At 35.5% G+C, this 57671-nt stretch carries 59 protein-coding genes (1 of these 59 running past the window's edge); 36 read left to right on the top strand and 23 right to left on the bottom strand.

Going from position 1 to position 57671, the window contains the following annotated elements; translation table 11 throughout:
- Positions 1–652: the 3' portion of a TIM barrel protein gene (locus tag CM19_RS11585; protein ID WP_048100606.1), read on the top strand. The gene continues 182 nt to the left of window position 1, outside the view; the window shows 652 of its 834 coding nt (coding positions 183–834); its start codon lies beyond the left edge, outside the window; it ends in the stop codon at positions 650–652.
- Between the two features lie 4 nt (positions 653–656).
- Positions 657–1328 carry a phosphoglycolate phosphatase gene (locus CM19_RS11580; RefSeq protein ID WP_048100605.1) on the top strand — a complete coding sequence of 224 codons (672 nt, stop codon included), beginning with the start codon at positions 657–659 and terminating at the stop codon, positions 1326–1328.
- Here the strand turns inward: CM19_RS11580 and CM19_RS11575 are convergent.
- Positions 1293–1958 carry an HAD family hydrolase gene (locus tag CM19_RS11575; RefSeq protein WP_048100604.1) on the bottom strand — a complete coding sequence of 222 codons (666 nt, stop codon included), beginning with the start codon at positions 1956–1958 and terminating at the stop codon, positions 1293–1295. The two genes, CM19_RS11580 and CM19_RS11575, sit on opposite strands and share 36 nt — an antisense overlap.
- Before the next feature lie 158 nt (positions 1959–2116).
- On the opposite strand from CM19_RS11575, the gene CM19_RS11570 reads away from it, so the two are divergent.
- Positions 2117–4456: a M1 family metallopeptidase gene (locus tag CM19_RS11570; protein WP_048100603.1), complete on the top strand. Its 2340-nt coding sequence runs from the start codon at positions 2117–2119 to the stop codon at positions 4454–4456.
- Here CM19_RS11570 and CM19_RS11565 read toward each other — a convergent pair.
- Both CM19_RS11565 and CM19_RS11560 read right to left on the bottom strand, forming a co-directional pair.
- Positions 4442–5158, bottom strand: coding sequence for a hypothetical protein (locus tag CM19_RS11565; protein WP_150111441.1), 717 nt, complete (start codon positions 5156–5158; stop codon positions 4442–4444). The genes CM19_RS11570 and CM19_RS11565 overlap by 15 nt on opposite strands.
- Before the next feature lie 153 nt (positions 5159–5311).
- A complete protein-coding gene (locus tag CM19_RS11560) occupies positions 5312–6367 on the bottom strand; it encodes a TIGR04084 family radical SAM/SPASM domain-containing protein (RefSeq protein ID WP_048100601.1) in 1056 nt (351 codons plus the stop codon).
- 145 nt (positions 6368–6512) lie between these two features.
- Here CM19_RS11560 and CM19_RS11555 point away from each other — a divergent pair, with 145 nt between their 5' ends.
- The 9 genes from CM19_RS11555 (at position 6513) to ilvD (ending at position 15585) form a co-directional block, all read left to right on the top strand.
- On the top strand, positions 6513–8138 hold the full coding sequence (locus CM19_RS11555; RefSeq protein WP_052349551.1) for a hypothetical protein: 1626 nt from the start codon (positions 6513–6515) through the stop codon (positions 8136–8138).
- Entirely contained in the window at positions 8098–8937 is an 840-nt protein-coding gene (locus tag CM19_RS11550; RefSeq protein WP_048100600.1) for an NAD+ synthase, read from the top strand. Before CM19_RS11555 ends, CM19_RS11550 begins: the two co-directional genes overlap by 41 nt.
- Positions 8928–9731 carry a nitrilase-related carbon-nitrogen hydrolase gene (locus CM19_RS11545; RefSeq protein WP_048100599.1) on the top strand — a complete coding sequence of 268 codons (804 nt, stop codon included), beginning with the start codon at positions 8928–8930 and terminating at the stop codon, positions 9729–9731. The genes CM19_RS11550 and CM19_RS11545 overlap by 10 nt, the downstream gene beginning before the upstream one ends.
- 25 nt (positions 9732–9756) lie before the next feature.
- Positions 9757–10032, top strand: a complete 276-nt coding sequence (locus tag CM19_RS11540) for a hypothetical protein (RefSeq protein WP_048100598.1) — start codon at positions 9757–9759, stop codon at positions 10030–10032.
- 560 nt (positions 10033–10592) lie between these two features.
- On the top strand, positions 10593–11810 hold the full coding sequence (locus CM19_RS11535; protein WP_048100597.1) for a hypothetical protein: 1218 nt from the start codon (positions 10593–10595) through the stop codon (positions 11808–11810).
- Positions 11797–12468: a chlorite dismutase family protein gene (locus tag CM19_RS11530; protein WP_420804730.1), complete on the top strand. Its 672-nt coding sequence runs from the start codon at positions 11797–11799 to the stop codon at positions 12466–12468. The genes CM19_RS11535 and CM19_RS11530 overlap by 14 nt, the downstream gene beginning before the upstream one ends.
- Positions 12469–12757: 289 nt before the next feature.
- Positions 12758–13360: a hypothetical protein gene (locus CM19_RS11525; RefSeq protein WP_048100595.1), complete on the top strand. Its 603-nt coding sequence runs from the start codon at positions 12758–12760 to the stop codon at positions 13358–13360.
- Complete coding sequence (locus CM19_RS11520; RefSeq protein WP_048100594.1) at positions 13357–13863, top strand: NUDIX hydrolase; 507 nt, start codon at positions 13357–13359, stop codon at positions 13861–13863. Before CM19_RS11525 ends, CM19_RS11520 begins: the two co-directional genes overlap by 4 nt.
- Before the next feature lie 45 nt (positions 13864–13908).
- Positions 13909–15585 (top strand): dihydroxy-acid dehydratase, encoded by a 1677-nt coding sequence (gene ilvD, locus CM19_RS11515; RefSeq protein WP_048100593.1) that lies wholly within the window; start codon positions 13909–13911, stop codon positions 15583–15585.
- On the opposite strand, the gene CM19_RS11510 is transcribed toward ilvD, so the two are convergent.
- Positions 15582–16067 carry an HAD family hydrolase gene (locus CM19_RS11510; protein ID WP_052349550.1) on the bottom strand — a complete coding sequence of 162 codons (486 nt, stop codon included), beginning with the start codon at positions 16065–16067 and terminating at the stop codon, positions 15582–15584. The genes ilvD and CM19_RS11510 overlap by 4 nt on opposite strands.
- Positions 16068–16118: 51 nt before the next feature.
- On the opposite strand from CM19_RS11510, the gene CM19_RS11505 reads away from it, so the two are divergent.
- Positions 16119–16532, top strand: coding sequence for a glycine cleavage system protein H (locus CM19_RS11505; RefSeq protein WP_048100591.1), 414 nt, complete (start codon positions 16119–16121; stop codon positions 16530–16532).
- 5 nt (positions 16533–16537) lie between these two features.
- Here CM19_RS11505 and CM19_RS11500 read toward each other — a convergent pair whose 3' ends face one another.
- From CM19_RS11500 to CM19_RS11490, 3 genes are all read right to left on the bottom strand, one after another.
- A complete protein-coding gene (locus tag CM19_RS11500; protein ID WP_048100590.1) occupies positions 16538–17077 on the bottom strand; it encodes a hypothetical protein in 540 nt (179 codons plus the stop codon).
- Positions 17078–17079: 2 nt separating this feature from the next.
- Positions 17080–17361, bottom strand: coding sequence for an Sso10a family chromatin protein (locus CM19_RS11495; RefSeq protein ID WP_048100626.1), 282 nt, complete (start codon positions 17359–17361; stop codon positions 17080–17082).
- A gap of 85 nt (positions 17362–17446) precedes the next feature.
- Positions 17447–18073: a hypothetical protein gene (locus tag CM19_RS11490; RefSeq protein WP_052349549.1), complete on the bottom strand. Its 627-nt coding sequence runs from the start codon at positions 18071–18073 to the stop codon at positions 17447–17449.
- 28 nt (positions 18074–18101) lie between these two features.
- On the opposite strand from CM19_RS11490, the gene CM19_RS11485 reads away from it, so the two are divergent.
- Both CM19_RS11485 and mvaD read left to right on the top strand, forming a co-directional pair.
- The gene (locus tag CM19_RS11485) at positions 18102–19025 is read left to right on the top strand and encodes a phosphomevalonate kinase (protein ID WP_048100589.1); all 924 of its coding nucleotides are present in this window, start codon (positions 18102–18104) and stop codon (positions 19023–19025) included.
- On the top strand, positions 19018–19992 hold the full coding sequence (mvaD, locus tag CM19_RS11480) for a diphosphomevalonate decarboxylase (protein ID WP_048100588.1): 975 nt from the start codon (positions 19018–19020) through the stop codon (positions 19990–19992). Before CM19_RS11485 ends, mvaD begins: the two co-directional genes overlap by 8 nt.
- Here mvaD and CM19_RS11475 read toward each other — a convergent pair.
- Together CM19_RS11475 and CM19_RS11470 are read right to left on the bottom strand one after the other, a co-directional pair.
- Positions 19965–21194: an HD domain-containing protein gene (locus tag CM19_RS11475; protein WP_048100587.1), complete on the bottom strand. Its 1230-nt coding sequence runs from the start codon at positions 21192–21194 to the stop codon at positions 19965–19967. The two genes, mvaD and CM19_RS11475, sit on opposite strands and share 28 nt — an antisense overlap.
- A gap of 2 nt (positions 21195–21196) precedes the next feature.
- Positions 21197–21910, bottom strand: coding sequence for a purine-nucleoside phosphorylase (locus tag CM19_RS11470; RefSeq protein WP_048100586.1), 714 nt, complete (start codon positions 21908–21910; stop codon positions 21197–21199).
- Between the two features lie 72 nt (positions 21911–21982).
- On the opposite strand from CM19_RS11470, the gene CM19_RS11465 reads away from it, so the two are divergent.
- Together CM19_RS11465 and CM19_RS11460 are read left to right on the top strand one after the other, a co-directional pair.
- Complete coding sequence (locus CM19_RS11465; protein ID WP_048100585.1) at positions 21983–22504, top strand: hypothetical protein; 522 nt, start codon at positions 21983–21985, stop codon at positions 22502–22504.
- A gap of 77 nt (positions 22505–22581) precedes the next feature.
- A complete protein-coding gene (locus tag CM19_RS11460; RefSeq protein ID WP_048100584.1) occupies positions 22582–22779 on the top strand; it encodes a hypothetical protein in 198 nt (65 codons plus the stop codon).
- A gap of 11 nt (positions 22780–22790) precedes the next feature.
- Here CM19_RS11460 and sucD read toward each other — a convergent pair whose 3' ends face one another.
- From sucD to CM19_RS11440, 4 genes are read right to left on the bottom strand one after another with little or no spacing between them, the layout of a single operon-like run.
- Positions 22791–23714, bottom strand: coding sequence for a succinate--CoA ligase subunit alpha (gene sucD, locus CM19_RS11455; RefSeq protein WP_081801289.1), 924 nt, complete (start codon positions 23712–23714; stop codon positions 22791–22793).
- A complete protein-coding gene (locus CM19_RS11450) occupies positions 23639–24646 on the bottom strand; it encodes a succinate--CoA ligase subunit beta (RefSeq protein WP_048100583.1) in 1008 nt (335 codons plus the stop codon). Before CM19_RS11450 ends, sucD begins: the two co-directional genes overlap by 76 nt.
- Positions 24643–25311 (bottom strand): endonuclease III domain-containing protein, encoded by a 669-nt coding sequence (locus CM19_RS11445; RefSeq protein ID WP_048100582.1) that lies wholly within the window; start codon positions 25309–25311, stop codon positions 24643–24645. The genes CM19_RS11450 and CM19_RS11445 overlap by 4 nt, the downstream gene beginning before the upstream one ends.
- 4 nt (positions 25312–25315) lie before the next feature.
- The gene (locus tag CM19_RS11440; RefSeq protein ID WP_048100581.1) at positions 25316–26230 is read right to left on the bottom strand and encodes a UDP-N-acetylglucosamine--N-acetylmuramyl-(pentapeptide) pyrophosphoryl-undecaprenol N-acetylglucosamine transferase; all 915 of its coding nucleotides are present in this window, start codon (positions 26228–26230) and stop codon (positions 25316–25318) included.
- A gap of 312 nt (positions 26231–26542) precedes the next feature.
- Between CM19_RS11440 and CM19_RS11435 the strand changes: the two genes are divergently transcribed.
- From CM19_RS11435 to CM19_RS11425, 3 genes are all read left to right on the top strand, one after another.
- Entirely contained in the window at positions 26543–27967 is a 1425-nt protein-coding gene (locus CM19_RS11435; RefSeq protein ID WP_048100580.1) for an ammonium transporter, read from the top strand.
- Positions 27968–28398: 431 nt separating this feature from the next.
- Positions 28399–29211, top strand: a complete 813-nt coding sequence (locus CM19_RS11430; RefSeq protein WP_048100579.1) for an aldose 1-epimerase — start codon at positions 28399–28401, stop codon at positions 29209–29211.
- Between the two features lie 231 nt (positions 29212–29442).
- Positions 29443–29904, top strand: a complete 462-nt coding sequence (locus CM19_RS11425; protein WP_150111440.1) for a hypothetical protein — start codon at positions 29443–29445, stop codon at positions 29902–29904.
- Between the two features lie 420 nt (positions 29905–30324).
- On the opposite strand, the gene CM19_RS11420 is transcribed toward CM19_RS11425, so the two are convergent.
- Positions 30325–31230: an AbrB/MazE/SpoVT family DNA-binding domain-containing protein gene (locus tag CM19_RS11420; protein WP_048100577.1), complete on the bottom strand. Its 906-nt coding sequence runs from the start codon at positions 31228–31230 to the stop codon at positions 30325–30327.
- Positions 31231–31331: 101 nt separating this feature from the next.
- Between CM19_RS11420 and CM19_RS11415 the strand changes: the two genes are divergently transcribed.
- From CM19_RS11415 to CM19_RS11405, 3 genes are all read left to right on the top strand, one after another.
- Positions 31332–31679 carry a hypothetical protein gene (locus CM19_RS11415; RefSeq protein WP_048100576.1) on the top strand — a complete coding sequence of 116 codons (348 nt, stop codon included), beginning with the start codon at positions 31332–31334 and terminating at the stop codon, positions 31677–31679.
- Positions 31680–31767: 88 nt separating this feature from the next.
- A complete protein-coding gene (locus CM19_RS11410) occupies positions 31768–32889 on the top strand; it encodes an NAD(P)/FAD-dependent oxidoreductase (protein ID WP_048100575.1) in 1122 nt (373 codons plus the stop codon).
- A 478-nt stretch (positions 32890–33367) separates the two neighbouring features.
- Positions 33368–33919: a hypothetical protein gene (locus CM19_RS11405; protein ID WP_048100574.1), complete on the top strand. Its 552-nt coding sequence runs from the start codon at positions 33368–33370 to the stop codon at positions 33917–33919.
- 783 nt (positions 33920–34702) lie between these two features.
- Here CM19_RS11405 and CM19_RS11400 read toward each other — a convergent pair.
- Positions 34703–35086 (bottom strand): hypothetical protein, encoded by a 384-nt coding sequence (locus CM19_RS11400; protein ID WP_048100623.1) that lies wholly within the window; start codon positions 35084–35086, stop codon positions 34703–34705.
- 310 nt (positions 35087–35396) lie between these two features.
- Here CM19_RS11400 and CM19_RS11395 point away from each other — a divergent pair, with 310 nt between their 5' ends.
- Positions 35397–37160, top strand: a complete 1764-nt coding sequence (locus CM19_RS11395; protein ID WP_048100573.1) for a chloride channel protein — start codon at positions 35397–35399, stop codon at positions 37158–37160.
- A gap of 175 nt (positions 37161–37335) precedes the next feature.
- Here the strand turns inward: CM19_RS11395 and CM19_RS11390 are convergent, their stop codons facing one another.
- Together CM19_RS11390 and CM19_RS11385 are read right to left on the bottom strand one after the other, a co-directional pair.
- Positions 37336–38358: a 3-hydroxyacyl-CoA dehydrogenase gene (locus CM19_RS11390; protein ID WP_081801288.1), complete on the bottom strand. Its 1023-nt coding sequence runs from the start codon at positions 38356–38358 to the stop codon at positions 37336–37338.
- 12 nt (positions 38359–38370) lie between these two features.
- Positions 38371–39387 (bottom strand): aminobenzoate oxygenase, encoded by a 1017-nt coding sequence (locus CM19_RS11385; protein WP_048100572.1) that lies wholly within the window; start codon positions 39385–39387, stop codon positions 38371–38373.
- 761 nt (positions 39388–40148) lie between these two features.
- Between CM19_RS11385 and CM19_RS11380 the strand changes: the two genes are divergently transcribed.
- The 3 genes from CM19_RS11380 (at position 40149) to CM19_RS11370 (ending at position 41386) form a co-directional block, all read left to right on the top strand.
- Positions 40149–40553, top strand: a complete 405-nt coding sequence (locus tag CM19_RS11380) for a PadR family transcriptional regulator (protein WP_048100621.1) — start codon at positions 40149–40151, stop codon at positions 40551–40553.
- Positions 40550–40909 carry a NifB/NifX family molybdenum-iron cluster-binding protein gene (locus CM19_RS11375; protein WP_048100571.1) on the top strand — a complete coding sequence of 120 codons (360 nt, stop codon included), beginning with the start codon at positions 40550–40552 and terminating at the stop codon, positions 40907–40909. Before CM19_RS11380 ends, CM19_RS11375 begins: the two co-directional genes overlap by 4 nt.
- Before the next feature lie 150 nt (positions 40910–41059).
- Positions 41060–41386, top strand: coding sequence for a NifB/NifX family molybdenum-iron cluster-binding protein (locus tag CM19_RS11370; RefSeq protein WP_048100570.1), 327 nt, complete (start codon positions 41060–41062; stop codon positions 41384–41386).
- A 2-nt stretch (positions 41387–41388) separates the two neighbouring features.
- Here CM19_RS11370 and CM19_RS11365 read toward each other — a convergent pair whose 3' ends face one another.
- Both CM19_RS11365 and CM19_RS11360 read right to left on the bottom strand, forming a co-directional pair.
- On the bottom strand, positions 41389–42150 hold the full coding sequence (locus CM19_RS11365) for an enoyl-CoA hydratase/isomerase family protein (protein ID WP_048100569.1): 762 nt from the start codon (positions 42148–42150) through the stop codon (positions 41389–41391).
- Between the two features lies 1 nt (position 42151).
- On the bottom strand, positions 42152–42919 hold the full coding sequence (locus CM19_RS11360) for an enoyl-CoA hydratase-related protein (protein WP_048100568.1): 768 nt from the start codon (positions 42917–42919) through the stop codon (positions 42152–42154).
- A 339-nt stretch (positions 42920–43258) separates the two neighbouring features.
- On the opposite strand from CM19_RS11360, the gene CM19_RS11355 reads away from it, so the two are divergent.
- From CM19_RS11355 to CM19_RS11345, 3 genes are read left to right on the top strand one after another with little or no spacing between them, the layout of a single operon-like run.
- A complete protein-coding gene (locus CM19_RS11355) occupies positions 43259–44419 on the top strand; it encodes a thiolase domain-containing protein (protein ID WP_048100567.1) in 1161 nt (386 codons plus the stop codon).
- Positions 44420–44423: 4 nt separating this feature from the next.
- Complete coding sequence (locus CM19_RS11350; RefSeq protein WP_048100566.1) at positions 44424–44804, top strand: Zn-ribbon domain-containing OB-fold protein; 381 nt, start codon at positions 44424–44426, stop codon at positions 44802–44804.
- Complete coding sequence (locus CM19_RS11345; protein ID WP_048100565.1) at positions 44804–46093, top strand: phenylacetate--CoA ligase family protein; 1290 nt, start codon at positions 44804–44806, stop codon at positions 46091–46093. The genes CM19_RS11350 and CM19_RS11345 overlap by 1 nt, the downstream gene beginning before the upstream one ends.
- Before the next feature lie 17 nt (positions 46094–46110).
- Here the strand turns inward: CM19_RS11345 and CM19_RS11340 are convergent, their stop codons facing one another.
- The gene (locus CM19_RS11340) at positions 46111–46980 is read right to left on the bottom strand and encodes a DMT family transporter (protein ID WP_048100564.1); all 870 of its coding nucleotides are present in this window, start codon (positions 46978–46980) and stop codon (positions 46111–46113) included.
- Positions 46981–47578: 598 nt separating this feature from the next.
- On the opposite strand from CM19_RS11340, the gene CM19_RS12635 reads away from it, so the two are divergent.
- From CM19_RS12635 to proC, 6 genes are all read left to right on the top strand, one after another.
- Positions 47579–48820: a cryptochrome/photolyase family protein gene (locus CM19_RS12635; protein ID WP_160164885.1), complete on the top strand. Its 1242-nt coding sequence runs from the start codon at positions 47579–47581 to the stop codon at positions 48818–48820.
- Positions 48821–49045: 225 nt separating this feature from the next.
- Positions 49046–50005, top strand: a complete 960-nt coding sequence (locus CM19_RS11330) for a nucleoside hydrolase (RefSeq protein ID WP_048100563.1) — start codon at positions 49046–49048, stop codon at positions 50003–50005.
- A gap of 68 nt (positions 50006–50073) precedes the next feature.
- Positions 50074–51366, top strand: a complete 1293-nt coding sequence (locus CM19_RS11325) for an APC family permease (RefSeq protein WP_048100562.1) — start codon at positions 50074–50076, stop codon at positions 51364–51366.
- 152 nt (positions 51367–51518) lie between these two features.
- Positions 51519–53123, top strand: coding sequence for an APC family permease (locus tag CM19_RS11320; protein WP_048100561.1), 1605 nt, complete (start codon positions 51519–51521; stop codon positions 53121–53123).
- Between the two features lie 70 nt (positions 53124–53193).
- The gene (locus tag CM19_RS11315) at positions 53194–55221 is read left to right on the top strand and encodes a xanthine dehydrogenase family protein molybdopterin-binding subunit (protein WP_048100560.1); all 2028 of its coding nucleotides are present in this window, start codon (positions 53194–53196) and stop codon (positions 55219–55221) included.
- A gap of 98 nt (positions 55222–55319) precedes the next feature.
- On the top strand, positions 55320–56111 hold the full coding sequence (proC, locus tag CM19_RS11310) for a pyrroline-5-carboxylate reductase (RefSeq protein WP_048100559.1): 792 nt from the start codon (positions 55320–55322) through the stop codon (positions 56109–56111).
- Between the two features lie 449 nt (positions 56112–56560).
- Here the strand turns inward: proC and CM19_RS11305 are convergent, their stop codons facing one another.
- Genes CM19_RS11305 through CM19_RS11295 form a run of 3 tightly spaced genes read right to left on the bottom strand, consistent with a single transcriptional unit; the run spans position 56561 to position 57386 of the window.
- A complete protein-coding gene (locus CM19_RS11305) occupies positions 56561–56851 on the bottom strand; it encodes a hypothetical protein (protein ID WP_048100558.1) in 291 nt (96 codons plus the stop codon).
- Positions 56848–57195, bottom strand: coding sequence for a hypothetical protein (locus CM19_RS11300; RefSeq protein ID WP_048100557.1), 348 nt, complete (start codon positions 57193–57195; stop codon positions 56848–56850). Before CM19_RS11300 ends, CM19_RS11305 begins: the two co-directional genes overlap by 4 nt.
- A complete protein-coding gene (locus tag CM19_RS11295) occupies positions 57192–57386 on the bottom strand; it encodes a hypothetical protein (RefSeq protein ID WP_048100556.1) in 195 nt (64 codons plus the stop codon). The genes CM19_RS11300 and CM19_RS11295 overlap by 4 nt, the downstream gene beginning before the upstream one ends.
- Positions 57387–57671 lie beyond the last annotated feature (285 nt).

Below are 57671 nucleotides of genomic sequence, written 5' to 3'. Positions count from 1 at the left end.
TGTAAGACTATCCGTTCATGCTCCTTATTTTATTAATCTTTGTTCTGAAGAGAAGGACAAAGCTGAGGCATCAAAGAACAGGATTTTAGAGACTGCCTCTAGAGCAGAGGCAATGGGTGCTGATGCAATAGCCATTCATGTAGCTTTTTACAAAAAAGGAGATAGAGAAAAATGTATGGAAATAGTAAAATCATCAATGGGAGAAATAATAGACAGAGCAGAAGAGTCTAATATTAAGACAGTAAAATTTGGAATAGAGACAATGGCAAAAGAAACTGCAATAGGTACAATCGACGAAGTTATAGAAATCTCTAAGGATGTAGGAAAAAGAGTTATTCCATACATAGACTGGGCTCACACATTTGCAAGACAAAATGCAAATATTAATTATGGCGAAATAATTGATAGATTAAGTAAAGAGTTGAGTATGTCACACATAAACTCTCACTTTGAAGGATTGGCTGAAAGAAAGGGAAAATTTGTCGATGTACATAGATCGATCAAGTATAATACTCCGCCTTTCGAACCGCTAGCTAAAGAAATACTAAAAAGGGAAATTTCAATAACCTTGATTTGTGAAAGTCCAGAGCTTGAAAATGATGCATTAATAATGAAGAAAATTTTAGAAAATGATGGATATAGGCTAGAGTGATAAAATGTTTGTTATAGCTTCAGATTACGATAGAACTATTTCAAGCGAGTTAGATGGATTTAAGATTAAGGATAAAGTTAAGGAAAGGATAAATCAATTCAGTAAAAGATTTCCTTTTATAGTTGTAACAGGTCGGGAGAGAAAGTTCATATCTAGGTTAGCTCTAGGTCTAAATCCTAGTCTTTGGGTTCTAGAAAACGGAGCTGTATTCCTTAGAGGTAATCAAGTAATTTATAACGTAAGCAATGATTGGTTTTCTATTAGAAATCAAATTGTAAATTATCTTAAAAATAAAGGTATATCGTTTACAGTAGGGGAAGTAATAATATATGTTGATAACGCTATAGATCAAGGTTTAGAACGAGTTGAAAACGGAAGGATAGAGTGGAATAGAAGTGATGCAATGATTTTACCAGAGAACATAGATAAGGGAAATGGTCTTCTCAAGGCCTTAGAAATATTCAAAATAAAGGGGAAAATAATAGCTGTAGGCGATAGTCAGAACGACATACCGCTATTTAGGGTAGCCAACTATAAGGTGGCAGTAAGGAATGCTTTAGAGGAAATCAAGGCAATATCTGACCATGTTTTAACCAAAGAAAACGGAGAGGGAATCATAGAACTTTTAGATATGATTGAATCAGGGACAATTAATTTTACCTTTGATTATATCTAATGCTTCGATCAAGTTCTTAACCTTATTTTCTTTTATTTCGGGATAAAAACCTTCTCTATCTAGAAGTATTGCATCGAGGTAAGCCCTTTTAGCTCCAAGCACGTCTATTTCATATGAATCCCCAACGTGTATTCCTGAGCTTCCAGCAACTTCTACTGCCCTATAGAAAATCTTAGGATGAGGTTTCATGATACCAACATCACATGAAGCAACTATCCCATCCAAATATCTCATTAAGTTTAGATTTTTTACTATTTCATGAACTTTAGGAGTAGTATTGGTAATCATAACTACCTTTAAGCCCATCTTTCTTACTCCTTCAAGGAAATCTATAGCATCATCGTAAAGATCATATTCGCTTGAAAGAAAACTCTTACTTTCTAGTTCCTTGATTTTCTCATCTGGAATAGACATTCCCATTTTAAAAAATAGATCTTTAAAGTCAACATTAGATAGACCCACATTTGGTTCTGGAAAGTGTTTTTCTGCCCATTGTCTCATAAGAGATCTATAAACCAGCCTTGGTTCAACTTCTATATTTAGCGATTTTAATGACGCTATTACGTTCTCATGATATTTAGGCTTAAACTTTACCAGAGTCTCTCCCATGTCAACAAAAACTGCTTTCACATGTGAAACTTAATTCATAAAATAAATGCTTATTCTACAGATTGACTTGTGAAAACATATATCGCCATCTCATAACCTCATTTACGTAATAATACATCATCATTCTTAATAGTGAGTATGTCACCTAACCTTAATAACTGGAGCATATAATCAAACTCATGCAGATAGAATACTATAATATTTTTATAGATTTTGATTTTAAGAATTTAAAGTATTCCGGAATTGAGAAGATAAAGCTAAACGTAGATGACGAGCTAGTTCTCGATGCAGAAGGAATCGAAGTCACATCGGTAAAAATAAATGGGAATAATATTAATTTTGCAAAAAGAGAAAATTCCATATCGATTCCACTGGGAAAGTTCACGGGAGAAATTGAGGTAGATTTCCAAGCTAAAGTAAGAGATGACTTAGTAGGAATCTATGTAGCACCTTATGGAGATTCATATATGGTCTCTACTCAATTTGAGTCCTCCCACGCAAGGAAGTTTATACCATGCGTTGATAATCCAGCCTATAAGGCCGAGTTCAAACTATCGGTAAAAGTTGGCGAAGATTTAGATGTAATATCGAACACACCAGTTGAGAGAATTGTAAGAGATGGAAATAGGAAGATCATTGAATTCATGAAAACTCCCAGGATGTCAACCTATCTACTTTACTTAGGTATAGGAAAATTTGAGGTAAATTATGATTTCTCTTCTTCTCCTATAGTTGGAGTCATAACTACTCCCGGAAAGATATCAAGGTCAGATATACCTAAGCAATTTGGAAGGCAGTTCATAAGTTTTTATGAGAACTATTTTGGCGTAAAATATCCTTTGCCAAAAGAGGATTTGATAGCAGTTCCGGAGTTTGCTTTTGGCGCAATGGAGAATTGGGGTGCTATTACGTTTAGAGAAACAGCATTACTAGCTGACAAAACATCTAGCTTACGACAGACAATGAGAGTTGCTGAAGTTATAGCTCATGAATTAGCCCATCAGTGGTTTGGTGATTTAGTGACAATGAAGTGGTGGGACGACCTTTGGCTAAATGAGAGCTTCGCAACTTTCATGAGTTACAAGGCTGTAAATACAATTAAACCTGAATGGGACTACTGGGGTCAATTCGTTCTTGATGAAACAGCAGGAGCTATGCTAAAGGACTCTTTGCACATAACGCATCCAATAGAAGCTAAGGTGGAAAAAATTGAGGATATTGAACAAATATTTGATGATATAAGCTATGGAAAAGGAGCTAGTATATTGAGGATGATAGAAGCCTACCTTGGAGAGGAGGACTTTAGAAAGGGAATAAGAAGTTACTTAGAACAGTATAAGTACTCTAACGCTAAAGGAGAAAACCTTTGGAAGAGCCTGAAGGACGCCTCTGGCAAACCTGTAGATAGGATAATGGAATCTTGGATAAAGCAAGAAGGATATCCATTAATAACCGTGAGCATAAACGGTAGTAAAGTAAAGTTAGAACAAAAGAGATTTATGCAAGACGGAAGTACAGATGAGAAGACTTATCTCATTCCAATAACAATTGAGATTAATGGGAAGAGAACAGAAATGCTCTTCGATGAGAAAAATAAAGAGATAGATGTCGGAACTGACATTAAAAGTCTAAAAGTAAATCTAAATAAGGCAGGTTTCTACAGAGTTAAGTACGCAGATCTCAACAGAGTTAGTGAGATGAATGGTCTTGAGAAATTCGGGTTAGTTAATGACTACTTCTACCTTCTTTTGGCCAAACAGGTGACCTTCCAAGAGTATGAAAAGGTCATTAGGTCTATGCTTAAGGAGTATAACTATTTACCAGTAAGGGAGATTGCTGATCAACTCTATTTCCTCTTCCTAGTAAATAAGGAAAAGTACGGAGGTCTAGCCTTAGAGTTCCATAAATCACAGCTTGAAATATGGGCTACTAAAACTGACCCATTATCAAGGCTTACATATGCTTCCTTGGTAGAGAACATGGTAATGATGGACAATGACTTTGCTAAGGACTTGTCAAAAGAGTACACGAGGCTTGATTCTGTTGATCCTAACCTTAAGGATGCGGTAGTTATGGCATATGCGGCTTCTGGAGGTGAAAGAGTATATGACGAGATCCTTAATGCGTATAGAACTCAAAAATTTGATGAGGAAAAACAGAGATACCTAAAAGCATTACTCTCATTCAGAGAAGGTCACCTAGTAGTAAATACATTAAGCCTTTCATTTACAGGTGATATAAAGAAACAGGACATAGTAAGAATACTTCCATTAGCATCGTCAAATCCGTACACACGTGGAGCCGTTTGGACATGGTTAAAGACTTACATTGATTTTCCGAGGAAGTCTCTAGCTGGAACTGGAATATTCGGGAGAGTTCTCTCCGACACGTTACCTCTTCTAGGAATAGGTAGAGTGGAAGAGGTAAAGAAGTTCTTCTCTTTACATCCAATTCCAGAGGCAGAGAAAGGAATTGAACAAGGGATGGAGATGCTAGAGATAATTTCAAATCTTATTTAAATTAACTATAAAAGAAATTATTTTTAATGCATTATCTTTACTCATTTCTTCTGTCAAAACAAGCTCATTTCTGCTATTGTTAGAACCTCCATATATTTCGAGCTTTCCTGAAGTCAGAAGCGAGTTATTGTCAGCTATTAAAATAGAGAAATTTATTTTTTCAGGGACTAGAGTAATATGCAATCTTTTCCTTAGATTTTCCTTTAATTCCTTATACTCCTCTAAAGTTCGCTGGTAATTGTCATTTTTTACTCCTGTTTCACTCTCAAGTTTCCCTCTCATCCTTCTAGTCACAAAAAATATTATTATTGTAAGAGGAACTGTAATTAAAATCAAAACAATAAAGGACAAAGATGTATAACCATCTCTAATAAAGGTTACAATTAAGGCTGCAATTGATAGAACCAATACCACAAAAGGAATTCGGGCGAGTATGGATATTTTTCTATTTAAATTTAATATCTCTAAGTGTAATGATTTAAGCATCTCTTGCCCATAGTTATGTCTATAATCTTCAAGGAAATTAGCTAATTGTGCATCTGATGTAATTATTGATGTATTAACCCCGCTTGCTGCTTTTCTAACAATTTCTTTAGCTAAATCAATTCCTATTTCCCCTGAAAGAACTACAATACTTTCGATTGCAGAATTGATCATGGAACTTACTTTCTTTGATATATCTTGAGATTTTCCAATTTCCATCCTATTACCCTCCAAAATTTTTAAGGTATATAACGACATAATCTATAGATACGTTATATAATAGTGTCACATATGACATCATGTAGTTCTAACTTTAATACTTAGCTTTTATTTATCTCGATTTTTAGGTATTAAAATTATATATTAAAAATGTTATGGTATAACTTCCGTTGAGTCCATGGTAGGGTCATATTTTAGTTCATCTAGGCTAATACTACCACTTCTAATTGCCTTATCTACTTCCGGGATTTGTGACAATATTATTTTTAAATATTGCTTATTTATTTCGTCTACTTCCCAAAACCCCTCTTCACCCCAATATTTTTCCTTTGATGCATAAAAACATCTTCCTCCACAATACCTTTTAAGATCACACGTCCTGCATTGTTCTGGTAGTGGTTCCTCCATTAACTTAAATCCTCTATTTATGTCTCCTAGGACTGCCCACTCTTCTCTCACAGCTATTGGACAAGATAAAACTCTCCCATCGGTGGTTATTGATACAGACTTGTAGCCTGCACCACATGGAGATCCCTTGTATGGACCAAAATAATGAGCATTAATTACACCTAAAATTGGAATTATCTTGATTATTTTTCCGTCAAATAATTTGCTAATGAAGAATTCCGTGAGCTTTCGTATTCCCGGTAAGTAACTTTCGTTAGCCCATTTTTTAATGTCCCACTTATCTGTCCATATAACATTGAGTTGCCAATGGATTTTATCGAATATTCCCAGATTTATCAAATGCATAACATCACTATAAATATCAGTATCCATAGTTACTGTCATTCTAGCTATTAGCTCAACTCCAAAGGATTTAACGTAGGAAGCATTTTTTATAACAGTGTCATAAATATTTCTTCCTCTATGTTTATCAGTGATTTCCTTTCGTCCATCTATAGAGAATAGAGCTACATTCATTTTCCTCCAATATTTTTCTCCAAGCATTTTAGTTAAAGTACCGTTTGTTTGAATGCCGTACCTATTGGCTTTAACTCTATCCATAAATTCGCTGATAAATCTAGGATTAGCTAGAGGTTCACCCCCGTAAAATATTACTGTTGAATCTTTGTCGTTTTCTACCAGGCTCTTTATTTTAGGAATATTATATGTTGCATTCCATGGAACAATGTCTTTTGGAAACGAACCTCCACAATAGTCGCAGATCAGGTTACATTTTCCAGTAGTGAATACTAACCATAGCACGAATAGAAGTATATCTCTTGGTTAAAGAAACTAAGCTTCATGAACTCTTATATACTATGTCTTAAGCTTCAATACTTTTATACTTATTAGTTATGGCCTTAGTTATCGATAAATCTTAAATTCTTTACATTTATTACTATGAGTAATGGCTGAAACTCGACGACAGGTAATTTATCTCACTGTAGGATTAGTAATAATGGCATCATTATTTATTCTGGCTTATAGAATTAACATCCTTGAAAATCCTATTTCAGCAGCAATCCTATCACTAAGCTTCTTCTCTGTTATAGCAATTTTTATTATAGCTCTTAATCCTTGGCTAATTAATCGCGATAGAAGAATTGATAAAATAGACGATATAGTTGTGATAATATCCATTCTAACGTATACTATCATATCGATATCAACTATAAAGGGATTTGGGACAGATGATATGGAATATATAACTCAAGCAGATAGATATTTACTTCTAGGAAAAGATCCTTATGCCCAATTGTACTCACCTATTGGGGTAAGTCCTACGTACCTTCTGAGCGGATCTGTAGCTCATGCGTTTATTTATCCTCCTTTATCATTTTTGGTTTATTTTCCATTTTTTCTCATTTTTTCTCATTTTTTAATGTTATCTTACTTAAACTTGATAAATATTATTGCACAAGATCTTTTAGTAACTCTTATATATTTTCAAGGGAAAAAAACTGGAGATCCTATAGCCGTTTTACCTGTTATATTTTCTTTTATTACTGCTGGTCTCTTAGCTCCCTCATTTTCTGGTGTCAATGCTCCAGTTTGGGCCTTATTTATGGCTATGAGTTATATTACGAAAGGAAAGAAATCTGGCATTTTCATGGCTTTAGCGGATTCATTTAATCAGATACCATGGATAATTACTCCATTCTTATTAATTTATAAACGAAAAGATGTAAAAGATATATTATTTGGATTTATAGTTAGTATTTTGGTAATTAACTTACCATTTTTATTCTGGAACGCGCACGCGTTCCTTAGTGTGTTTACTGATGATTCAAGCACAATCCCTGTAGCATTTACTGGTCTAACAATATTTAACCTAACGTCATTTCTTACTGTAGAACCTTGGTTTTTCACAATCACTATGGGATTAATAGGAATATTTTGCTTGTATATGTATTTTAGACTCTTTTCATTAATTAAAGAAACTATTTGGGTCTTTCCAATGATTATTTTATGGTTTTCTTGGAGAACCTTAACTAGCTATTTCTTAATGTGGCCGGAGTTGATGTTTCTTTCAATATTTAATTTAGAGAAAGAGGGAAGTAATAAAATATCACTCAACTTTAACGTTATAAGGAAGGAGTTAATTGCCTCTCTTTTTATTTTTATGTTTACTTTAACTTCTGTTGGGGCAATATCTCATGTTCAATATGTTTCACAGGATCCAATAAAAGTTGTTAGCGTCTCAGTTCCTGAAGAGTCTAATCCTGTAAGCGAATTGAGCATCATAGTCAAAAATACTAGAAATGAATCAGTAAATATTACCCTTATTAGGGTGTCGGTTCCAAATTCTCTAAACATGGTATGGAACTTCACAAATAGTAGCATACCACCTAATTCCACTAGAGAGATATTAGCATATACAAATAACCCCAAGCTATTTATAAATTCATCAAGTTTTACAGTCCAAGTATATTCAGGTTATTTCATGAGTTCTTATCAAGTAGATATTAACTCCACAAAGATAAATTTGACATATGAGAATTCAACAAGTACTGGAGAGATTGGAAAGAATTGATTACTCATCTATCTCTGAATACTTGACACTAAGAATAAAGGATTATATACAAAATGCTGGCGCAAAAGGCGGAATTTTAGGAATTAGCGGCGGTGTAGATTCTGCAGTAACTGCATATTTACTAAGTAAAGCTGTAGATAACTTTTACTTTCTACTTATGCCTTCTGAATCAACTCCTAAGGAGGATATACAAGACTCACTAGATATAATTACAGAGCTTTCTGCTGAGGATAAGTATTCTTTCATTACTATTGATCCCATAGTTGAGAAATTTAAGGAAAGTGTAGGTGAAGATAAGAAAGTGATAGGTAACGTTAAAGCAAGAGTAAGGATGACTCTTCTCTATGCATTTGCACAGAAAATGAATTACCTAGTTATTGGTACGGGGGATAAGAGCGAACTCCTCTTAGGGTATTTTACGAAATATGGAGATGGGGGTGTAGATGTACTACCTATAGGCGATTTATACAAGACTCAAGTTAGAGGGTTAGGCAAATTCCTTGGAGTTCCAGAAAAAGTAGTAGGGAAACCTAGTTCTCCAGCCCTTTGGGAGGGTCAATCTGCTGAAGGAGAGTTGGGTTTTGGATATGATTTGGCTGACGCTGTACTTTACTTGATGGTAGAAGAGATGAAAGGAACTGAAGAAATTTCAGCGGAATTAGAAATTAATAAAGATTTAGTGAAAAAGATAAAAGATTTAGTTATCTCATCTCAACATAAGAGACTTCCACCAGAGATATTTAGGTTGAGTTCTAGATCTATAAACTCCGATTGGAGGTATCCTAGGCAATGGAGGTAGAGTTAGCTCAGATAAGGGTTAAGCAAGGTGATATAACTTCTAATCTAGAGAAACATATTGACATACTTTCAACTTCTTCAGCAGAATGCGTCATATTCCCTGAGTTATCCTTAACTGGTTACATTTTAAGGGATATAACGTATGATATCATAAAAGATGCCGAAACAGCGGAGGAAAAACTGGCCGAACAAGGTAAATGCGCAATTTTTGGTACAATTAGGGAGTATCATCCTGGAATTCTAAGAAATACTGCAGTCGTTCTCATGAACGGAAAAAGGGAATATGTGTATAAGTTTTATCCCCCAACTTATGGCCTATTTGAGGAAAGGAGGTACTTCCAACCTGGAGATCCAAGGAAGGATGTAAAGATATTCAAGTTTAAGGATATATCCTTTGGTGTTGCTATTTGTGAAGATGTATGGCATAGTGAACCAGTTGAAGCACTTTCCCTTATGGGTGCCTCGGTTATATTTGTTCCATCTTCCTCTCCGTTGAGAGGTTTATCAAGTACTCTAACTATAGAACAGGATTGGGAAACTCTTTTGAGGGCTCATAGTCTTATGCAGAACGTATGGATGATTTTCGTTAACTCTGTAGGTAGTCAAGACGAAGAATATTTCTGGGGCGGTTCTATGATATCATCTCCATTTGGCAAGATTATAGTTAAGGGGAAGAGACTAGAAGAAGATAGGTTGACATTTAAGTTAAACCTAGATGAGGTGAGGAGAGCAAGATACTTTAGTAGTTTTAGGGATCATCAAAGAGATTTTCACGCTTTTATGTCAAACCTTTAAATACTTATATTTTCAAGAAAATGTAATGCTACTCCAGAAAACTAAGTTCTTTGATTTTCTTCTTGTATTGCTGATAATACTGTTGCTGTTATTATCTATTGTTAGTCCAGCATTTCTCTTGGGAGTAGCGCTCTTAACATTTTTCAAAGTTTCTAGTAACAAAATTCTTATTCCCTTAGCTGTACTTCCTTTGCTTATGATTGAATTACATGGTATTTTTTATTTACTTGGAATATCTCTAATGATAGTCCTTTTGCTGTTTGATCTTCTTGGCATGTATCAGAAAAGATTCCATTTTTAATTTGATAAAAATTAGTTTTAAATTTCCTGTATATCTTTTAAGAGGTTTATTTTATTTCTAGAAAACGAGTTATTGATATATTGTACCATATAACCGGATGAACTACAACAAGAATCCGATTATAAGCTAACATGAAGTACAAGGCTAAACTCAGGTGGTTCCTTCTTGGGTATCACTATAGCTAACAGTCTCGCTTAGGCTTTCAATGCTAATATTATAGTTATTACATTTATGGGGAAAGTTAGTAGCTCTAATAGAATTAGACAAAAAGCAGAAAAGAATGGGAACAGATTGAGAGGTTGGAGGATATCCGAGGAACGTCATCGCTACTTTACTTAACTTCAAAAATTATCTTTATATAGTTCTATTCATTGCGAACATTGCTTGACTTATCTTGGATACGCTATACCCTGACATCATGTTCATTGAGATCGCTTTACTCCACTGAATTGATAACATTACCTAATCCGGGCAATAATAAGAACATTAAGTCAAATTGATAGTATGATAATGTTTTTCTATGAATTCTGCTAAGATACTATATAGGAAGGCTGATAACGTTGAACATACTTCAAGTATATTCTTATCCCAGTGAGGCAGTGGTTTCATGTTCTTTGGTTGACGATAAAGGAAACGAGAGAAAAATTTTAACAATCTCTTTAGAGGATAATGGGATTCACGTTCATAAGCTGGAAAAGGACGATCACTATTTAATTCCTCCCGTTCCACAAATAGACATGTTGATTAAGGAGGTAATAGATCAAGTTGCTGAGGAGCTAAACGTTAAGGCTATTATATTTAGATTCGGAGACGGAGACAAAATAGAGGAAACTGAAGACCTTGTCTTAAGCGAGAAATGGTACGATATAGAGAGCCTGGCGAAAGCCGCATCTAAGCATGCAGCGATAGTAAGTGATGTAGAAAGTAAGTATATAATAAGTGTAGTTAAGTTTTCCAATTTCATTTACGCTTCAACTGTAATAAGGAAAGAGGATACCTTTCCCCTAATGCAAATAGTTATGGACACATCTAGTGACGCGCCTCATATAAAAATCTATAATGAAGTAGGCCAACTTGTGGAAGATAGAAAGGAGAGAGTAGCAGATTTCGAAGACTATGTTAGATCACTAGTTAACTCTGATGATGTAGCTATTGTCTATAAAGAGTCATTGGATGAAATACCATCGCCAACTGAAATAACTACGGAGAATGGCGATAAGTATTTTGTAGGTGTAATCTTTAAGTACTTCTTAGGTTTCTTCTCTACTGATGACGCCAATGCTAAGCGAGGAATAATCTTGAGGAACAGAAGAAGATTTTCAAAAGTTCTTAGAGCAATACTTTACTTAGACAGACTTTCTGAAGAAGGAGGAGTAGAAGTTCTTATGCCAGCTAAGGCAATTCTACTTGAGGATGTCCCTGGAGAAGTAAAGAAGATGAAGGTAAAGGCAGAAAATATTCTAAAGAGGTTTAGAGTAAGTGAAGTAAACTATTTCGGAGTTAGCGACACTGCCATGAAGGAAATTGGATCATATAACTCTTCAATAATGAGTATAAGAGTTATACCAGTAGGCTTCATAATAGTTACTAAAACTAAGCAGTTGTTCGACGAATACGTTCAGAGAATTTCAAATGGGCCAACGTCTGATGGATACGAAATATTGGACGAATTTATAAAGAAAAACGCGTCAAGGTACTTTATAGGTTATTTAATGAGCTTAGAGGAAGCGTTAATAATTTATTCTGATATACTAAATGAGCTGAATAAGGATGACTAATTTCGCTTATATGTATGTATTTTCGCTTGGCTTTTGTAGGGATTGGTGGAGATCTTCTAAAGAGGAAAAAGAGGAAGTTTTAGGATCTTTAAAAGCTATAGAGGATAAAAACTCAAAAAGGCTTATCTCATTAAAGAGATATGCGTCGTTATCTTACCATTCTCACTTGGTTTATTGGGCTTCATCTGAGGATACTACAAAGCTTGAAGAGTTTAGAACATCAGTATTAAACTCAGTAAAAGGATATGCAGAGGAGAGTAATCTTTTCCTCTCTATCTTTAAGCCATCTCCATATACTTCATCGAATGAGATTCCTTTTTCTATACTTAAGTTACAGCCTTTAAGGTACTTTGTTGCCTATCCCATGAAGAAGTCTGTAGAGTGGTATCTCCTGCCATTTGAAGAAAGAGAAAAGATAATGAAAGAACATATAAGTACAGCAATAAACCATCCTAAAAATAAAGGAATAAGATCCTTCACTACGTATTCCTTCGGTATTGGGGATTATGAATTTGTGGTAATATATGAAATACCAGATCTGGAAAGCTGGACAGAGGTAGTGGAGAAGTTAAGGGAAGTGCAAGCCAGAAAATGGATAACGAAAGAAGAGCCAATACTTGTGGGAGAGCTTAGGGATCTAGATTTTCTTATAGGATAGGATTATTGAACTTTTATTAATATTAATAAATCTCTAATCTTCTTCATGCTATGGACTGAGGAATTCTTAATAATGCTTTACTTATTAGCTAAATAATTGCTATTAAATATGATAAAATATAAAGAAACTTGTGCATTCTTATTTCTCTTTCCATTTTCATCTCTCATTACTCTATGCATTTTAAGTTAATATCTAATTATTTTTTATATATAAAATTTATACTTTAAGAACTATTTTTACGAACGCCTATGAGAAATCTTATTAAGAATGAAATAGAGATTTACCTTGCATGAATCTTTATTATATAATTATCATTTTTGCTATATCAGTTGGGACTAATGCCATACCTTTCTTTGGAACTCCATATACTCTGGTTGCGTCAACTCTTGTCATAAAATCCGGGATAAATTTGATCAACATTATAGAGGCAATAGCAGTGACAGCTATAGGTGCAGCGATAGCGAAAGTCTTTATGTATGCTGTAGGATATGGAGTAGAGAAGAGAATCAAAACTAACAAAAATATATCCTTCTTTATGAAACTCGTTAAGGGAAAGCCATTTTACATTGCTTTATTCATTCTTGCCCTTCTTCCTCTAGTTCCGCTAGACGATTTCGCCTTTCTAGTTGGTGGAACAGCTAAGGCTCCATTATTTAGAATGTTTAAGATTACTATTGGAGCAAAGATAATAAAGAGCAGCATTGAGATTCCTATTGAGGTTTTTGGACTTATCAAAGTAGCAGAAGCAATAGGTGTATCGGCTTTCGAACTAGGTATAATTTCATCAATTTCATTTACAGTATTATTTATTATAGCATATAAACTGGATTGGGAGGAAATATACGAGAAAGCAAAAAAGTACTTAAATTTTGGTCCATTTAAGAGCTTATGAAAATATTTTCAGGAAAAAAATTTGAGGTTTACATCGAGAAAACTGAACTACCTAACGGAAAAATAAGAGAGTTAGAGTATGTAAAGCACAGGGGATCTTCAGTTATATTACCGCTTATAGATAACGAAGTAATCTTAGTAAAAGAGTATAGACCAGTAGTAGGAAAATGGCTATTACAACTTCCTGCAGGAACGATAGATGAGGGAGAAGATCCAGAAACAACTGCTAAAAGGGAACTAGTTGAGGAAACGGGTTTTGAGGCAAATACTCTTATACACTTAATAGATCTTTACCCATCTCCTGGAATATCTGATGAGTTAATGCATATTTACGTAGCGAAAGACCTTAATTTTGTAGGATCAAGACCAGAGGATTATGAAGTAATAGAAATTGTAAGAATGCCATTAATGCAAATTGTTGAAATGATCAAGTCTGGTAAGATATCAGATATGAAAACCGTTGCAGGAATTCTCTATTACTTGACTACTTTAGCTAAAAGTTAAGACTAGTGTGAGGTTTAAATTTTACTGTTCTCTACTTTATTTGCAATGGATAAATCTAGGTCAAATAAGGTCTATGGCGGTTATGAAAAAGCGCCAAATCGTGCATTTCTAAAGGCAATGGGTTTATCAGATGAAGATGTATCTAAACCTTTAGTTGGAATAGCTGTTGCTTGGAGTGAAGCAGGGCCTTGCAACATACATCTCCTAGGCATATCCCAAGTGGTAAAGGAAGGAATAAGAGAAGGTGGCGGTACACCAAGGACATTTACTACTCCTCTAGTAATAGACGGTATAGCTATGGGAAGTGAGGGAATGAAATACTCGCTAGTTAGTAGAGAAGTTATAGCTGACACAGTGGAACTTTCAGTTAATGCTCACGGTTATGACGGTTTTGTAGCTTTAGGTGGCTGTGATAAGACACAACCTGGTTTAATGATGGCTATGGCTAGGCTTAACTTACCATCTATCTTTATGTATGGAGGTACTACATTACCTGGAGACTTCAAGGGTAGGAAAATAGCTATTGGCGATGTATACGAGGCAGTAGGTTCTTATGCCTCTGGAAAGATAAGTGCAGAAGACCTAAGAATAATGGAAAATAACGCTATACCAGGTCCAGGAGCTTGCGGTGGGTTATATACCGCAAATACTATGGCAATGATATCAGAAGCAATCGGTTTAGCTCTTCCAGGTAGTGCATCTCCACCAGCAGTTGATTCAATGAGAGTAATGTACGCAAAGGAGACTGGTAACAAATTAATGAGACTAATGGAGATTGGCTTAAAAGCTAGAAATATATTGACGTTTGAGGCATTCGAAAACGCTATTACTGCACTAATGGCGTCTGGAGGATCAACCAATGCTGTACTTCATTTGTTGGCGATTGCCCATGAGGCAGGAGTTAAGTTAAGTCTTGATGATTTTGATAGAATTAGTAAAAAAGTCCCGGAAATAGTAAACATGAAACCAGGAGGCGATTATGTAATGGCAGATCTTAACAGAGTTGGAGGAGTTCCGGTAATATTAAAGAAGTTATTAGATGCAAATCTCTTACATGGCGACACGATTACAGTAACTGGAAAGACTATGAGGCAAAACTTAGAGGAGTACAAGATTCCAGACGTAGATCATTCGACAGTAGTTAGAGATCTAAACAATCCGTTTACTCCTTCAGGAGGGATAAGAATCTTAAAGGGAACATTAGCTCCTGAAGGAGCAGTAATAAAGGCATCCGCAAGTAAAGTAAAGAAACATAGAGGTCCAGCTAGAGTATTTAATTCGGAGGAAGAAGCATTTGCATCTGTTCAGAAAGGAGACATTAAAGAGAAAGATGTAGTGATAATAAGATACGAAGGGCCTAAGGGAGGTCCAGGTATGAGGGAGATGCTCGCAGTTACTGCAGCAATAGTTGGAATGGGTCTAGGAGAACAAGTTGCTCTTGTCACTGATGGCAGATTTTCAGGCGCAACTAGGGGTATTATGGTTGGTCATGTTGCACCAGAAGCATCTTCTGGAGGTCCAATAGCAATAGTTAAAGATGGAGATTACATTACAATAGATGCTGATTCAGGAAGATTAGATCTAGAACTATCAGAAGGAGAAATAAAGAAGAGACTTTCAGAATGGGTACAGCCAGAACCTAGGTATAAAACAGGACTCTTAGCTCAATACTCAAGGTTAGTGGCATCTTCAGCAAAAGGGGCAGTTCTAGTCCCTTATTAGTTTCCTTCTATTTTTAGTCTTTTTAGACTCTTAACTAACTCCATTAGATTGTCTACCTGCAAATAAGGAGAATATTTTGAGCAGTTAGCTTTCCTTTTTATGCAGACAAATTTTACTCTCGAATCGTAAAATCTAATTGACAACAAGTCGAGTGGAGAGGAACCTATAACAATTGTTCGCAAAGGATCTAATGAAAAACTTGAAAATAAGACTTCCATCGGCTTTTTACTAGGTTTAGTCTTCCCATCAGAATATATAAATGGGAAATCTCCTAGTTTTTTTATAATCATTCTAGTTTTCTCTTCATTATATGGAGATACAATGATTATATCTTCTTTGAAAATTTTCTTGAATTCATTCCAATCTGGGTAAATCTTATCAATTAAAGGAAGTTCTACATCCTCGCCTTTATATTGCCTAAGAAGCATATCCGTTAAATCTATGTCCAGAATAATTCCATCCAGCCAAACAGCATATTTCATAATCTTATTAGAATAATTAAAATTTTTAAGTTTTAACTACTACTCTTTAGTATGGAAATTAAAGGTTTCGTTTTTCCAGACGATTTGCTATACGATGAAGAAAAATACATTTGGATAAAAGATGAAGGTGAAGATATAATTTCAGTTGGGATAACAGATATAGGTCAATATATGGCAGGTAAGATATTTCAAGTAGAGGTAAAACAGAAAGGAGAAGAGGTTAATCCTAAGACTACAATTTTTACTCTTGAAAGCGCTAAATGGGTGGGAAAGTTTAGACTCCCTATAAACGGTGAAATACTAGACATAAATGATACAGTAGTTAAAAATCCAGATCTCTTAAATGAGAATCCGTATTCTAGCTGGATTGTAAAGTTAAAGGTAACCGAATTTCAAAAAAGATTTAAGAGATTAGAAGAAGTTAAAGAATTCTTTGAAAAAGAAGCTGATAGAATAAAAAGATAAAATGTTTAATCTTTTATATCATTTTTAACACGATTGATTTGTTTCTTTAAATCTCTATAACTTATCAGTGCATAAATTGTATAATACATGACTACTAATTCCAGTCCAATCGTTATTCCTAGAAATATATTACCTAAACTTGATCCAACAAACGAAAGTCCCATAACAATCATACTCGCAAAAATTGTATATTTCATTTCCTTATTAGTGGACGAAATTTTTGAGATGTAACTCTGGACTTTTTCTATCATGTCAATTTTTTTTGCAAGATCCTTTATACTATTACTAGAACTAGTTATTCTCTCTTCTATAGCTTTTGAGGCTTCCTTACTCTTTACATTTATAACTTCTATTAGGCTATCCTCTACATCCATTGACGATATAAAATCGAGGATATATCCAAAAACCTTTATCATGTATACGTCCTTTATATTACTCCAATTCTTTTCTACATCTTCTACTTTTTTAGTAGATATAAAATAAAGTGCAGTGGATTCTATAAGTAAAAAAGCTCCAACTGGAAACAGTAAAGTGTAATCTTCCATTACTATAATTCTTCTGATATGGAGTTTATAAGCTCAGCTATTTGTAAATTGAGCTCTCTAATTTTCTTTAATTTTTTCAAAAGTCTTTCTCCTTTTTCGCTTAATTTATATTGCCCGCCCTCATTCTCCACTAGCCCTCTGGAAACAAGAAGTTCTACATATTTCTCAACCAAGTTGTTACTGAGATTAGCGTACTTCATTAATCCGGATTTGCTGGATATACCTTCCTCTAAGACAGTCATTATATCAGAAATAATTTCGAGTTGGTCTCTCTTGCTTCTCATAATTATAACTCTTGGTTTATTCTTTATAAGCTTTGCCACAATATTTTTATTGGCCTTTTTAAATCAGTAAAATGATATTTTATAATTATGAATTCGTTGTATTTTTTTTCTCATTTCTAGTCTTAATAGCTTCCATAGTTATTCTTAGTAATTCAGCGTCTTTTTCGCCGTTATACTTTGAAACTAGAAGGAGAAAATGCTTTATGTCTTCCTCAGTCATTTCAGGAGAAATTAACGAAAAAAGTTTGGAAAGAACCTCATCGTTTATTTTTGATATAATTTCTATAGCCTCAGGTATTGTTAACTCTGGAACTTCTTTCAACAATGAAAGAACAGAAAAAGCTACAACTTGTGTGCCTTCTGTTGCCACCTTTTTCATTTCATTAACCTGTATAGTCTTTTCTAGTTTTTGAATTTCTTCTATTCTCATCTTTAAGTTTTCGATATATTTCCCCAATTTATATTTCTGCATTTCCAAGTTAACTAGAGCATTTCTTACCTGTTTTGACGCGATATACCTTACTTCATCTCCGTCTCTTAAAATAGTTATGTAACCAGAAAAATACAAATCTTCTATAGTCTTCTGAACAGTTTGTTGACTCATAAAGAGAGAAAGAGTGGGGTAAAGGTCTGTAGCCCTTATCCCAGCAGGACCTCCTTGAGCTATTGTAGTTAGTACAGCTCTCTCTTTACCCTCTAGAAAGTTAATCATAATATACCATCATATGTTAGGATAATAAATGATAAGTGCTCCAGGGAAGGTTCTTTGGATTGGAAGTTACTCTGTGGTATTTGGTGGTATATCTCACGTTATAGCGATAAATAAGAGAGTCAGATGTACAAAAATAGGAGAAGATAAGCTTTTCTTTGAGACTTCTTATGGTAACTTTACTGAAACAGGTAATCCTATTATAGAAAGTGTAATAGCTGCCTTCAAGGAAAAATTTCAAGAATTTCCAAATATTCATGTAAAACTCATTAATGACTATGAATTTCAGATTAATGGCAAAAAGACAGGTCTAGGGAGTTCTTCAGCGTCTACAGTTGCTTTAACGGCTTGCGCGTATATGGAACTAAAGGGGAAAATTAACTTAGAAGAAATTCATGAAATAGCACAAAGAGCTAACTTCATAAGACAAAAAGGCATAGGAAGCGGATTTGATATAGCTGCGGCCGTTTTTGGTAGCTTAATATATAAGAGAAACGGGTTTAGAGAACCTTTAGGCATAGGTAATTATGAAATTCTTTTGGGTTTCACTGGAAAGAGCTCTGACACAGTTAAGCTTGTAGAGGCATTTTCAAAAAGGAGTGAGGAGGAATGGTTTAAGGAAATTATAAGTGAAATAGATCACGAAAATGAAACAGCTATTGAACTCCTAAAAATGGGATATCTAGATGAAGCTTCTGTTCACGTTAAATTAGGTAGAGATCTCTTGAACTACTTAGCCAAAAGAGTTGGTGTAGAACTTGAGACAGAAAATGAGAAAAAGCTAATTAATCTAGCTGAGAAAAACGGAGCAATTATATCTCTTTCTCCTGGAGCTGGTGGAGGAGATGTGATAATGGCTATAGGTGAGGATCTTTCTAAAGTTAGAGAAGTATGGAAGAATTCCGGAATTTATTTAATAGATGTAAAAGAAGACGGAGGTTTAAGAATTGATTGAAGGGGAGGCCATAGCTCCACCAAATATTGCTATCGTAAAGTATTGGGGCAAAAGAGGAGAAAAGAAGTTAAACCTTCCATTAAATCCTTCTTTCTCGGTCTCTCTAGATGGATTATATGCAAGGACTAAAGTAATCCTGGAAGAAGGATATGGAAAAGACATAGTTATAGTCAATTCAACTCCCCTAAATGATCGGGAAGTCGTAGACTATGCTGGAAGAGTTCTCGATCAATTCAGGAAAAAATCCGGTAAAACGTTCCATGCCAAAATTTTTTCAGATATAAACTTCCCTAAATCTGTAGGTCTAGCGTCTTCAGCAGCTGGTATTTCGTCGTTAGTCTATGCGTTAAACGAAGCTTTAGGTCTTGGGCTTTCACAAAGGGAATTATCAATAATAGCAAGGATTGGTTCAGGTAGCGCTTGTAGAAGTACTTTAGGAGGTTTTGTTGTATGGGAAAAGGGGCAAAAAGATGATGGATCGGATTCTTTCTGTTATCAAGTTTTCCCTGAAGATCATTGGCCTGATTTAGTTGATGTCATTGGTATTGTTAGTGATAAAGAAAAAAGAATTTCCTCTAGAATCGGTATGCAGACATCAGTTGAGACCTCTTATCTTATGGAGTCTAGACTAAAGTTTATCGATAACACATTTTCACAGGTTTTAGAAAGCGTTAGAAGAAGGGATGAGAAGAAATTCTTTGAATTATTGATGAGACATAGTAACAATATGCATGCCGTAATATTGGATTCCTGGCCTTCATTCTTTTATCTTAATGACATTTCTATAGATATAATGAAATGGGTTCAAGATTTTGGAAATGCTGGCTACACTTTCGATGCTGGTCCAAATCCACATATATTTACAACTAGAAAATACCTAAGTGACGTTATTTCCTTCTTAGATTCCAAAGGTCTCAAATATATAGTTAGTAAGCCAGGTCAAGGTCCTAAGGTCTTACATTCTTGAAGTATTTTGATATACTTATTAGCCACATTTTCTGCCTTTTTATGATATGCTATTATTGCCTTTCTTATTTCGCTTAAAGATCTTATTATGGTAGATGCTGCTTTTAAAGTTTCAACTTTCTCTCCATCAAAAATGTAAAGAGGTCTTCCGGTTTCCTCATAAGGTACGTCTTCAAACTCATGATAAATGAATAATCCTCCAGTGCTTTCCATATCTTCCTTAATTTCAGTCTTTCTAGAAGAGAATTCATTTAAGCAATTTCCAGTTATGTCGACCTTAACTCTCTTAAAACCTGTTCTGTACAACAATGCATCCTTAAACTCTTCCTTAACTTGGTCTAGCTTAGATAAAAGGTAAAAATCGGTAAACTTCAAAAAGTCCTCAATTTTATCTGGAGGAGAGATTATCTCTTTTTTAATCATTTCAGCTATTGCATGAGATAGTACCGCATTATACATTCCAACAACGCTATGGAAATATACGTTCTCAAACATATACATTCTAGCCAATAGGAATTGCTCCACGATAGGCATAGCTTTTTTATGAATAGCTATTTTGTCTCCGTCTAAAAACACTAGAAATCTCTTTAATCTTTCTACATCGAACATACCATATTCGACTCCGGCATAGTAAGAATCTCTCAGCAAGTAATCGCTCCTATCTGCGTCCACGTAATTCGAGATTAATAAAGACGTAAATGTCTCCTCTTCACTCTTTGGTTTTTCTGACAGAACATCATCTAAAAAGGAAACTGTATCAAAGGTTGATGATAAATCATCGAGCTCATTAGAGAGACCTTCTTTTATAATTCTTATTCCATAATCTACATGAGTCTTCTTCTTTCTTTCGTCAATATCTATTCCATATACTTCTTTAGCCAATATTAACCCGTTCTCAAAAGTGTGAGAAAAAGCGACGTGTCCCACATCATGTAATAATCCCGCTATTGCCGATAATTGAATTATATCATCTCTTAAACGTGTTTTATTATTAGCTAAAGCATACTTTGCAAACTCCCTTGACAGATTCATCACACCTAAGCAATGCTCGAATCTAGTATGATTCATTCCAGGATAGACTAGATAGGCCATTGCGTTCTGTTTTATTAATCTCAATCTCTGAAAATAAGGAGAAGAAACGATTTTAGTTATTTTCCCGTCAAGTTCAATATATCCATGAATGGGATCCCTAATAAGTTTCATTTCTATATTTTCGCTAATGTATCTAAAATTGCTTTTGCCCCAGTCATAACTCTCTCCTCAAGCTTTTCTTTAGAAATCCATACACCACCTCTAGCTAGATTATCGCTTACTACAAGTACTGCTCCAACTCTAACTCCTCTTATTTTGCCAACTGTGAATAGAGTAGCGCACTCCATTTCTACAGCTATATTTCCCCTAGAGGACCATTTTTTTACAAAGTCTTCATCTTCTGCATAGAAAGCATCGCTACTGAAAACGTTTCCTAGGAAGAACTTTAACCCCTCTTTTGAGAAATTAGACGCTAGAGACGAAGCTATCTCTAAGTCCGGAACTGACGCAATACAACTATTTTCTCCCAAGTATTGATAGATTGTCCCGCCCTGGTTGTACGATGCGCCAGTAACAATAATGTAATCTCCTAACCCTATTTCAGGGATTAGCGCTCCCGTCGTTCCATATCTTATGAAATTTTTTCCACCTAACATAATTAACTCTTCAAGAACTATTGCAGCTGAAGGTCCTCCAATACCATGGGTTGCTATACTTATTACCTTTCCTTGATATTTTCCAGTATAAATTAAGAATCCTCTATTTTCGTTTACTATTCTTGGATCCTCTAGGATAGAGGACAAAATTTTAGCCCTTCCTGGATCTCCAACAATTAAAACGTTTTCTGCAATATCTCCTTTTTTTGCTAATATATGTACAGGATTCACACTAAGGAAGATTAAACAAAAGTAAAAAGAGTTAGCTCAAACCTTTATTTTTCCCAGATATAAGATATTGTTGTGATCTCCAAAGAAGGAGAAGTAACGTTTAATGGAGTTAAACCAGCTATCGCGCAAGGAGAATTATATATATCTCCTTTCATAAATGATAAAATTTATATTTATATAGATGGAAGAGATATTTTCCTAGAATTTACTTATTCGGAATTTTTAAGGATGATGCACTCAATTAAACTGCAACAATTAAAGATCCTTAAAAAAGAGACTAGATACACCGAGTTAGGAATAGTTACAGATACATTATTTGAAGGAAGCATAAAAATAGTGACTCTTTTGGATTGGGGAGTTCAAAACGTTCTTGTGACAATTGACGAACAAAAGCCAGTTATTGAGTACGGCCCATATTGTGATTATGAAAATTGTTCTTATTTCGCGTTAGCCTTGCAGCGGGGGGAATTGTTGTATTATAAGGTAAGAATTAATGAGAATGAAATGGACTCAACGTTGTATTCCTCAACTCCATTAAATCTTGTTAATGAACTAATCTTCTATGCTCTTTATCAGAAACTTAAATTGTTCTAATCATTTTTAAATTATAATGAAGGTTTTAAAAAACGATTGTACAAAAGTTTTAAAAAGAGTATGAATAATCTTATCTTATGAAAGAGAGAGAAGTAATGGCTAAAAGATTAGTCGGGAAGAAGTTTGTGAGAGGTAAAGTATACGAATATGAATACTATACGCTACCGCTCAACTTATACATACCAAAATCGATGATAGAAAAGTATGGAACTAAGTATACCCTTCAAGTCGACGAAGAAAGCGGTACTATAACAATAAAAGCAAGAAATCAATAAATTTTTTGAAATTAAACTTTTAATAAGAGATCTTTTATTTCATATGGAGTTTTAGCTACTGGAATCCCAGCTTTTCTAAATGCGTTTATTTTGCTGTCAAAAGTACCCATACCCATGTAAACTACTGCTCCTGCATGTCCCATTCTCTTCTCTTTAGGTGCAGTAAGTCCAGCTATATATGCAACAATATGTTTCTTTATTCTCCCTTCAGATTTCATCTTAGCTACCTCTTCCTCCATTGTTCCACCTATTTCTCCGATTACCACAATCTCCTCAGTTTGTGGATCTTCATCAAACATTTTTACTATATCTTGCATCTTTGTACCAATTATTGGATCACCTCCTATTCCTATAACAGTCGACTGTCCTCTATCCTTCAGCAGTTCGGAAACTTCGTATGTTAATGTTCCGGACCTTGAAACTATGCCAATTTTTCCCTTTTTAAAAGCTCTAGGAGGCAATATACCAAGAAGTGATTCTTCAGGAACGATTAGACCTGGACAATTCGGACCTATAATCCTTGATCCCCTGGTTAGAGCATATCTAGTGAATTTTGCCACATCAATTACTGGAATATGTTCTGTAACTACTACAATTAGTTTGATCCCAGCATCAACAGCCTCATAAACTGCATCCGATGCAAACTTAGCTGGAACAAAGATTATGCTTGCGTCTACTTCATGTTCCTTTATTGCATCTTGAACAGTGTCATATACCGGAATTCCGGATACCAGACTTCCACCTTTCCCAGGACTTACTCCAGCAACAACACGAGTCCCATATTCTTTCATTCTTGTTGCATGAAAAGATCCTTCTTTTCCTGTTATACCTTGAACAATTACTCTCGTATCCTTGCCAATTAACGTAGTACATCCCCCACTGCACTTTCCACATCTTGATAAAACTTTATTCCTACTTTTTCGAGCATCTTCCATCCTTCTTCCTCATTTGTTCCTACTAATCTAACAAATATTGGCTTCTTAACGTCAGTATACGCGCTGATTATCCCTTCTGCAACTTGATCGCATCTAGTTATCCCGCCATATATATTAATTAGAATCTTCTTGACCTTTGGGTTATTACCTACCTTCAATACACATTCCTTTACCCTTTCTTTATCTGCACCTCCCCCTACATCTAGAAAATCTGCCGGCATTCCTCCCATAAGTTTAACCATATCCATTGTCGCCATTGTAAGTCCTGCTCCGTTACCTATTATTCCAATGTCTCCATCAAGTTCGACATAATTATCAGATTCCTCTTTTCTCCCTATTTCCTTCAATAGTTCCTCATGTCTAAAGAGAGCATTATCATCAAGTATTACTTTGGAGTCTAAAGCTATTACTCCTCGATCTGTGACAGCTAAGGGATTAATTTCCGCAAGATCTGCATCATATTCAGTGACTATTTTGTATAATCCTTTTATTACACTTTCTAGTCCCTTAACTCTAAGGTATTTCTCTACAGTAAAGATATCATATCCTCTTGGACCTCTCTCTATAGGAATTATAAGCGTTTTAATATCACTAGCCTCCTCTACATTTATTCCTCCTTGAGGAGATGAAACTAGCATAGGCTCGCCAGAACTTCTATCCATCATGATAGACATGTAAATTTCTCTTGTGTGTTCGACTACTTCTTCCACTAAGAATTTCCCTATTCCAGAATTCCTCATTTCCTCTATCGTTTTATTTACATCATCAGTAACCTTAACTAATCCTCTTTTACCTCTTCCCCCTTCAAGTAATTGAGCTTTAACTACCGCCTTTCCATTCCAGACAACTCGTCCTTCAGTAACTATCCCTTTGGGTATTGGTATTCCGACTTTGGAGAAAATCAGCTTTCCCTCATACTCATAGAGTTTCATACTTTAAACTTGCAAATGGAGTTTAAAAAACATGTTTCACATTTTGGACACTTTAGTAAACAAAATCTTTTACCGACTGCTACAATTCCTGCATGGAAAAGTTTATACGTAAATAGATTTCTAGGTAAAGTCAATATTACTTCGTTTTTAGCTTGTAGTTTGCTTAAACCTCTTCCTTCTACTCTCGACAGAACTCTCCTAAGATATTCTGAGGGCGGAAAGAAAAGCTGATTCCCTGCATATAATAGAAGAGAATCTGCGGTTTCTTCTCCTATTCCTTCAAGAGATAGTAGTATATTCCTATTTTCAACCACAAGAAAGTTTTCTAGCCCTCCATGAGATAAAACTTCTTCAGAAAAGGATTTTATTCTTCTAGCTTTTGTTTTGTAGAAGTTTACAGGTCTTATTAGTTTCTCTATTTCTTCAGTTTTAAGGGAGGATATACTTTCTGGACTATTTAGCCCTTCAGATCTTAACTTCTCTATTACTTTAACTACCGTTTCCCATCTAGTCATTTGAACTAAGAACGCTGAAATAGCAATTTCACCAGGGGTTTTAAGACCTCCCCACCACTCTGGAGAACGTGGTTCTGACACTATCCATCCAGTTTCTCTTAGGATAGTGATATTCTCTCTAATTCTATTTAAAAGGTAATTAATGTCCAAGGAATCACCCTATAAGGAATTCGACGAGTTTTTGTGTTCCTGGAACTAAAATTTTTGGTTTTCTCTTCTCTTTAATTAGTTCTATTAGCTTAGATGAAGGGCTCTCTAGAAAACTTGCGCCAAGAATCTCTGCGTATCTTTTTGTATCCTCAAGAGTTGCAGCCCTTTTCCACTCCTTATTATATACTATGATTGTTGGCTTACCGTAAACTACTGATTCCATAGCTGTTTTTCCTTGGTGGGTAATAACTACTGATGCATTAGCTATCCATTTCTCTAAGTTCTGATCATAGGCAAAGGCTTTCCATTTCGGATACAAAGAAGGATCAACTTTACCGCTCTGAAGTACAACATTCTCTATTCCTTGGGAGTATAGTGTGTCAAACAGTTTTCTAAATCCTTCGCTGCCAGCAGACAATAGAATGTAGCCTTCATCTTTTGGTTCGTATCTAGGCTTTTCAACTATTGGACCAACAACAATTCCATTCTTGTATAGTCTTTTTTGTTCTTCCCAGTGTAGAAAGACATTACTAGAAAATCTAGAAATTATCCTTACTGCCTTTCCTCTTGTAACTATTCTATCTTGGCTCTCAATGACGTAAATTTTTGCTCCTTTAAGGAATTCTATAAACGAAGGCAATATCGAGTGATTTGAACCAGTAGCTAACACTTTTTTGTATTTTTGAAGGGATAAACTCGAGATAAAAGATCTCCAAATTAAGGAGATTGACGTGCCTTTAGAAGGTGTTCTAAATTTAGGCACTTGATAAATTTTATCTGCATATGGTTTTATCATACTTATACTAAGGTTATCTCCTTCTGGGACAACAAAGTCAGCCTTAATTGGCAAATATTGAGCTACAGCCCTTGCAAAACCCGTATGTCCTCCTCCACTAGCAATTATTAATAACTCCTTCAACGATAATAATTCTTCGAAGGGAACAATAAAGCTAATGTGCCCTCTAAGTAACTATGTTTAAAAAGTTTAAACAGGGTTTTATCTTAATTACATGAAAACTAGAGTATGATTAAAAATTACCATAAACTAAGAATAGATCTATAATTGCTAAATCGTTAGTTGATCCAATTGGTATCTATATAAGTAAAAAGTTTTAATGAAGAATATGAGAATTGTTTATAACCAATTTAAGAGTTTGTTTGTATCGGAGAGAAAGTGAATAGGTTATTCAAAATCAGCCTAATCCTCTTAAGTTTAATCCCTATAGCATCAATGATAGCTTTTTCCCAATCTAAAAGCTCAGTCCCACCAAGCTTAGCTGATTATCCAAGTGCTGCAGTACCGTCTTGGCTTTCCCCTGGAAGCAACTCTTGGATGCTAACAGCTGCTACTCTTGTAGGATTACAAAGTGTTCCTGGTGTCGCTTTATACTATGCTGGGCTTTCTAAGAAAAAATATGCAGTTAATAGTGCCTTAATGGTTTTTTACGCATTTGCGGCGGTTCTTATAATCTGGATGATAGCAGGTTATAATTTTGGATTTGGAAAAGTAACTTTAGATATAAACGGCTATGGAATCTTAGGTACGCCTGCCCCAGCTTGGTCTGGTATTTATGAGGCTTCTCAGACAATCTATGGGCCTTCTAACACTCCTTTAGATATACCAACTTCTACCTACATATTCTTCCAATTTGTCTTTGCAGCAATAACTCCTGTTTTACTTGCAGGAGGAGTATTGGAAAGAATGAATTTTAAGGCATGGATGATTTTCGTACCCTTCTGGTCTCTTTTAGTTTATAGTCCAGTGGCCTACTGGTTATTTGCAGGAGGTTGGCTGAATCAATTAGGAGCTGTAGACTTTAGCGGTGGTTACGTAATTCACGTTGACGCTGGAGTGGGTGCTCTTGCAGCTGCCTTGGCTGTAGGACCGAGACTAGCATCTGATAGGAAGCTTGAAGCTCATAGCTTACCGCTAATATTGGCTGGAGCCGGTTTGATATGGCTTGGTTGGGATGGTTTCAATGGAGGCGATCCAGGCGGAGCTACTATAGATGCTGCAATTGCAGTATTAAACACAAACATAGCTACTGCTACGAGTGCAATAACTTGGATCTTAATGGATATGGCCTTCTTTAAGAAACCAACTTTGGTAGGCGCTACAAGCGGAGCAATAACAGGTTTAGTAGCTATAACCCCTGCAGCTGGTTACATTAATGGTCTTTACGCCATAATTATAGGCATATTCTCCGGTTCCATACCTTGGTTAGCTCTATATAAACTAGAACCAAAGCTGAAGGTAGACGACACTCTTGGAGTCTTTTCCACTCACGGGATTGCAGGAATAGTGGGTGGATTATTGACTGGAGTATTTGCTGAACCTGCAGTTACTACATATATTGATCCTGGACTTAGAGGCGCATTATATGGAAACTGGTATCAGTTAGGTATACAAGCAGCAGCTGCAGCGGTCGTATTTGTGTATGACTTTGCAATTACATTCGGCTTGCTAAAACTAATAGGTCTATTCATACCGTTACAGGTACCACCGCAGGACTTAATGGTAGGAGACTATGCTCTCCATGGTGAAGTCGCTTACTCTGAATTGCTAGCTACTCTACCTTCTTCGAAAGCGACTACTGAAGAAGAAACCAAGGAAGAAAAAGTAGTTGGTAAGAAAAAGAAAGGAAACGAAGAGTAAATATTTTCTATAAATAAATTAATTTTTATATAAAAACTTTTTCTTAATTTAATCTTCTTCATTATAATGGTGATAGACAATATCTAGTTTTTAACGACAAAAAGAATAATTTCTTATGTGTTTGAATGCTTTCTTGTGTGGTATTTCTAATTCGTAAAATGAGAGTCCAAGGTAGTATATAACGCTAGGGATTTAGTTATTTCCTTAAGTGTTTGAAAACATGGGAAGCATTTATTCCCTTAAAACCCTTAACATAACCTGGGTCAAGGGTGCAACCAGTTCATCTTTCCTCATTTCCCCAAGTATTACTCTCCTTGAACCTTGAAATCGGCAAAAATTGGATCAAATATTATACAAATAAAATTGTTGGATATACACTTTCAAGTAACCTTACTGTATATCAATATAAACTACACACTCTAAGATAGATTATGCCTTTTATTAAAGCGAGAAAAGCTAAGGCAAAAGCATTAAGAAAAGGAGCATACTTAAGTTTACTTTATATTGAAGGATTAGAGATTCTCAAACCAGGAATATACGAACATCTAACACACGGAGGTATGGCCATTCTTTTACCCTATGCTAATAGGGTGTTTAACGCAACATATACATGGGAAGGAAGGACTTATCACCTTCCAAAAGCAAAAGGGCAAAACTATAGCATTCATGGGCTTGTAAGAAATAAAATATGGAAAGTGAGACGCTTCGACAAATCTTCAATAACGATGGAATATACATTGAGTCATAAAGGATATCCTACAATACTTAACTGTTTTGTAACTTATTCGTTATCCAGCAATGGATTAACAGTAAACTTAGAAGTTAAGAACATAGGAGACATTAGATCTCCTCTAACTGTTGGATTTCATCCATATTTCATTTTTAAAAATACATGGAAGTTAGAGTGTGAGGAAAACGTTAATATCCTTAATATATCACCGGAAAAAGTAACACAAAGATCTCAAGAGTGTAGCAAGATTAGATTTCCGAACTCATTTGACACTACCTTTAAAGGGGGCGGAGAGTTAATTTTAATTTCTGAAGATAGAAAATTAAAAATAAGAAGAAATAATATGGAATTTTTTCAAGTATATAATGGAGAATGGGCTGGAAACGACTCTGTAGCAATAGAACCAATGAGTGGGCCTCCTTACGCTTTCAATAATGGATATGGGCTCAGTGCAATAGAGCCATATCAGACCCTTAAATTTGGATTTAACATTATTGTTGAAAAATTAGTATAGAAATATCTAGGATTTTGTCTCTATATACATCTTATTTGAAATGATATTTTTGCTTCGAGTCTTTTTATCTTAATCGATCTCTCATCTCTATAAAGTTTTTGTTAAATCTCCTCTCAATTAAGAAGATCAAAAAATAGTTTGTATGGTAAACATCTAAACATTGTTCTATTATTAAAACATTAGTAACTATGCTTAAATATCCGATTGATGATATATAATATGATGAACTCTATGGGATTGGTTTTAACACAAAATGAGGAGATTTTCGATAACTTAGAAAAGTTAAAAGGAATTGCAAGGAAGATTAGTGTATACATTGACGAAAATGAAATGGAGATTGCAATTCCAGAAAATCCTTTAACTTATGTAACTGTAAATGATAATTTAATATATATTAACGGAAATGATTGGGACATAATTACAAAATTATTTAATGATGTAAAGCAAGAGATTATAATAAAATTAAAAAGATTTGTTCATGTTAAACAAGGAATTGTTATTTCAGACGTGTATGATAAAGTCATTAAAGAAGATGATAATAGAAAGATAAAGACGGAGAGAATTTGGTTCTATTCTGCAAAGGACGGAAAGAGATATGAAGTTGGGATGGAATGTAAAATCTATCTACCTTTCCCAGAAAGAGGAAGGAATGGATTTGTAGAGATCTCGTTATTCTTTAATTTATTAAGATAAATCTAAGAATTTTTCATGTTATAACGGAGGATATAGACTTATTCGCCATATACAGGGGGTCTGAGTTTAACGGATATTTATTGTCATGTCTATAAAGCACTTAGCTTTACCACGTTCTAAGTCAGCACTCATCATCACGATCCATTAGCGGAATAACCCCACTCACATCCCTGAGGGTATCATCTCATACCTTTGTGCAGTGCACATCATTGATGTGTGACTCATCATAAAAATTTCTAAAACTACATCCAAAACCTTTTGTCACCTTAGAATTCTAAACAGTTTGACTACCCTCAATAACTTATCATGTGTTCGTTGGAGACAAGCATTACTGTCTATGGAGTTAAACTTTTTTGAGAAAGGTTTTGTCTACGAAACAGAAAGCTATCCGAAAGGTAGAAGTTATTTCACATAATGTAGTCATATTGGGAAAAGTCTTACTGATTTATGTACGGCATCATCAGTTAACGCTACGCAGTAAGTAGCCATTCTAAGCAATTCTTTCTCTTCGTCCTTATTTTCAATTCTCTTTTCAATTTCTTTTTCCTTTTTTCTCACTTCCATTAGTTTATCCAAGCTTTCATTGATAAACATTTGAGTCGAATCTGAGAACATTTCTTTAACAACTGGAAAGTATGTCTTAGCGTTTTCATTATCTCTGTAGGCCAGAATAAAGTTCTTTAGGTGGGCCAAAAATCTGCCTAAATCCCTCATAGCTACTGCGTAAAGTATTATGTCTTTCTCTTGCATGCCAAAGTTTACTAAATCATCCTCTTGGACGCCTATTGCAATAGTTCTTATTATTACTCTATAGTCTTTCATCAGAAGTTCTGTTCTCTGGATCAGATCTTCCTTTATTTCTCCACTTGGGGATTTTAGCATTACTTGAGCGTCCTCGAGAATAGTCTCTATTTTATGAATAAATTTGCTTATTAAATCTCTAAGATCCTGCTGAACTGATATAGAAATCCTAAACGTTATCATCGAGAAATTCTCTTCCTCGATCTCTAATCCTGCATGTGAGAGTTGAAGTTCTCTGAGCTCCTTTTTCACTTCCTGCGGTATTACTTCTTTTGACTTAATAACAATTCTATCCACTCCTTGCATGTAATAAACGGATATTAAGTACTTTGTTAACTCTATATCATTTATCTCTATTTCTTTAGTCAATTCTGGTTCGCGAATAGGTTTTATCTTCAGACCATCAATGACTTCATATACCTTTAGTTCACTTCTAACATCAAGACCATTTTTCCTAACCCAGTCACTTGGAATAGATATTATGTAACTTCCACCCTTTATTTTCTGAAGTCGTCTAACGCTCATAATTTAAATGAAATTAAATCCATTTATAAGCTATTACTATATCTATGTATGATCCTAAGTTATAGTATTAGATTATTATTCTTTAATTCATTACTTTTATTATGAATAACTCTAATCTTTGGCTTCTTGGAGCTGGGATTACGCTAGTTCAAATAGTTTATGGGTCTTATTTGGTGTTTTTTGGTTATGATACTCTTAGAATAGCATTGCATGCATTTATTGCATTAGTTATACTGATTATCTCAATTCTAGGTTATTTTAGTACCGATATACCTGTTCAAAAGAGAATCTTGACTGGCAATATAGGGTTAGTTATAGTTATAAGCATCATAGGTATTTTTATTTATACTATGGATAAACCTCTTATTACTCTAGTTCATTTATTTCTTGCTTTGGGTCTACTTTCTAATTTTTCAGTGCTTTATGGTATGGAAAGAGGTAAACAATGATAACTCTTTTGAAGGATTTGTCACATTTTCTAAGTTTATAAAAAGCTATAATATTTGTCTTTTAATTTTCTGAGTTCTTATCAATTTCGTGGACGTTCTAGTATTAGGTTCTAGTTATGCTGGACTAGCGACTGTACACAAATTAAGGAAATTTCTTAAGGACATCAATATTACTATAATATCTAAATCAAGGATCGTGAGAGAAAACACGATCTTTCCACTCTTACTGACTAACGATATATACATAAAAGACACTGAATTTGACGCCAAGAACGTAGTGGAGTCAAAAGGAGTAAATTTTATAGAAGGAGAAGTTCTCGAGATTTATCCAAATTCAAGAGAAGTAAAAACTAACAAAGGAATTTACGATTACGATTACTTATTCCTAGCTTTAGGAGGAGGCTATGAGGAGAATTTTAGAAAAATCCCAGGTAATGAGTACGCAGTAATGCATCATACATTAGAAGGGTTTCTAAGACTTAAAGACCTACTATATAAATCGGAGGGAAATATCTTTGTTGGCAACGCTAAAAGTTCACCTATAGAAGGTCCTTCATATCAAGTGGCTCTCATTTCGGAATACATACTTAGGAGAAGAGGAGTAAAATCAAAGGTTTATCTCTCTACACAAAGCCCTAAAGGCATTTTCGGTAATATACCGAATGAGGAAGTTATAAGCAAGGCAAATTCTTACTTTAAAAAAAGAGGCATAGAGGTTTTAGCTGGTAAAACAGTTAAGGAGATTAAGAAGGATAGGGTAGTACTCAGTGATGGAACAGAGATCGAAGCTGAAGTTAAGAGTATTCTTCCTGCTTTATCGGCTCCAGAAACAGTTAAGAGATCTGAGCTAGTTGATGACTCTGGATTTGTAAATGTTTCCCTTCCCTCTTTTAGAAAAGACGAAAGAATATTCGGCTTAGGAGATTTAGCTAAAACTCCTCTTCCTAGGACTGCTAGAAACGCTATGATTTCCGCAGAAAATGCAGTTTCTACTCTTCTAAAGGATCTAAGGGGAGTTTCTCTTCCTATGTACGGCTTAGGAGTTCTCTGCGTTATGGAAGGTGGAGATGATGGAGGTATTTTTAGAATGGAAAAGGGTAAAGCTTTTCTGGAATTCGATAGACATTTCATAACGATAAAGAAAATGTATAGCAGAATGTTAGTAAGATCTGGATTTGATATGCCATTTCATGGCGCTCCTCATATATGAGAAATGAAAACTTCGATAAAATGGTAAAATAGATATGTGAGGATTACAGAAAGTTTATTTTAATTTTGGCTAATGGAATAAAATACTTAATGTGAGTATGGGAGTTGTATCTCATGAAATATAAACATGCTTTAAAACATATTCTTTATATTGCTTTATAGAATGACTAATTTTTAATTTTACTCCAACTTATTCTTATCAATTTTCATATATGATTTAATGTAAAAGATTAATGAACATATTATTCAAGGAGAATTTGAGAACGAATCCCTTAAACATATTCGCAATTTTTCTCAAGGAAGTATATTCACTAAACATATGAAGAGAAAACATTCTAAACAGCTCACCATAACCTTCCTCATGATCGATCGAGAGGTTTGTATAATTCATTGATTTTGTTTTTTATAAGAGGGGACTCTTTTTAACTTTCTTAAATTATGGTACAAGCTTTTATATTTGAGTCCTTAAAGTGAAACTTATGGATTTGGGACTTATACTTGGTATAATATTTTTAGCCGTAGACGTTGTAATATCTATATGGAACAGCTATAATGCAGGTGAGATTTCTAGGAGTAGGAAAGGCTTAGGTATTACTTTCTATACTTTGGGAGGATTCCTACCTATGAGTTATGTGTTAGCAATAGTTTTAACTTTAGTCCTAGCATATCTAGGTTACTTAAGCTTATCAACTTCCATATTCCTCTTATCCTTCTCTTATCTAGTCTTTGGCTTAGAAATAATAATTTGGGGGATTATAGCCACTGTTTCAAGCCTTATAACAACCATGGGAACTAGAAGTTGGAAGGCTGGAATTATAACAGCTTACGATGCTTTTGCAACAATATTTGATGCGTGGGAGTATATAACGACCTTTTTTAGTAACGTTAGGAGCGCTAGAAAGGCTATAGATTCCAGTGATTTTTCAATTATTGACGTATTACTTATTCTTATAACTGCCTTAGGAGCAGCTTTTATAATCACTTACGCTGCTTACAAAGAAGGTTATAAAGCTAGATTAAGGTATTGGTAATATTTTTATCTCTTTAAGTTTAAGAGGGTGTAAGATCTCCGTCGTAGGATATGATGAATACTTCTTATTCTACGTTTAGAAATCTTTTGTTACCTTAGAATTCTAAACAGTTTCACTACCCCAGGAGATACGAAAAACTATTGGAAATGCTCAAGAGGCTTCCTTTCATTATCCAGAAAGGTCAAGTTTTCTAAAAACTTTGAGGAGATAAAAGTTACAATAACTAAAGTTTTACGAAAATATTGTAAATTTCCGTAAGGATCTATACTTCAAGATAGGAAAAACTTCGCTGAGAATTAAGACGACCTAATCATGGAAGATATATAAGTGAGGGAACTGGTGTAACGTTATGCTATGGTCTATCATCTTCATTTACACGACTTTTTACGAAATGAGAGAGATACTGAGATAGCAGATGGAGAAATATCAAAAGGAGTTCAAAACTAGAATTCAACATTCACTTCAAGGACTCGCCCAAGTTGTGATTATGTGAAAGAGATCATGTTTCTGAGAAAACATTTGTTTGTGAAAAATGTGGTTTCACTGAATACCGTTACTTCGTTAGTTCTCTTAATATCTCCCCTTTACTGGTAAGTGGGAGCCAGTCTAGATCCTGTGGAGTTAACTCTTCTATCTTAGCAAAAACTAAGGCGAAAGTTAACCAGGAAGATCGACATAAAGGTCTGGGTAGTTAACTCTCTTTGAGGAGAGAGTTTTAACAAATTCTACTAAAAATTAATGTATAATATCAATAAAAGACTTAAAATAAAAATATATTATGATTTAACTTAATCTTTTACTCATAATCCAAGAAAGTGTTGTAAGAATTATAAGTATTATGTCAATTCCAAACACTATATAGACATCTTCATTATACACTGGAAGAGAAAAGCCTAAAACTGGGGCTGGAAATATCCTAGATTCTGTTAAAAGTAAGTAGTTTATCCAGGTGTATATAATTACAGGTATATAAAGAGTTCTTATCCCGACAATGACGATCAAAGCAGCTATTAAGGCAAGGATAGAATCGGCTAAGAAAAAGTATCCTACTGTACTTAATACGCGAAGGATCTGGTTCGCTAAATATATGTGAATTCCAGCCCAGAGTATGAAGAGTACACCAGTAACTCCTTTTAATGAATTTATCATTATAGAACTTTTCTGCATAAGATAAACTAATTTCTTGATTAAATAAACTTTTTCCCAAATTTCGTTTAAACGCGATTGGTTTAGAGGAAATAACTTTCTCCTATAACCATCTTTACTTCTTGGAAAGAACGTGATCAGTAAGGACATGCTTAAACAAGACAGTACTTCTCCAACAGTTCATTTCTCCTCTGTTCCCTCCTCCTTTTCGCATCAAAAATCCTTAAGGCGTTGATCACAGACACTTTTTGGAAGGACTTTCCTTGGTAAAGGTAAAGGATGAAACTCTTGATGACGTAGATTTTTTTTCCCCATTTTGTATACTATTTATATGAATAAGCTAGAGGATCTCCCCTTCTTTGAGCGTTGGTTTATTCTTGGAATTCTCTTAGGAATACTCGCCGGTATTGCGGCTATAATATTCTATGAATTGTTACACCTTTTTGAATATATCTTTCTCTTCGAGTTTATTGGGATGTCATATCCTAGACCAATCGGTGAGGGGGGTACCTTAAGTTTCACCTTTATTACAGGTAGATATTACCTTATACCTGTTTCAACTATTCTTGGTGGACTAATTTCTGGTATAATACTTTACACTATTACGCCAGGTTCTGACGACGATGGAACAGACACTGCAATAAAGTCTTATCATTACTTTCAAGGAAAGATAAAATGGATAACTATCCCTGTAAAGGTAATAGCAGCGGTAATAACAATTGGGTCTGGAGGAAGTGCGGGAAGAGAAGGACCTACTGGAGGATTTGCAGCCGGATTAGGATCTGTTGTAGCGGATTTCTTACATTTATCCCCTGAAGATAGGAGAATAGCAGTTGCGGTCGGAGTGGGTGCAGGAATAGGGACTATATTTAAGACTCCAATAGGAGGTGCAATATTAGCAGCCGAGATTCTCTACAAGAGAGATATAGAGCCAGAGATTATATATCCTGCAATGATAGCTTCTGCAATTGGATATTCCATATTTGGTTCAATCTTTGGGTTTACTCCAGTCTTTGGATATTACACAGGAGTGTTTAGTCCAATTAGACTTCCAATGTATGCTATCCTAGGAGTATTTACCGGGTTAATTGGAGTCCTTTATCCTAAATTTTTCTTCTGGATAAACTCCATGTTTAAGAGATTGAGGATTCCAAATCAGGTAAAGCCAGCAATAGGTGGGGCTGTTACTGGCATAATAGCTTTATTGGCTCCAGAAGTTCTAGCGACTGGTTATGGTTGGATAAGTCTAGTGGAGTTTGAGAAGTTTTCTGCTTTTTATTCTCCAGTCTTACCTGTAGTAGTTATTATTATAGCTTTGCCTTTTCTAAAGATCTTCGCAACTGGTTTCTCTTTAGGTTCTGGAGGAAGCGGAGGTCTCTTTACCCCTGGAATAGTGATAGGGGCATTTACTGGAGCTAGTACAGGACTCCTATTTCATGAATTTTTTCCATCTCAAGTACCAGATATAGCCCCATTTGTAATAATTGGGATGATGAGTCTTTTCGCAGCATCTGGCAAAGTTCCTCTCTCCGTTATAGTCATGGTTACTGAAATGACTAGCAGTCTACAACTCCTACCTGGAGCTATGATAGCAGTAGGTATATCTTACTTGATATCCGGAAATGTAAGTATTTACAAGTCTCAGTTACCTACGAGGAAAGATTCACCTGCTCATAAGTCTGAGTACGAGGTTCCTGTTCTAGAAAGGTTAAGGATTTCATCCTGTAAACTAAAAGACTTAAAGGTTTCTCCTGAGGATCCTGTAGAAAGAGCTAGACAAATTATGGAGGAAAATTTCCTCATGAGTTTACCTGTTGTAGATGAGTTAAACAACTTCGTGGGAGTAATTTATTTAAGAGATATAGAAAAGGCTGGCAAAAATAAGGTTGCTAATTTCATAACTAAGGGATCTTCTTATGTTACTCCAACGTCAAGTTTAGCCTCTGCGATGGATGCTATGAACAGGCAAAAGTCAAGGTGGGTTGCTGTAGTTGAAAGCTGTAAATCACAATGTAAATTCTTAGGAATTGTAACTCTAGACGCAATTGATGAGGCATATAACAAGGAAATATCTACAATTAAAAACAATTCTTAACTTTATAAAAAGACCTCATAATATCGAGAAATAGTTCGGGATAATTCATGATATTGTTATTCGTCATATAGCTATAACTATCGCGTAGTTTTCATATTTCCACTTAAATTTTTCCTTTTTTTAAAAAGAAATGATTTTATAAACTACAAGAATTTACTTGACTTATTAGATATCTCTATCTTACCATTGAATTTAATTCAGCCTTGTATTCAAAGACCCCTTTTGGCCAACCTAAACCTAACTTGACTGCGAGATCAACCTCCTCTTTCGTGGATATTCCGTTTTCAACAATCCATTCTCCTTCCTGAATAGCGCTAGATATTATCTCTTCAGGTTTAGGCATTTTATCTCTCCTTAAAATTTTAGGTCTCCCATTTCTCCAGTCATAAAATCCCTTACCGCTCTTAGATCCGAGATTTCCTTTTTTATAAAGTTCTTCTAGAGCAGGACAAGTGTAATTAAATCCTCTTTTTTTAACTTCTAGACTTATAAGATAGTTCGTGTCTATACCGGTATAATCTAGAAGCTCGAATATGCCCATAGGAAATCCTAGTAAATACTTAGCGCTACTATCAATTTCCTCAACAGTATACTTTCCTAATAAGGAACAAGCTGAAGTGAAAACTCTAAAAAGAATCCTATTAACAACGAAACCTATGACGTCTTTTCTTACTGGTATCGGTATTTTACCTATGGATTTTGCAATTTCTATCCCTTGATTGAATATTTTCTCAGAAGTCTCGTTTCCCTTTACTACTTCAACTAACCTCATCAAGACTGGAGGGTTAAAGAAATGTAAACCTAGGAATCTTTCCGGTCTCCTTACGTATCTAGAAAGCTCCGATATAGGTAAACTAGACGTATTACTGGCCAATACGCAATCCTCTCTTACAATCGTGGAAGCTTGTAATAATATCTTCGATTTTAATTCTAAATTTTCTGGCACTGCCTCTATAACTAAGTCAGAGTCTGATATGTCAGCGATATTTAAGGTTGTATTTATGCGTTTCATAATTTCATCAACGTTATCCACTTTACCCTTCTGTTTTAGCTTTTCCAAGCTATCTATTACGTTTATTGTAGCTTTCTTTAATGCCTCTGGATAGATATCATAAAGGGTTACATAATTTCCATAAATTGCAAATACTTCACCTATTCCATGTCCCATCAAGCCTGAACCAAGGACAGAGACCTTCAAGAAAATAACCTCTTAAAATATTGGAATAAAGTCTTCCTCTTTTAGATCCTTTATTTCCTCTCCACTTATCCCAAGTTCCGGAATCGATGGCATCTCTATCCCATACCTGTACAGTGATGAACCTACTCTCATTATAGCGTCTCTCCAAGCATTTTCCTTCTCTTCCTCAGTGGGTATGTAAAAACCTGCATCCCTAGCTATATTCTCCATCTTTTCATGCGTCTCTATAAACCATGGAGGCAGTTTCCAAAAGTCTTTTGGAGGTTTATAAGTAATCAAGGAAAGAAATACAAAGCCAGCCCTCACTTGCTTGGTTACTAACTTCTTTTTTTCCTCGCTCATTTTCTGCGCTTCTTGACTTATTATTAAGTGAGTGAACGCGTAATGTCTAGTCTCGTCAACTGCTGTGTTTTTAAATAACTTGGAAAACTCCTCCATCTTCGCTCCCTTACTCATTGTTGTAAATACAGTTGTAGCTGCTGCCTCCCCCATCATGAAAGACGTAAATAGGACGTCAAAAGTGTACTTCCTATATGCCTCTAAGTATGCTTTCCAATACCTACTTCCATTCCACCATACCCATTCGGCATTAAGTTTCGCCTTTCTTTCTAGGTCGTCCTTAGGGGTAAAATTTAGGGGAAATCCTTGAAGCATATTACTTATCGAGAGTCCACATGCCATATTATGTCTATTTTCATCAAAGGTTATGGTAGTAAGTATTCCCCTAACTGCGGTGTCTAAGTGATACTCAAAGGATTTTATTACGGCATAAGCAAAAACTGGCGTTGCGTTATCAAAATTAGAGAGAAGAGACCACCAATACGCTATTGCTAATCTCTGCTTCCTGTCAAGACCTGATGCCCATTCCTTTACCTTTGCCCAATTTATTGATTCCTCATCCCACTGTTCTCTTTTAGCTCTTCTGTAAAGTTGCCAAGCTTTTTCGTTATCAAAGTTCCACGTAGGAGGATAGACGTTGTTTTCAGGATAAGGTGGTTCCATATTAAAATTCAATTCATCCTTTTGCATAAACTTCCTTTATCATCCATATATAAAAATATTTCTTCATATAAATGAAGATTTATACATATATAAAAATTGCTTACATATAGTTAAGAATCTAAGCGTTAATTTGCTTTGAAAGGATAATGTGTAGTTATAGCGAACTTCATAACCTGACTTTTCGCGGAGAAAAACCCTGTCCGAAGTATGAGTTTTCCTTTACGTAATCATGACGTGGACAATTCTGACGTTTATGCTGGATTGAGTTTTTATTTATTTCCACGCTTTTTCGTTTACCACTTGAAGATTCCTTTCCATAGAAACTATCGTTGCAATGTTGAAGACTGAGAAGCCCAGTTATACACAAGATCGATTTCTTTACTTAAATGCCCATAACTATGGTGAGTCCATCTGAATGGGAAAAGTAGGATATTGAAATTCTCTTTCCATCTCTTTCGTAGGAGAGACATTATCGTAATTTGTTATATAACTTATACGTTAATTTTCCTTAACCTTTAACCTAATGTCTGTTTATCATAAGAACAAAAAGACTGGTAAGTGGACATTAGATTATTTTGTTTGGAATATAGTTTATATGCTAAGAAGCTGTTCACTTTCATTATTGGTCTTCTATCCTCTAATCCTACGATAAGAGTCCTTGGAATTTAAAGCGATAAATGTTTTCTCAGTACTTGAAATAATGTACCTACAGAAACTCTTTATTTGAGAAAGGTTTTTATATCGGATTTTCGATATCTAAATTTAGATATGATATGATGGGTGGAAAGATGCATAGAGCATTCGGACATAAAAGAGGTTTAAGATTTCTTATCCTAACCTCCCTCCGAGAAGGCCCAAAAAACGGAGTAGAGATAATGAAATATATAGAAGGAATAAGTATGGGAGGTTGGTCTCCATCTCCAGGTTCCCTCTATCCAATGCTAGGTATACTTAGGGAAGAGAATCTAATAAGGAAAAGAGATGACGGAAAGTACGAGCTTACCGAAGAAGGGAAACAAATTGTCGGAACGTTTGGAGGTTTCCATGGATTGCAAAGAAATACTGTAGATGAGCTAGAGTTTTACGTAGAATACTTAGAAGATTTGAGGAACAGAGATCCAGAAAAGTTTAATGAATTAAAAGAAAAGGTAAAATTATTGGGAGAGAGATTAATGAGGTTAGGTTTAGAATGAGAGTTGCAGTACCAACTACAAATGGTATAGTCGACGGACCAGGAGAAGCTATGAAGGTTAGAATTTACGAAGTAAGCGGAAATGAAGTAAAGCTGGTTGAGGAATACGATAACCCCGCTCTCAAGGCAATGGCAGCAAGAGGAGTACATATGCTTCGTTCTGCTATTGAGAAAGGAGCTACTTCGTTTCTGCTGGTAGAAATAGGACCTCCAGGCGTTAGATATCTAAGCGGAAAAGCAAAGATATACATAGTCCCCCAAGGGACAAGTGTAGATTCAGCACTAAATATGTTTAGGTCGGGAAAACTTATAGAAACTACTGCCCCTACTCATGAAGAGCATCATCACGTTATCTGATCTTCGATCTAAATATTTTCAATTTTTTCTTTTTTAATTTAGTGGGTAGAAAGTTTAAAGTTCTTCTTATGTTTTTCATATATATTTAAATAAGTATTAAAATTAAAGATATAAGGGAAAAAATTTAAGCTGAAATACTTAGCTTGATTTATGAGAATAGCATTACCTGTTGCGGATAACTTAGTTGCAGGGACAGAAGACGGTGAAAAAATTAGAATTTACGAAGTAAGCGGAAATGAAGTAAAGCTGGTTGAGGAATACGATAACCCCGCTCTCAAGACTGATGCCGAGATGTCACGAGAAATTCTTATGATTAGATCAATCATGCAAAGAGGAGCAAAGACGTTAATAACATCAAGAATTGGATTGCCCGGACTTAGGTTACTTAAGGGATGTGGAAAGGTATACATCACTGAGAAAATATCAGTAACTGAGGCTATTTATAATTTTACAAGTGGAAATCTAAAAAAGGTTTAAACTTAGGTTTTCCAATTTGGTTTTCTCTTCTCTATAAAGGATTTCATCCCTTCTTTCCCGTCCTCAGACATTACTGACACATAGAAGTTCCTTCTCTCTAAATCTAAACCTTGTTGTAGGTGAGTGTCTAAGGCCTTATTCACCGCTTCCTTTGCAAGTTCTATTGCAAATCCTGACTTAGTTGAGATCTCCTTAGCCAATCTTAGTGTCTCATCAATTAAGGCCTCCTCAGGAACTACTCTAATAGCTAAGCCCAGCTTAAACGCTTCCCATGCCGAAATTAGTCTTCCCGTTAAAACTAATTCCATTGCCCTATATTTTCCTATAGTTCTGGTCAATCTCTGCGTTCCTCCAGCACCAGGAATGATCCCTAGGTTTATCTCGGGCTGTCCAAACTTTGCCGTATCAGATGCTATAATCATATCACATGCCATTGCCAACTCAAACCCTCCTCCAGCAGCAATCCCATTTACTGCTGCTATTATTGGCTTTTTGAAGGTTCTCATTCTTTCCCAAAGTGGCATATGTCCTTCCCTTGTAATTTGCTCTATAGGCATTTCAATCATTTCTTTAACGTCAGCTCCTGCTGAAAACGCTTTACCTTTACCCGTTATAATCGCTGTTTTAACCTCGTCCTTCTCAGCCCTATTAAACGCTTCCACTAAGTCCCAAATTAATCTCATGTTTAACGCGTTGAGCTTATCTGGTCTATTTAGTGTTATTATTGCTATTTTATCAGTCACTTCATAAATTACTGTTTCCATGTTATTCACCTCTAAAAATGGGTTCTCTCTTCTCTAGAAATGCTTTAACTCCTTCCTTAAAATCCGAAGTTTTGCCTAAGTAGCCTTGGAGAGACGATTCATAATCAAGGTATTCTTCCATATCTGAAAATAGCGCTTTATTTATTTGCTTTTTCGTAGCTAAATACGCTTTAAATGGGCCAGAGGATATTCTTTCTGCAACCTTTATTGCCTCAGAAAGAGGATTTTCTACGACATTAAAGATCTTAAAACTGTCAGCCTCTTCTGTCTTTAATTCTCCTTCAAAAACCACTTTCTGTGCAAAACCTCCTGATGTAAGTCTTGAAAGCATAAGCGTTAATCCTCCATCTGGAGATAACCCAATTCCTTGAAATGCGAGAACAAATCTAGATCCTTTAGCTACAAATCTAATGTCACATGCTAACGCTATACTTATACCGATTCCTGCAGTCACTCCATTTACTGCTGCGATGTATATCTTGTTCCCAAACCTTATTTCCCTTATGATTGGATAAAACGTTTCCTTAAGATCGCTTGCCAAATCCGCGCTATCTAGATTCTGAAGGGATACTATATCCGCGCCGACTGTAAATCCTCTGCCTGAACCTGTTATTATTGCAACTCTTTTCTTTAAATCTGCGTTGAATTCCTTTAAGACCTTTAAAAATTCCTTCCTAAGATCTACATCTAAAGCGTTGAGCTTATCAGGTCTGTTTAAGGTTATAATTTCAAATTTATCTCTATCCTCAACGTTTACTAACATAGACATCCTTTTTGATTGTTAATTACTAAATTTAAATTTCTTTACCTTTATGTGAATGGTTGATAATAAAACGGCAAAATAATTTTAAAGTATATATGTATTTAGACCTGTTTCACTGAAAATTTTTACATATATATCTTATAAAAATAATTATCTGGATTCATTTCTTCTATTTAAAGATATCTACAATATTAGTTAAACCCAATAGAGTGTTTCCAGTTAAAAAAATTTTAATATAAGTTATTAAAAATACCTTTAATTATAAAAAACAGATGCTTCTTATCTTGATATTATATAAATGATCAATAAAAGATATAAAGGTTTAATATTCAATGTATATTAGCTATGAACAAAAGAGTGGCAGTAATAGGAATTGGTTCCTCGAAATTCGGTAGGAGGAATGACGTAGGGATAAGGGAATTAACATGGGAGGCAGTAAGGGAAGCTCTTATTGACGCCGGCTTAACTCAGAAGGATATTCAGTTGAACGTTATTGGTAGTACTGCATATAGGGGGACGGAGATATATCCTGCTCCGCCAGCTTCAGAGTACTCCGGCTTAGTTGGAAAATCACCTATAAGGGTAGAGGCTGCTTGTGCAACAGGTTCAGCAGCTGCCTTTACTGCAATTAACGCAGTAGCGTCTGGCATGGCTGATATAGTTCTTGCAATAGGCTTTGATAAGATGACCGAAGTAGACACCTCAGCCTCTCTAGCAATTGGAGGAAGAGGAGGAAATTACCTTTGGGAGTTTCATATGTACGGGACAACGTTCCCTACCTATTACGCGCTTTACGCCACAAGACATATGGCAGTTTATGGAACGACTGAGGAAGATATGGCGTTAGCATCTGTTAAGGCACATAAGTATGCCTCATTAAACGAAAAGGCTCATCTTAGAAATAAAGTAACAGTTGAGGAAGTTCTAAAGTCTAGGCCTATATCTTGGCCTATAAAACTGCTTGACTCATCTCCGATAAGTGATGGTTCATCTGCGGCAATTTTTGCATCTGAAGACGCTGTAAGAAAACTTCACGCCGAACCGGTTTGGGTTAAGGGGATCGGCTATGGAAGTGACACGTCGTCAATAGCGTCTAGAGGAGAATGGACTGGGCTTAAGGCAGCTAAAGATGCAGCAGCTATGGCATATTCATCATCTCATGTTTCCCCGACTGATGTGGAATACGCAACAGTTCATGATTGTTTTACAATTGCTGAGATCATGGCCTACGAGGATTTAGGATTTGCAGAAAAGGGAAAGGGGGCTAAACTTCTAAGGGATGGTCAGACCGAAAAGGATGGAAAAGTGGCAGTTAACCTCTTTGGCGGATTAAAGGCTAAGGGTCACCCATTAGGTGCAACAGGATTAGCCATGATATACGAGGTAGTTAAGCAGTTAAGGGAAGAGGCTGGACCAGTCCAACATTCGTTCAAGAATTATATAGGTCTTACCCACAATGTTGGTGGGACAGGACATTACGCGTATGTTACAGTTCTAGGAAGGTGATGATATGGAAGGGATACCACTATTTCTAAAATACGATGTATCTATACAAGGTTATGAAAGGTTTTGGGAGGGGCTAAAGGCAGGAGAAGTGTGGACAACTAAGTGTAAGAAATGCGGTACAATTTACTATCCCCCTCAGAGGGATTGTCCAAACTGTCTCTCCTCTGATATGGAATGGATAAAATTAAAGGAAAATGGAAAAATAATGACTTTCAGCATTGTAAAGCAAAAACCGCAAGGTTTCGATCAAGAAGATTATGTTGTTGGAATTGTTAGAAATGAAGATAACGTCGACTTAATGTGTTGGTTAAAGGGAATTCCAAAGGTAGGAAAAGATGTTAAGCTAACTACTGATGGTAAAAGGGTTATAGGAGTGGTGGTATAATGATAAGTTACGATGAGACCGATCCTTATGCTCTTACAAGAGAGGATATACACCATGTACAACAATTTAGATTCAGACGAATGATAAAAAGAGTTTATGAAACTAGTCCTTTCTACCACAGAGTTATGAAGGAGAGAAATCTAACGCCAGATGATATAAGGTCTCCAGAAGAACTTAGGAAGCTACCATTCACAACGAAGGATGACCTAAGAAAATACGGTTATCCTTACGGAGGAGAATTCCTCACTGTTCCCATGACAGAACTAGTGGGTTGGCATATGACCAGCGGAACTACTGGTACCCCAACTGTTGGTGCATATACGTCTTCTGATATAGAGCTTTGGTCAAATCTAGTAGCCAGATCTTTAAGGTCAGCTGGAGTTACTAAGGTGGATATTGTAGCTAACATTTATGGTTATGGTCTGTTTACAGGAGGAATAGGACTGCATATTGGTTTGCAAAAAATTGGTTCCAAGGTTATTCCTTGGAGTACTGGAAGGACAGAGGCCCTAGTCAAGACATTGAAGGACTTTAAAGCTACAGTAATAACTGGAACTCCATCTTATGAACTGCTTATAGCAGAGAAAATAAGGGAGCTTGGTATAGATCCAGAAAAAGATCTAAACTTAAGGATAGCTATTCCAGGAGCCGAGGCCATGACGACTGAGACCCTTAAGAGGATTGAGAATGAGTTATTCCTGAAGAGTAGAGGAGGAGGGGCTAGGGAGATCTACGGTATGACTGAGGGAATAGGCCCAGGAATGGCTCAAGAATGTCCTAATGATAACCATGAGTATCTCCATATATGGACAGATCACTTCTATGTGGAGATTATTGATCCTGAGACTGGAGAGAACGTAGGAGAAGGAGAGGAAGGAGAGATGGTAATAACTCACTTAAGCAGAGAAGGTATGCCTCTACTTAGATATAGGACAAGAGATATAACTAGATTAAATGAAAGTGACGATGATATAGCCTTTCCCAAGATCTCTATCTTGAAAGGAAGAACCGATGATGTTATATTTTATAAGGGAGTTAAACTCTATCCCTCTGCGATAAGTAGTGTAATTATATCTCATCCTGAAGTTATAGAACATCAAATAGTGGTTACCAGGGATCCTCAGAAATTATTGATACTACTGGAGGTGAAGGAACCTAGTGAGATTCTAAAAAAGAAGATAGCTTCCGAGGTGCAGGGAGTAGCTTTCGTAACTCCAGAGGTAGAATTTGTCCAGTTAGGAAGCCTGCCAAGGTATGAGGGAAAGTCTAAAAGAGTTATAATAAAATAGTATATAAGGTAAAGAAATTATTTTTCTTGAAGCAATATTTTATTTCTCTTAGCTTGGAATTTTTTCTTTATCCCTTTACCTAATCTCGAGATAAGAATTCCGGTGAACATTACTGATATTCCTAAAACTTGCGATAATTGAGGGAGGTCATATGTTTCAATGCTCTGGATAATAGTTGAGAAGATTGGTACGGAAAAAGTCATTACTGTTAGCTTAGCAACTCTCTCTAGTTTAGCTAACATATTCCAAAGGAAGAAAGATAACGCTCCTCCAATAATTGAAGTGTAAGCAATGCCATCTATGAAGAAAGTATTGAGTTTTATTCCAAAACCGATTGGAGCAAATGGTAGGAGGAGAAGAGATCCTAAGATGAACTGAGAAGCATTAATATCATATGGATCTTTATCCTTCAATTTTCTATAGTAAACTGTGAAGCCGGCCCAGAAGATTGCGTTTACAACGGTTATAAGAGCTCCAAGACCGATCGAACCTTTCATTAAAGGTATAGAGTAAATTAGTATCCCTGAGAATCCAATTCCGAGACCTAGAAGTTCATATGGCGAGGGATTTTCCTTGACAATAAGCAGAGCTATTGGAATAGCAAATAATGGCATTGAATAGCTGAGTACAGCACTTTCTGCTGGTGAAACGTAAAGAAGCCCATAAGCCCATAGTACAGAACTTGTCGTCGTCATAGCTGAAAGGAACAAAATGTCTTTACTAAGGATTAGCTTTCCTCCTAATACGAGGAAAATTATTGCTGAAGTAATATATCTAATTAAGTTAAAGACGAATGGAGTTGAATAGGTAACTGCTTCTTTAGCAAATTCATAATTAAAAGTTGATAGGGTGATGTAAGGAATAAGGAAATATAATATTTTATTCACTAAGGTCAAAGCAGACTTGTAATGTTCAGCTTTTAAAGCTATTTACTTGTTTTTTTAAAAGCTAAGGTGGTTGAAGTATGTAAAAATTATATCAATCCAAATATTTTATTAAACTGGAACTTCCTTAATTAAATAGCATTTAAATTAAGCTGTGTTAAAACTCAATAGTTATAATGATATAGAATGGAATTTAGAATATAAGTATCAAGAATTTTTTCTTTCAATTGAGAAAAATAACTGTTTTATTAGGGGAGACGAGTTCTGTTCGCAAATCGCTAAACAAAGAACATCATTGAGTTTTGCATTCTAGAATTTTCTTAAGTCCGCTAAATGGGTTATTCTCTTAGTTCTATTTGTCCAAGGGATGATCAGAGACTTTTCTGAGAGGAAACCTATGACCCTACAAGGGTTGAGTTACTTATGAACATCTTATTTGACTAGACGTAGATTTTTCGAGTCCTTCTATGCTCGATTCCTTTCTTTCCTTGTTCTTTTTACCCGCTGAAAATTATATCTCGTTAAATTCTCCTTACTCAAAATTCTTAACTAGAAATAACCACCTAATGCAGAAAACTTTACTACAGGATGGATGAGGTTTATGAAGTGTGTATTCTGGTTTAGAAGGGATTTACGAATACATGACAATACAGCTTTATCAGAGGCATCTGAAAGGTGTGAAAAGGTATTTCCTGTTTTGGTTATAGATCCAAACATTATGTTTAGAGAAGATACGTCACCTAGAAGGGCACAGTTCTACCTTGAAGCTATAAAATCCTTAAGGAAAGAAATTCCTCTAACAATACTTTATGGTAATCCAGTAAATTTAATTCATGAATTTTACAAAAATATAAATTCAGATTATTTGTTTTTTAATAGAGATTACGGTTTCTATGCTAGTAGACGTGATTCTGAAATATGCAGAACCGTAAAGTGTCTTCACTTCAAAGATCACGTGTTAGTAGAAAGAGGTGAACTACCCGTCTATAGGATTTTTACACCATATTACATTAAGTGGAAAAATGTGGAAAAGGAAAGGGTTAAGCCTAGAGCCAGCGGTAATTTTATAGGAGAAGGCAATGAGCCTCCTGAACTCTTTAAGGGATTTAAGATCCCTCCAGCTTCTGAAGATTACGCTCTCCAAAAACTTGAGGAGTTTAAGGACGACGAATATCCGGAAAGAAGATCCGGTCTTTCCCATTTCTTTAAAATAGGGTTACTATCCACAAGGACAGCGTTTCACGCAAAAGTTAACGAGGAGTTTAGGAGACAGCTTTGTTGGAGGGATTTCTATTATCAACTGTACACGTCTGACTTCTCTCTAATCAATGGGATTAGAAGGAAGGAAATATGGGAAAATAAAGAAGAGATCTTTAAGGCTTGGACGGAAGGAAAGACAGGATATCCAATCGTAGACGCTGGGATGAGGGAATTGAACGTTACCGGGCTTATGGAAAATAAGTTAAGATTACTTACTTCATATTTTTTGACTAAGGTTCTACTAATTGACTGGAGAAAGGGGATGGAGTATTTTATGAAGAACTTACTTGATGGAGACTTCGTTATAAATTTAGGTAATTGGCAGTGGATTGCAGGAGTTGGCACTGACATGAGACCGCTACGAAAATTTAATATCGTTGAACAAGGTAAGAGAATTGATCCAAGGGGAGAATACATTAAAAAATGGGTAGAAGAACTGAGAGATGTGGAAGGACCTCTTGTCCACGAACCATGGAAGCTGGGAAAGGAAAGAGTGATCAAAATCGGATATGTAACACCAATAGCTGACCTCGGAAGTTATGATGAATTTGTAAGGAGATACAAGGGCTACATGGAAACCTAGCTGGGAACTACAACGCTAAACAGAAAGATATCTAAGTAATATTCAAAACGATCATATTACTTTACCTTGACTTACTGACGTTTACGAAATTATAAAAGTATTATATGGTAGGATGAAAAGGTATGGAAGGAGTTCGATTAATTTGTATCTTAAAACTTAGACAACTATAAAACATCTTCAATCTATTCTCAGTAAAGCTTTACTTTAACCTCTCTTAATATACTTATGCCTGAAAGACATTTTATAATAGATTGCGATACAGCAGAGGATGACATTTTAAGCTTAATATCCCTATTAGCAAAAGGAGTTAAGGTTCATGCATTAACTGTAGTTGAAGGAAACGTAGAATTTGAAACGGAAGTAAATAATGCGCTCTGGGCTATTAATTTTTTGAGAGATAATGGTATAGACATAGAAGATCTAAAAGTATATAAAGGATCTAGTAGACCGCTCATTAAGGACTTTAAAACCGTAGAAGAAGTACATGGCAGATCTGGTTTAGGAGAAATTTCTCCCCTTGTTAAAAATACATCTTTTCTAGGCGAAGAAGATGCGTCTACAGCTATTATAAATTTGAGTAAAAAATATGAAATAGAATTTTTAGCAATTTCTCCGCTTACCAATTTAGCGCTGGCCTATCTTAGAGATCCTAGCGTTGTTCAGAGAATTAAGAGAGTATATATAATGGGAGGAGCGGTTTATGCTAGAGGGAATATCACACCTGTAGCTGAATATAATTTCTGGGTCGATCCAGATGCAGCAAAAATAGTAATGAATGCATTTAAGAAGAAAATAACTCTGGTTCCTTGGGAAGTTGCAGTAAAAAATGCAATAGATCAAGATACTTTTGATAGGTTATCGACATTAGGGACAATGCTATCTTCCCTTTACAAAGATATGTATTCATTTTATAGGCAATTTTCGTCTAAGATGCAAGGAATGAGGGGAAACCCTCACCCTGACGTTATTACAACCGCAGTTGCCCTCGACAAGGACATAGCTGTAGATGTAAGACAGGAAAACGTCAATGTAGAAAATTGCGATTGCGAAAGTAGAGGTCTGTCAATAGTTGACTACGTTGGTCCAGGTCATGTAAGGAAAAAAGAATGGAATGCCGAAGTTGTTTATGATATAAATTACTATGCGTTCACGGTATTTCTAGAAAGCGTATTGAAGTGGTTTTAGTTTTTAAACGGCTGGATAGCTTATCCATATAGTTAGATTTATAACATTTCTTTGAGCTAAAGACATTTATGTTTAGAAAGCTCTCAGATAAGTTGAATCCGAGAGAGGAATCCCTTCCATCTTACTTGATATATGCCCAATCCCTCTCTTCAATAGCGCCTTTAGGTTCAGCCTCAGCTTACTTAACTTATGCTCTTTATGATTCTTATGCCTCAACCTTTCTAGCATCCATTGTAGGTTCATTGATATATTTTTTGTGGGTTTTAATAGGTTATAGGTATTCGAAAATTATTGGAACTACAGGCGGGATATACGACTTTGCTAAGTCTGCGAAGGGTCAAATGGTAGGTAGTCTAGCTGGCTGGTTTTACTGGATAAGCTACGCTATATACTTACCCTCAGCTACAACTTACCTTGTAGGAATTGTTTTGCCTTCTGAGTTTCAGCTTCCTATATTCTATCTTTCCTTGATTGAGATATCAATACCAATAGCTCTGACTCTCCTGCTGTTAACAGGAGCAAAGCCTCCTCTATTTTACACTTTTATATCTACAATATTGGAAATCACACTTTTAATAATTCTTGGAATTAAGGTATTAAGTATTACTGGTATTTCTGGAAGCCCTTTTCAGCTTTCTGTGAATCCCACAAACTTTATTTCCGGATCCTTGGCAGTTGGCTTCACTTTGGCTGGAGGCGGTGCTTCCTTCTTTTTAGGCTATGAAGCTAAGGGCAGAGGAAAAACAGTGGGAAAATCATATGCGATTGCTTACTGGATTGCTGCAGTAGCAATAATATTCGCATCATATTTTGAGATAGCGTTCGCAGGATTCAGTAATCAAGGAGTTAGTTCGCTGTTATCGATAACAGATTATCCTGGTTTTTACATATCACAAAAATTGATGGGTTACGATTTCTCCTTAATCTTCTTCATACTGACAATAAATAGCCTAATAGGATCAGTAACAGCTGCATACGTGGCTCTGTCAAGACTTACATTCACTATGCTGAATAGGAATATGATTTTATCTATACTGGTAATTGCAGTCTTCTTCTTAACCATTAACTTGATCGCTGGAACTACTGGAAATTACTTTGAGGTTTATGACCTAACAACGGCTTCCTCCTTGATATCTTTATATGTGTCTCATGTTATAGTATCTGCGGTTTATCCATTTTTTGCAAAGAAAAACTACAGGTCTGGTTTGTTAGATATCCTTTTAGGAATATCTGCATCTTTTTTGATGGGATATGGAGTATATAGTAGTGTGAACATGATAGGAGTATACACTCTAATCGCAGGTGTTATCATGGCTATTATTCATCAAACTCTTCTAAAGAAAATGAATTCAAAAGGTTAATCAGCATTACTGGATTTATATTCTTGAGTTAAAGATTTAAAGGAAGGATTAATTAAGTAATCTTTTGTTCTATCAAAAAGAAAAAATTTTACTACGGACGTAATAATGTTTAAAGAAAAATTTAATAAGTCAAAGAAGATCGAGACCGAGAGATGGGAAAAGAAAATACAGATACTTCTCAATCTGTCTTTATTAGGCAATCATCTGGTCTTGTTAGAGAAGTAAGTCCATGGGCATCTTTTTTTGCAACTTTTGGTCTAGTTACAGGAGGAATACCTATTTTAATAGTTGAATGGCTTTATCTTGCCCCAGGGGCTAATTGGACATTATCCTACCTAATATCTTTAGTCCCTACTATGGGGATGGCGTTTCTCTTTTATTTGGCCTCAATTTCAACTCCAAGGGCTGGGGGAGATTACGTATTTAACGCTAGATCATCTCATCCCTTAGTGGGATTTACTAACTACTGGGCTTTATGGATTGCTTTCTCCTTATCTCTAGGCCTATATAGTTATTTAGCGGCTCAATGGTTTGCTTATTTGTTTACAGGAATTGGGCTTTACTCTTCAAATACATTCCTGATTAATTTTGGCAATTTTTTTGGCAGTAATATAGGAAGCGTTATAGTTGGCATAATAGTTCTCGTACTTTCAGCCTTCATTGCCGTTCTAGGAAAATACGGCTGGAAATTTATAGCTATAACTGGAATAATATCAATTATAACAACATTAATTACTTTTATTGTATTAGCGATGATAACTCCCTCGAGTTTCTCATCGGCCCTTTCCTCTTTCACTGGCTTACACGACGCATATTCTAGCGTAATAACATACGCGAGTTCAAAAGGTCTTTCCTTCCTTCCTGAACTTCAAGCTTCTCTTATCGCGATACCAGTAGTGTGGTATTACTTTACATGGTATAATCTTCCAGCTTCTTGGAGCGGTGAAATGAAAAAAGTTAAGTTTAACTCACTTCTATCTATAATAATTTCAGTTATCTTTATCGGAATATATTATATTTTATTTACATTCTTGAACATACACGCTTTTGGTGAAAAGTTCCTAGTAAGTTGGTCCTACATTTCCAGCAATTCTTTGAACGACACTGTATATAATTCCTTGTCTTCAATAGGTCCATTTACTCCATTCTTCGCACTATTGGTTAATCATAGCCTAATAGTTTTCGTTCTAATGTGGATAGCTTTTTGGTTACCTAACTTTTACAGTAATCCTCCTCTCGTTATATCGCTAACTAGATACCTATTCTCTTGGTCTTTTGACAGGATAATGCCTGAGAGTTTTGCAGATGTTAACGATAAACTTCACATACCTGTAAAAGCTACCTTATTAACTTTTGTTGTCGGGTTAATTGGAGTTCTGCTGTATGCGTTTGTTCCTGAAATATCCATAGTAGATGTGACAGTAGTTTTTCAAGTCGGATATGCTGTATTTGCTCTAACTACAGCTCTAATGCCATTCATAAAAAAGGATATGTATAGGAGAGTTTCTGCAAGTAAAACAAAGATAATGGGAATTCCGCTGGTCTCCTTAATTGGTTTCTCTGTTTTTGGATTTCTAGTATACTCATTACTTATTACATGGAATAATCCTGTGCTTTTACCTGTAAATCTCTTAACGTTTGTATCATTAATAGCCATGTATGGATCAGGAATAGGAATATATTTTCTAGCAAAATATATGAACTCCAGGAAAGGAATAGAGATGAACCTTGTTTTCAAGGAAATACCTCCAGAATAATTTTTTTAAAAAACTTTACATTTAACAAGTTTGAGGATTTACTTTTAAGTTTAATATCATTATTGACTTCATGATACGGGATGATTTACCTAAGATCCTAGGAAAGGGAAAATACGTTGATGATATAGAAGTTAAGGACGTCGTATACCTCTACGTAGTAAGGTCAAGCATAGCTAGAGGGGAAATTAATGACATATCATTGCCTTCAAGGTCCCTCCTTACATTGACATGGGACGATGTAAAGATATATATGCCGGTCAGCGCAGATCCCTACACTTTAAAGTCTGGAAATATAGTCAAAATGCCAGTTCTAGCTGATGGAAGAGTGAATTTCGTAGGTCAACCAGTTTTGGCATTTTTGAGTGAAGATAGGTATGAAGGAGAAGATATAGCGGAAGAGGTAGGTATAGACTACGAAGAGCTAAGACCGTCGATTAGTATAGACGATTCCCTCCAAAACGAACCTATTCATCCTAATACTAAGAGTAATATTTCAACTGATAAAGTGCTAGAAGGAGGTGAAATATCAGCAAAGGAAAAAGCAGAAATCGTAGTAGAAAGGGAGATGGAACAGACAAGGATCATCTCTAACCCAATTGAGCCTAAGGGAATAATTGTTTATTGGGACGGAGAAGTATTACACGTAACTGGTTCCTTCCAATCCGCATTTAGAATAAGGGATGATTTAAGTGAATCTTTAGGTCTAAATCCTGAAAAAATTATAGTAAAGGCGTATAACGTAGGAGGAGGATTTGGGAATAAGGTTCCGTCCTACCCAGAATATATCCTAGCAAGTATAGCATCTATGAAAGTGAAGAGACCTGTTAAATGGATCGAGACCAGGAGGGAACATCTAACAAATCCAACAATAGGCAGAGGAGTAAAATCAAAAGTTAAACTTTACGGTAATAGAGATGGAGAAATTTTAGGAATTGAAGGAACAATATGGAACGATCTAGGAGCGTTTAACTATACTCGAAATACAACAACTGCAGCGTTCATTGCATCCCTTCTTACAGGCCCTTACAAAATGAGGTTTGCCAGAGTAAGGTCTTTAGGTGTGTTTACAAATCTTCCACCAACTGGGCCATATAGAGGCGCAGGAAGACCAGAGGCAGCCCTTATCCTTGAGACTCTAGTTGAGGATTTCTCTGAGGTTATAGGAAAGGATTCAATTTACGTACGAGAAAGAAATCTAGTTCCAGACACGGGGTATATTACACCACTAGGTCTTAAGTATGATCCTGCAGGATACTCACTAGTTTTCTCAAAGGCAAAACAGGTTTTTAATAAAATGAAGGAAAAATTCAGAGAAAAGGGAGTTTCACTAGTACTGACTAGCGAACAGGTAAGGTTATCTCCTGGAGAGGGGGCCAAAGTAAAGATAAATAACGGAAGAGTAAAAATATATGTTGGAACTGGACCTCATGGACAGGCATATGAAGAAACATACTCTAGAATTGCGTCACAAGCTCTTGGAATTCCAATGGATAAAATAGAGGTATATACTAATGATACAGAAAACCTAAAAGAGGGAATTGGAAGTTTTGGTTCGAGAGGAGGTACGATGGGAGGATCAGCGGTACTAACAGCCTGTCAAGAGATAAGGAAAAAAGTAAAAGATATTACGCAGTCTAATATTGAGGTAGATGTATTCTACAGGTCAGAAGACGTATTTTCACCTGGAGCTCATGTAGCTGTAGTTGACGTTGATGACAGGGGTATAGTGAGAGTCCCATTTTATTACGCTATAGAAGACGTTGGTAAAGTTCTTGTTAAGGAAGAAGTGGAGGGGCAACTAATGGGTGGAATCCTTCAGGGTGTATCTCAAGTATTATGGGAAAGTTCTGAATACGATAAACAAGGAAATCCTTTATTCTCATCTATAGCGGACGCAGGAGTTGCTGACTCAACACAGGCTTTTAACGTTGAATTAGAGGAAGTGGAAGTTCCATCTCCTGTAGCAACAGGGAGTAGGGGAGTAGGAGAAAGTGGAACTACAGGTGCGTTAAGTTCAGTTTTCATTGCAATAGAAAAGGCTACAAGGAAAAAGTTTAGAAGAACACCTATAAAAATGGAGGAACTAACTCAGCTTTAATCCATATCGAAGTGATTTAAGAAGAGATTTCTTTTCATTAATGCGGATCAAAATAAACTGACTCAAAACTCATTATTTTCTTTTCGAACAAATCTTGTATGTTGAAAATAGCTGTAGTCGGTTCTGGAAAAATAGGAACATCAATTATTAAGTCGATAATAGGAAAATACGAAGTAATAGCAACTGCTAGAAGTAAAGAAACTTTGGCGAGAATCAAGGATCTAGGTATAGAAACAACAACAGACAATAGCTATGCAGTAAAAGGATCAGACGTTGTTATATTAAGCGTGAAACCGTACCATTTCCCTTCAGTGGTTTCTCAAGTAAAAAGTTGGGAAGGAAAAACTGTGGTTTCTGTCATGGCAGGAGTTAAGCTATCTACGCTTACGAGAATAACAAAAACCAAGGTCTTTAGAGCAATGCCTAACATAAATGCCTCAATTCTAGAGTCTAGTACTGCTGTAGCGGGAGAAGAAGATTCATTAGTAACAGAGATTTTAGAAAGTTTCGGTAAGGTCTATTGGGTTCAAGAGGAACTCATAGATGCATGGACTGCTCTTGTAGGTAGCGGACCGGCATTCCTTGCAGAGATTATAGATGCTCTAGTAATGGGAGGAGTTTCTGTAGGAATTCCAAGAGATCTAGCGTATCATGCCGTATTGGACGTGATGAAAGGCACTGCAAATATGTTAAAGGCAAAGGCATATCATCCCTCCAATTTAAGAGACGAAGTAACTACTCCAGCAGGAACAACAATAAGAGGTCTGGCCATTCTAGAAAGAGAAGGAGTAAAATCCGCGTTAATGGAAACAATAGAGGCAGCATTTAAGAGATCAAGAGAAATAGGAGATGAAATAGATAAGGGAATTAGAGAAAAATTAAATGTATGATTTAAGAATCTATTTAAAATTGAATTAAATAAGCAGAAAAGTTTTCATAGTAAAGTTAAAAACGTTTTCAAAAACTTCTCCCTTTACATGATAAAATGAGATCTTCAAGTGACAAATTGAAAAGTAAGAAAGAACTCGGAGGTAAGCGCAGGATAAACTTATGTGATCGTGTAAAAGATCACCTTACGCTTTGCAGAGGCCTTTTCTAAGCTAGAAATTAGTTATGCTAGCTGATTCTAGTTTAACTTAATATTTCATCTCTTATGAATCATGAACTACCTTCAGATCTTGGAGGCTGAGTATATATACTTACCTCAAACAAGACTATGTCTGCTTGAAGCAGAAAGGCTAAACCAAGAAATCCATATACTCCGTGAAACCAACATAAGCATTTAAGGAAAAGAGAAGTGCGATATAATCCATAATATAATTTAATATTTATTACAAAATTAAATTTGTTTATAAAGAATACCTTTTTCCCTAAAGCACTCCGAAATTACTTTCTTTATCTTCTCTTCCTTAAACCCTTGTGTCTCAATAGCTATTACCTTTTCTGTTCTAGTATCTATTATTATTCTGCAATTACTCTTATAGTTCTTACATTTTAATATGATTTCAGTGATTAGAGAAAAATTGATGGAAAAGGTAAAAATTAATTTCACGTTATCAACTGTTACTAGCACCTCGTCGTTTTTATTAAGCCTAATGTCATTGCATGAAAGTAAATCTTGTAAATTCATTTTTCGATCAGCACGGTTATTTCGCCATCGCAATACAATCTCTTATTCCTATATAGTGGATTCAGAGATTTTTCTACTTCAAGAGCTATGCATGGCAAATACTTTGAGTATTCCTCTGGAATGTAGATTATTTCGTAATAGAACATCTTGCTAGAGAGGAAAGGCGGAGGAGAATACGATCCTAAACAGCATTGACCTACAAAGTCTACAAACAACACTCTAGCAGGCGTTTTAGCTATAAGCACAGCGTTTTTCTCGTAAGCCATCTTCCCCTTAATCTGAGAGGGAAGAATTTCCTCTCCTTTTATTTTTATTTTTAATAACAAGAAAATCACGCTTCTCATCCAAACATTTCCTTCTGTAGTTTAGCATAGATCATTAGATCACCTATTTGTATTATACATAGTGCAATAATTGCAAACATGATATAGGCAATATAGTTAGCTGGTCTAAAGGCGAAGAAGTACCCCAAGTATATTGCTATCGCTAAACTAGATTTAGCTATTCCGTAGTATTCTGCATATCTTAAGCTCATAGAGATCATTCCAAGAATTAGGGCGTTGAAAACGCCTGATATGAGAGGAACAGATATTAAAACTGATCTTAGAACTATATTCGCTATTGGTAAGGATGTAATTGTTAATACTGTATGATGTAATTGTTAATACTGTATAAAGTGAAATGGAAAGTATAATATTAATTGAGTAAAACACTGATGAGGAAATAAGTATAAACTTATTTAACATTTTTACATCCATTTTAAGCACCTTTATATAGAAAATATTATAGTAAAAGCTTATAACTTTTTCTATCTTTTATT

Origin of the sequence: Candidatus Acidianus copahuensis, from assembly GCF_000632495.1 — an archaeon.
GTDB classification, from domain to species: domain Archaea; phylum Thermoproteota; class Thermoprotei_A; order Sulfolobales; family Sulfolobaceae; genus Acidianus; species Acidianus copahuensis.
This window is presented reverse-complemented; position numbering and strand designations above follow the sequence as displayed.

Coding starts and splice junctions, on each gene's coding strand:
- CM19_RS11505 (WP_048100591.1), top strand. CDS start 16,119: ATGGAAATTAAAGGTTTCGTTTTTCCAGACGATTTGCTATACGATGAA.
- CM19_RS11350 (WP_048100566.1), top strand. CDS start 44,424: ATGGAAGGGATACCACTATTTCTAAAATACGATGTATCTATACAAGGT.
- CM19_RS11525 (WP_048100595.1), top strand. CDS start 12,758: ATGAATCTTTATTATATAATTATCATTTTTGCTATATCAGTTGGGACT.
- CM19_RS11355 (WP_048100567.1), top strand. CDS start 43,259: ATGAACAAAAGAGTGGCAGTAATAGGAATTGGTTCCTCGAAATTCGGT.
- CM19_RS11370 (WP_048100570.1), top strand. CDS start 41,060: ATGAGAATAGCATTACCTGTTGCGGATAACTTAGTTGCAGGGACAGAA.
- sucD (WP_081801289.1), bottom strand. CDS start 23,714: ATGGAAGATGCTCGAAAAAGTAGGAATAAAGTTTTATCAAGATGTGGA.
- CM19_RS11420 (WP_048100577.1), bottom strand. CDS start 31,230: ATGAGCGTTAGACGACTTCAGAAAATAAAGGGTGGAAGTTACATAATA.
- ilvD (WP_048100593.1), top strand. CDS start 13,909: ATGGATAAATCTAGGTCAAATAAGGTCTATGGCGGTTATGAAAAAGCG.
- CM19_RS11550 (WP_048100600.1), top strand. CDS start 8,098: ATGAGAATTCAACAAGTACTGGAGAGATTGGAAAGAATTGATTACTCA.
- CM19_RS11580 (WP_048100605.1), top strand. CDS start 657: ATGTTTGTTATAGCTTCAGATTACGATAGAACTATTTCAAGCGAGTTA.
- CM19_RS11330 (WP_048100563.1), top strand. CDS start 49,046: ATGCCTGAAAGACATTTTATAATAGATTGCGATACAGCAGAGGATGAC.
- proC (WP_048100559.1), top strand. CDS start 55,320: ATGTTGAAAATAGCTGTAGTCGGTTCTGGAAAAATAGGAACATCAATT.
- CM19_RS11490 (WP_052349549.1), bottom strand. CDS start 18,073: ATGATTAACTTTCTAGAGGGTAAAGAGAGAGCTGTACTAACTACAATA.
- CM19_RS11295 (WP_048100556.1), bottom strand. CDS start 57,386: ATGAGCTTAAGATATGCAGAATACTACGGAATAGCTAAATCTAGTTTA.
- CM19_RS11570 (WP_048100603.1), top strand. CDS start 2,117: ATGCAGATAGAATACTATAATATTTTTATAGATTTTGATTTTAAGAAT.
- CM19_RS11385 (WP_048100572.1), bottom strand. CDS start 39,387: ATGCAAAAGGATGAATTGAATTTTAATATGGAACCACCTTATCCTGAA.
- CM19_RS11380 (WP_048100621.1), top strand. CDS start 40,149: ATGCATAGAGCATTCGGACATAAAAGAGGTTTAAGATTTCTTATCCTA.
- CM19_RS11365 (WP_048100569.1), bottom strand. CDS start 42,150: ATGGAAACAGTAATTTATGAAGTGACTGATAAAATAGCAATAATAACA.
- CM19_RS11565 (WP_150111441.1), bottom strand. CDS start 5,158: ATGGAAATTGGAAAATCTCAAGATATATCAAAGAAAGTAAGTTCCATG.
- CM19_RS11430 (WP_048100579.1), top strand. CDS start 28,399: ATGCCTTTTATTAAAGCGAGAAAAGCTAAGGCAAAAGCATTAAGAAAA.
- CM19_RS11300 (WP_048100557.1), bottom strand. CDS start 57,195: ATGAGAAGCGTGATTTTCTTGTTATTAAAAATAAAAATAAAAGGAGAG.
- CM19_RS11305 (WP_048100558.1), bottom strand. CDS start 56,851: ATGAATTTACAAGATTTACTTTCATGCAATGACATTAGGCTTAATAAA.
- CM19_RS11320 (WP_048100561.1), top strand. CDS start 51,519: ATGGGAAAAGAAAATACAGATACTTCTCAATCTGTCTTTATTAGGCAA.
- CM19_RS11520 (WP_048100594.1), top strand. CDS start 13,357: ATGAAAATATTTTCAGGAAAAAAATTTGAGGTTTACATCGAGAAAACT.
- CM19_RS11510 (WP_052349550.1), bottom strand. CDS start 16,067: ATGAAATATGCTGTTTGGCTGGATGGAATTATTCTGGACATAGATTTA.
- CM19_RS11460 (WP_048100584.1), top strand. CDS start 22,582: ATGAAAGAGAGAGAAGTAATGGCTAAAAGATTAGTCGGGAAGAAGTTT.
- CM19_RS11405 (WP_048100574.1), top strand. CDS start 33,368: ATGGATTTGGGACTTATACTTGGTATAATATTTTTAGCCGTAGACGTT.
- CM19_RS11425 (WP_150111440.1), top strand. CDS start 29,443: ATGGGATTGGTTTTAACACAAAATGAGGAGATTTTCGATAACTTAGAA.
- CM19_RS11435 (WP_048100580.1), top strand. CDS start 26,543: ATGATAGCTTTTTCCCAATCTAAAAGCTCAGTCCCACCAAGCTTAGCT.
- CM19_RS11555 (WP_052349551.1), top strand. CDS start 6,513: ATGGCTGAAACTCGACGACAGGTAATTTATCTCACTGTAGGATTAGTA.
- CM19_RS11400 (WP_048100623.1), bottom strand. CDS start 35,086: ATGCAGAAAAGTTCTATAATGATAAATTCATTAAAAGGAGTTACTGGT.
- CM19_RS11500 (WP_048100590.1), bottom strand. CDS start 17,077: ATGGAAGATTACACTTTACTGTTTCCAGTTGGAGCTTTTTTACTTATA.
- CM19_RS11315 (WP_048100560.1), top strand. CDS start 53,194: ATGATACGGGATGATTTACCTAAGATCCTAGGAAAGGGAAAATACGTT.
- CM19_RS11395 (WP_048100573.1), top strand. CDS start 35,397: ATGAATAAGCTAGAGGATCTCCCCTTCTTTGAGCGTTGGTTTATTCTT.
- CM19_RS11545 (WP_048100599.1), top strand. CDS start 8,928: ATGGAGGTAGAGTTAGCTCAGATAAGGGTTAAGCAAGGTGATATAACT.
- CM19_RS11415 (WP_048100576.1), top strand. CDS start 31,332: ATGAATAACTCTAATCTTTGGCTTCTTGGAGCTGGGATTACGCTAGTT.
- CM19_RS12635 (WP_160164885.1), top strand. CDS start 47,579: ATGAAGTGTGTATTCTGGTTTAGAAGGGATTTACGAATACATGACAAT.
- CM19_RS11375 (WP_048100571.1), top strand. CDS start 40,550: ATGAGAGTTGCAGTACCAACTACAAATGGTATAGTCGACGGACCAGGA.
- CM19_RS11360 (WP_048100568.1), bottom strand. CDS start 42,919: ATGTCTATGTTAGTAAACGTTGAGGATAGAGATAAATTTGAAATTATA.
- CM19_RS11495 (WP_048100626.1), bottom strand. CDS start 17,361: ATGAGAAGCAAGAGAGACCAACTCGAAATTATTTCTGATATAATGACT.
- CM19_RS11450 (WP_048100583.1), bottom strand. CDS start 24,646: ATGAAACTCTATGAGTATGAGGGAAAGCTGATTTTCTCCAAAGTCGGA.
- CM19_RS11345 (WP_048100565.1), top strand. CDS start 44,804: ATGATAAGTTACGATGAGACCGATCCTTATGCTCTTACAAGAGAGGAT.
- CM19_RS11475 (WP_048100587.1), bottom strand. CDS start 21,194: ATGAAACTTATTAGGGATCCCATTCATGGATATATTGAACTTGACGGG.
- CM19_RS11325 (WP_048100562.1), top strand. CDS start 50,074: ATGTTTAGAAAGCTCTCAGATAAGTTGAATCCGAGAGAGGAATCCCTT.
- CM19_RS11485 (WP_048100589.1), top strand. CDS start 18,102: ATGATAAGTGCTCCAGGGAAGGTTCTTTGGATTGGAAGTTACTCTGTG.
- CM19_RS11540 (WP_048100598.1), top strand. CDS start 9,757: ATGCTACTCCAGAAAACTAAGTTCTTTGATTTTCTTCTTGTATTGCTG.